This window comes from Bacteroidales bacterium, from assembly GCA_016709865.1.
Taxonomy (GTDB): domain Bacteria; phylum Bacteroidota; class Bacteroidia; order Bacteroidales; family VadinHA17; genus LD21.
Genome location: JADJLX010000005.1, coordinates 1,672,475 through 1,730,145 on the forward strand (window position 1 = coordinate 1,672,475; position 57,671 = coordinate 1,730,145).

Annotated in this window: 49 protein-coding genes (2 of these 49 running past the window's edge); 24 read left to right on the forward strand and 25 right to left on the reverse strand. The window is 41.1% G+C overall.

Translation table 11 applies throughout. The annotated features are described in order from the left end of the window. Nucleotides 1-243 carry the start of a hypothetical protein gene (locus IPJ16_15350; GenBank protein ID MBK7628549.1) on the reverse strand. Its footprint begins 777 nt before the window's first position, so only the first 243 of its 1,020 coding nucleotides appear in the window; the start codon lies at nucleotides 241-243; its stop codon lies beyond the left edge, outside the window. Between the two features lie 144 nt (nucleotides 244-387). Here IPJ16_15350 and IPJ16_15355 point away from each other — a divergent pair, with 144 nt between their 5' ends. The 3 genes from IPJ16_15355 (at nucleotide 388) to IPJ16_15365 (ending at nucleotide 3,615) form a co-directional block, all read left to right on the forward strand. Next, entirely contained in the window at nucleotides 388-1,086 is a 699-nt protein-coding gene (locus tag IPJ16_15355; GenBank protein ID MBK7628550.1) for a PorT family protein, read from the forward strand. Between the two features lie 9 nt (nucleotides 1,087-1,095). Then, nucleotides 1,096-2,748, forward strand: coding sequence for an NAD+ synthase (locus IPJ16_15360; GenBank protein MBK7628551.1), 1,653 nt, complete (start codon nucleotides 1,096-1,098; stop codon nucleotides 2,746-2,748). A gap of 165 nt (nucleotides 2,749-2,913) precedes the next feature. Next, nucleotides 2,914-3,615 (forward strand): Crp/Fnr family transcriptional regulator, encoded by a 702-nt coding sequence (locus tag IPJ16_15365; protein ID MBK7628552.1) that lies wholly within the window; start codon nucleotides 2,914-2,916, stop codon nucleotides 3,613-3,615. Here IPJ16_15365 and IPJ16_15370 read toward each other — a convergent pair whose 3' ends face one another. Both IPJ16_15370 and IPJ16_15375 read right to left on the reverse strand, forming a co-directional pair. Further along, nucleotides 3,616-6,078, reverse strand: a complete 2,463-nt coding sequence (locus tag IPJ16_15370; protein MBK7628553.1) for a bifunctional UDP-N-acetylmuramoyl-tripeptide:D-alanyl-D-alanine ligase/alanine racemase — start codon at nucleotides 6,076-6,078, stop codon at nucleotides 3,616-3,618. A gap of 3 nt (nucleotides 6,079-6,081) precedes the next feature. Continuing rightward, nucleotides 6,082-6,663, reverse strand: a complete 582-nt coding sequence (locus tag IPJ16_15375; GenBank protein MBK7628554.1) for a thymidine kinase — start codon at nucleotides 6,661-6,663, stop codon at nucleotides 6,082-6,084. 116 nt (nucleotides 6,664-6,779) lie between these two features. Between IPJ16_15375 and IPJ16_15380 the strand changes: the two genes are divergently transcribed. The 4 genes from IPJ16_15380 to IPJ16_15395 are packed head-to-tail and all read left to right on the forward strand — an operon-like array spanning nucleotide 6,780 to nucleotide 10,907. Beyond that, on the forward strand, nucleotides 6,780-7,481 hold the full coding sequence (locus IPJ16_15380) for a hypothetical protein (GenBank protein ID MBK7628555.1): 702 nt from the start codon (nucleotides 6,780-6,782) through the stop codon (nucleotides 7,479-7,481). Then, the gene (gene rsmI / locus IPJ16_15385) at nucleotides 7,474-8,145 is read left to right on the forward strand and encodes a 16S rRNA (cytidine(1402)-2'-O)-methyltransferase (GenBank protein MBK7628556.1); all 672 of its coding nucleotides are present in this window, start codon (nucleotides 7,474-7,476) and stop codon (nucleotides 8,143-8,145) included. The genes IPJ16_15380 and rsmI overlap by 8 nt, the downstream gene beginning before the upstream one ends. 40 nt (nucleotides 8,146-8,185) lie before the next feature. Then, on the forward strand, nucleotides 8,186-8,416 hold the full coding sequence (locus IPJ16_15390) for a carboxypeptidase-like regulatory domain-containing protein (protein MBK7628557.1): 231 nt from the start codon (nucleotides 8,186-8,188) through the stop codon (nucleotides 8,414-8,416). Beyond that, on the forward strand, nucleotides 8,388-10,907 hold the full coding sequence (locus IPJ16_15395) for a hypothetical protein (GenBank protein MBK7628558.1): 2,520 nt from the start codon (nucleotides 8,388-8,390) through the stop codon (nucleotides 10,905-10,907). Before IPJ16_15390 ends, IPJ16_15395 begins: the two co-directional genes overlap by 29 nt. Before the next feature lie 335 nt (nucleotides 10,908-11,242). Here the strand turns inward: IPJ16_15395 and dnaB are convergent, their stop codons facing one another. After that, complete coding sequence (gene dnaB / locus IPJ16_15400) at nucleotides 11,243-12,766, reverse strand: replicative DNA helicase (protein MBK7628559.1); 1,524 nt, start codon at nucleotides 12,764-12,766, stop codon at nucleotides 11,243-11,245. Nucleotides 12,767-12,976: 210 nt separating this feature from the next. Here dnaB and IPJ16_15405 point away from each other — a divergent pair, with 210 nt between their 5' ends. Continuing rightward, entirely contained in the window at nucleotides 12,977-13,807 is an 831-nt protein-coding gene (locus IPJ16_15405) for a 4-(cytidine 5'-diphospho)-2-C-methyl-D-erythritol kinase (GenBank protein ID MBK7628560.1), read from the forward strand. A gap of 126 nt (nucleotides 13,808-13,933) precedes the next feature. Here the strand turns inward: IPJ16_15405 and IPJ16_15410 are convergent, their stop codons facing one another. From IPJ16_15410 to tgt, 4 genes are all read right to left on the reverse strand, one after another. Then, nucleotides 13,934-14,251, reverse strand: a complete 318-nt coding sequence (locus tag IPJ16_15410; protein ID MBK7628561.1) for an acetyl-CoA carboxylase biotin carboxyl carrier protein subunit — start codon at nucleotides 14,249-14,251, stop codon at nucleotides 13,934-13,936. 32 nt (nucleotides 14,252-14,283) lie between these two features. Beyond that, nucleotides 14,284-15,828: an acyl-CoA carboxylase subunit beta gene (locus IPJ16_15415; protein MBK7628562.1), complete on the reverse strand. Its 1,545-nt coding sequence runs from the start codon at nucleotides 15,826-15,828 to the stop codon at nucleotides 14,284-14,286. Nucleotides 15,829-15,917: 89 nt separating this feature from the next. Beyond that, nucleotides 15,918-17,054 (reverse strand): LptF/LptG family permease, encoded by a 1,137-nt coding sequence (locus IPJ16_15420; protein ID MBK7628563.1) that lies wholly within the window; start codon nucleotides 17,052-17,054, stop codon nucleotides 15,918-15,920. Beyond that, nucleotides 17,012-18,139, reverse strand: a complete 1,128-nt coding sequence (gene tgt / locus IPJ16_15425; GenBank protein ID MBK7628564.1) for a tRNA guanosine(34) transglycosylase Tgt — start codon at nucleotides 18,137-18,139, stop codon at nucleotides 17,012-17,014. The genes IPJ16_15420 and tgt overlap by 43 nt, the downstream gene beginning before the upstream one ends. Nucleotides 18,140-18,265: 126 nt before the next feature. Here tgt and IPJ16_15430 point away from each other — a divergent pair, with 126 nt between their 5' ends. From IPJ16_15430 to IPJ16_15465, 8 genes are all read left to right on the forward strand, one after another. Beyond that, nucleotides 18,266-19,396 carry a glycosyltransferase gene (locus IPJ16_15430; GenBank protein ID MBK7628565.1) on the forward strand — a complete coding sequence of 377 codons (1,131 nt, stop codon included), beginning with the start codon at nucleotides 18,266-18,268 and terminating at the stop codon, nucleotides 19,394-19,396. Continuing rightward, complete coding sequence (locus tag IPJ16_15435) at nucleotides 19,387-19,983, forward strand: sigma-70 family RNA polymerase sigma factor (GenBank protein MBK7628566.1); 597 nt, start codon at nucleotides 19,387-19,389, stop codon at nucleotides 19,981-19,983. The genes IPJ16_15430 and IPJ16_15435 overlap by 10 nt, the downstream gene beginning before the upstream one ends. Then, entirely contained in the window at nucleotides 19,959-20,606 is a 648-nt protein-coding gene (rsmG, locus tag IPJ16_15440) for a 16S rRNA (guanine(527)-N(7))-methyltransferase RsmG (GenBank protein ID MBK7628567.1), read from the forward strand. Before IPJ16_15435 ends, rsmG begins: the two co-directional genes overlap by 25 nt. A gap of 100 nt (nucleotides 20,607-20,706) precedes the next feature. Then, nucleotides 20,707-20,865, forward strand: coding sequence for a 50S ribosomal protein L34 (gene rpmH, locus IPJ16_15445; GenBank protein MBK7628568.1), 159 nt, complete (start codon nucleotides 20,707-20,709; stop codon nucleotides 20,863-20,865). Nucleotides 20,866-20,953: 88 nt separating this feature from the next. After that, nucleotides 20,954-22,090: an aminofutalosine synthase MqnE gene (gene mqnE, locus IPJ16_15450; protein ID MBK7628569.1), complete on the forward strand. Its 1,137-nt coding sequence runs from the start codon at nucleotides 20,954-20,956 to the stop codon at nucleotides 22,088-22,090. Nucleotides 22,091-22,172: 82 nt separating this feature from the next. Further along, on the forward strand, nucleotides 22,173-23,024 hold the full coding sequence (locus tag IPJ16_15455) for a PASTA domain-containing protein (protein ID MBK7628570.1): 852 nt from the start codon (nucleotides 22,173-22,175) through the stop codon (nucleotides 23,022-23,024). Between the two features lie 5 nt (nucleotides 23,025-23,029). Beyond that, nucleotides 23,030-24,886, forward strand: a complete 1,857-nt coding sequence (locus IPJ16_15460) for a T9SS type A sorting domain-containing protein (GenBank protein MBK7628571.1) — start codon at nucleotides 23,030-23,032, stop codon at nucleotides 24,884-24,886. 9 nt (nucleotides 24,887-24,895) lie between these two features. Next, entirely contained in the window at nucleotides 24,896-25,936 is a 1,041-nt protein-coding gene (locus IPJ16_15465) for an RluA family pseudouridine synthase (protein MBK7628572.1), read from the forward strand. Nucleotides 25,937-26,064: 128 nt separating this feature from the next. On the opposite strand, the gene IPJ16_15470 is transcribed toward IPJ16_15465, so the two are convergent. The 3 genes from IPJ16_15470 to IPJ16_15480 are packed head-to-tail and all read right to left on the reverse strand — an operon-like array spanning nucleotide 26,065 to nucleotide 27,957. Next, on the reverse strand, nucleotides 26,065-26,880 hold the full coding sequence (locus tag IPJ16_15470) for a TPM domain-containing protein (protein MBK7628573.1): 816 nt from the start codon (nucleotides 26,878-26,880) through the stop codon (nucleotides 26,065-26,067). A gap of 5 nt (nucleotides 26,881-26,885) precedes the next feature. Next, nucleotides 26,886-27,335 carry a TPM domain-containing protein gene (locus IPJ16_15475; GenBank protein ID MBK7628574.1) on the reverse strand — a complete coding sequence of 150 codons (450 nt, stop codon included), beginning with the start codon at nucleotides 27,333-27,335 and terminating at the stop codon, nucleotides 26,886-26,888. Nucleotides 27,336-27,354: 19 nt separating this feature from the next. After that, entirely contained in the window at nucleotides 27,355-27,957 is a 603-nt protein-coding gene (locus tag IPJ16_15480) for a LemA family protein (protein ID MBK7628575.1), read from the reverse strand. A gap of 200 nt (nucleotides 27,958-28,157) precedes the next feature. Between IPJ16_15480 and IPJ16_15485 the strand changes: the two genes are divergently transcribed. Then, nucleotides 28,158-29,129 (forward strand): D-alanine--D-alanine ligase, encoded by a 972-nt coding sequence (locus tag IPJ16_15485; GenBank protein MBK7628576.1) that lies wholly within the window; start codon nucleotides 28,158-28,160, stop codon nucleotides 29,127-29,129. 61 nt (nucleotides 29,130-29,190) lie between these two features. Here the strand turns inward: IPJ16_15485 and IPJ16_15490 are convergent, their stop codons facing one another. The 6 genes from IPJ16_15490 to IPJ16_15515 all read right to left on the reverse strand — a co-directional run bounded on the left by IPJ16_15490 (nucleotide 29,191) and on the right by IPJ16_15515 (nucleotide 37,337). After that, nucleotides 29,191-30,582 carry a Gfo/Idh/MocA family oxidoreductase gene (locus IPJ16_15490; GenBank protein ID MBK7628577.1) on the reverse strand — a complete coding sequence of 464 codons (1,392 nt, stop codon included), beginning with the start codon at nucleotides 30,580-30,582 and terminating at the stop codon, nucleotides 29,191-29,193. 132 nt (nucleotides 30,583-30,714) lie between these two features. Beyond that, complete coding sequence (locus IPJ16_15495; GenBank protein MBK7628578.1) at nucleotides 30,715-31,977, reverse strand: PmoA family protein; 1,263 nt, start codon at nucleotides 31,975-31,977, stop codon at nucleotides 30,715-30,717. 8 nt (nucleotides 31,978-31,985) lie between these two features. Next, complete coding sequence (locus IPJ16_15500) at nucleotides 31,986-33,023, reverse strand: uroporphyrinogen decarboxylase (GenBank protein MBK7628579.1); 1,038 nt, start codon at nucleotides 33,021-33,023, stop codon at nucleotides 31,986-31,988. Beyond that, nucleotides 33,020-35,893: an aminomethyl-transferring glycine dehydrogenase gene (gene gcvP / locus IPJ16_15505; GenBank protein ID MBK7628580.1), complete on the reverse strand. Its 2,874-nt coding sequence runs from the start codon at nucleotides 35,891-35,893 to the stop codon at nucleotides 33,020-33,022. Before gcvP ends, IPJ16_15500 begins: the two co-directional genes overlap by 4 nt. 90 nt (nucleotides 35,894-35,983) lie before the next feature. Continuing rightward, the gene (locus IPJ16_15510) at nucleotides 35,984-36,619 is read right to left on the reverse strand and encodes an MBL fold metallo-hydrolase (protein ID MBK7628581.1); all 636 of its coding nucleotides are present in this window, start codon (nucleotides 36,617-36,619) and stop codon (nucleotides 35,984-35,986) included. Between the two features lie 67 nt (nucleotides 36,620-36,686). Then, a complete protein-coding gene (locus IPJ16_15515; protein ID MBK7628582.1) occupies nucleotides 36,687-37,337 on the reverse strand; it encodes a protein-L-isoaspartate(D-aspartate) O-methyltransferase in 651 nt (216 codons plus the stop codon). Nucleotides 37,338-37,434: 97 nt separating this feature from the next. Between IPJ16_15515 and IPJ16_15520 the strand changes: the two genes are divergently transcribed. Beyond that, entirely contained in the window at nucleotides 37,435-38,037 is a 603-nt protein-coding gene (locus tag IPJ16_15520) for a sugar transferase (protein ID MBK7628583.1), read from the forward strand. Between the two features lie 5 nt (nucleotides 38,038-38,042). Here the strand turns inward: IPJ16_15520 and IPJ16_15525 are convergent, their stop codons facing one another. Beyond that, on the reverse strand, nucleotides 38,043-38,657 hold the full coding sequence (locus IPJ16_15525) for a DUF4294 domain-containing protein (protein ID MBK7628584.1): 615 nt from the start codon (nucleotides 38,655-38,657) through the stop codon (nucleotides 38,043-38,045). A gap of 20 nt (nucleotides 38,658-38,677) precedes the next feature. Here IPJ16_15525 and IPJ16_15530 point away from each other — a divergent pair, with 20 nt between their 5' ends. The 3 genes from IPJ16_15530 to IPJ16_15540 all read left to right on the forward strand — a co-directional run bounded on the left by IPJ16_15530 (nucleotide 38,678) and on the right by IPJ16_15540 (nucleotide 42,014). After that, nucleotides 38,678-39,310, forward strand: coding sequence for a DUF3267 domain-containing protein (locus tag IPJ16_15530; GenBank protein MBK7628585.1), 633 nt, complete (start codon nucleotides 38,678-38,680; stop codon nucleotides 39,308-39,310). Nucleotide 39,311: 1 nt separating this feature from the next. Next, nucleotides 39,312-40,832, forward strand: a complete 1,521-nt coding sequence (locus IPJ16_15535) for a serine hydrolase (GenBank protein MBK7628586.1) — start codon at nucleotides 39,312-39,314, stop codon at nucleotides 40,830-40,832. 114 nt (nucleotides 40,833-40,946) lie between these two features. Further along, nucleotides 40,947-42,014 (forward strand): hypothetical protein, encoded by a 1,068-nt coding sequence (locus IPJ16_15540; protein ID MBK7628587.1) that lies wholly within the window; start codon nucleotides 40,947-40,949, stop codon nucleotides 42,012-42,014. Between the two features lie 134 nt (nucleotides 42,015-42,148). Here IPJ16_15540 and IPJ16_15545 read toward each other — a convergent pair whose 3' ends face one another. Next, on the reverse strand, nucleotides 42,149-45,379 hold the full coding sequence (locus tag IPJ16_15545) for a DUF4981 domain-containing protein (protein MBK7628588.1): 3,231 nt from the start codon (nucleotides 45,377-45,379) through the stop codon (nucleotides 42,149-42,151). A gap of 6 nt (nucleotides 45,380-45,385) precedes the next feature. Continuing rightward, the gene (locus tag IPJ16_15550; protein MBK7628589.1) at nucleotides 45,386-45,985 is read right to left on the reverse strand and encodes a molybdenum cofactor guanylyltransferase; all 600 of its coding nucleotides are present in this window, start codon (nucleotides 45,983-45,985) and stop codon (nucleotides 45,386-45,388) included. 105 nt (nucleotides 45,986-46,090) lie between these two features. On the opposite strand from IPJ16_15550, the gene IPJ16_15555 reads away from it, so the two are divergent. Next, nucleotides 46,091-46,948 (forward strand): dienelactone hydrolase family protein, encoded by an 858-nt coding sequence (locus IPJ16_15555; GenBank protein ID MBK7628590.1) that lies wholly within the window; start codon nucleotides 46,091-46,093, stop codon nucleotides 46,946-46,948. Between the two features lie 155 nt (nucleotides 46,949-47,103). On the opposite strand, the gene IPJ16_15560 is transcribed toward IPJ16_15555, so the two are convergent. From IPJ16_15560 to IPJ16_15575, 4 genes are all read right to left on the reverse strand, one after another. Next, nucleotides 47,104-48,246 (reverse strand): anaerobic sulfatase maturase, encoded by a 1,143-nt coding sequence (locus IPJ16_15560; protein MBK7628591.1) that lies wholly within the window; start codon nucleotides 48,244-48,246, stop codon nucleotides 47,104-47,106. A 4-nt stretch (nucleotides 48,247-48,250) separates the two neighbouring features. Further along, nucleotides 48,251-49,627: an rRNA methyltransferase gene (locus IPJ16_15565; protein MBK7628592.1), complete on the reverse strand. Its 1,377-nt coding sequence runs from the start codon at nucleotides 49,625-49,627 to the stop codon at nucleotides 48,251-48,253. Between the two features lie 183 nt (nucleotides 49,628-49,810). Then, nucleotides 49,811-52,171: an alpha-L-arabinofuranosidase gene (locus IPJ16_15570; GenBank protein MBK7628593.1), complete on the reverse strand. Its 2,361-nt coding sequence runs from the start codon at nucleotides 52,169-52,171 to the stop codon at nucleotides 49,811-49,813. Between the two features lie 122 nt (nucleotides 52,172-52,293). Further along, entirely contained in the window at nucleotides 52,294-53,763 is a 1,470-nt protein-coding gene (locus IPJ16_15575; GenBank protein ID MBK7628594.1) for an amino acid permease, read from the reverse strand. Nucleotides 53,764-53,960: 197 nt separating this feature from the next. Between IPJ16_15575 and IPJ16_15580 the strand changes: the two genes are divergently transcribed. After that, a complete protein-coding gene (locus IPJ16_15580; protein ID MBK7628595.1) occupies nucleotides 53,961-55,298 on the forward strand; it encodes a glycoside hydrolase family 27 protein in 1,338 nt (445 codons plus the stop codon). A 41-nt stretch (nucleotides 55,299-55,339) separates the two neighbouring features. Beyond that, the gene (locus IPJ16_15585) at nucleotides 55,340-56,632 is read left to right on the forward strand and encodes an acetylxylan esterase (GenBank protein MBK7628596.1); all 1,293 of its coding nucleotides are present in this window, start codon (nucleotides 55,340-55,342) and stop codon (nucleotides 56,630-56,632) included. A gap of 142 nt (nucleotides 56,633-56,774) precedes the next feature. On the opposite strand, the gene IPJ16_15590 is transcribed toward IPJ16_15585, so the two are convergent. Further along, nucleotides 56,775-57,671, reverse strand: partial view of a glycoside hydrolase family 3 C-terminal domain-containing protein gene (locus IPJ16_15590; GenBank protein ID MBK7628597.1) — the end only. Its footprint extends 1,755 nt past the window's final position; the window shows 897 of its 2,652 coding nt (coding positions 1,756-2,652); its start codon lies beyond the right edge, outside the window; the stop codon is at nucleotides 56,775-56,777.

The following is a 57,671-nucleotide window of genomic DNA, read 5'->3' on the forward strand; positions in this document are numbered from 1 at the left end:
TATATTTCCGGTGTTTATAACATAACTGAACAGCTGAAGAAAGGTTCCGTATTTCTGCTTCAGATATGGAACCGTATCAATAATCTCCTCCGGATTAATATTGAACAGATCCTGCTCAAGTCTTTTAATCTGAATATCTGTCTTTATTGATGAAATATTAACCTTGTAGTGATTCTGTTTGCATGACGGTAATAATCCTATAGTAATTATTATCAGGACAAAAGCTGAAATCCGTATTCTCATTTTCATATCTGTTTAGCTTTCTCAAAAGTAAATAACTTTTCTGTTAATCGTTCTCTCTTAGGTAACGACACAATAAGTTCGCTTATTATTTGTTATTTTTACTGACTGAATTTTATTTGATTTATAATTAAATGATTCAATAACATGAGACTTACTAAAACATCCAACAGGCATATTAACAAGCTCTTACACATACTGCTTCTATTTATTATCCCTGGCATTATAAACGCTCAGCAAAAGATAAGTCTCGGCGTACATGCCGATCCGGTTATCGGATGGTTCGGCTCAGATATAAAAGAGACAAAGAATGATGGTGCACGACCAGGATTTAACTTCGGACTGACGTTCAATAAATATTTTACACCAAACTACTCCTTCTCAACAGGCATTAGCCTTCTAAACACCGGAGGAAGGCTGGTGAGCAGCGATACTGTGGTTATGGAGTTTACAAATTTTAAATCGACAGTTCTTCCGGGAAAATCAGTTATTTATAAGATCCAGTATGTGTCTGTTCCGATAGGACTGAAACTGCAAACCAATCAGATCGGGTACCTGACGTTTTTTACAGATCTCGGACTGGATCCAAAAGTTGTCGTGGGCGGAAAAGCTGATATTAATAGTCTAAATGTTTCAGGTGAAAAGGCAATTAATGAATTAAGGATTTTCAATCTGTCATATCACATTACTGCAGGTATAGAATACTCGTTAGGAGGTACCACAGCACTGGTAACAGGATTGGGCTTTGAAAATAATTTTCTTGATATTACAAAAGAGAACGGAGATCAGCTGAAGGATAAAGTTACACACAAACTACTCAGTTTCAGACTGGGAGTTAATTTTTAACAGAAGGAGATGAAAATATCTGTTGCACAGCTAAACTACCACATTGGCAACTTTGAAGGAAATAAATCTCTCATTTCCAATGCAATCAGCAAAGCCAAATCTGATGGGGCTGATCTTGTAATATTTTCAGAACTTTGTATTACCGGTTATCCTCCTCTTGACCTTCTCGATCGTCATGATTTCATAGAAAAATGCAACATAACTGTAAAGGAGATTGCTGAGGAATGCAGAGGGATCGCAGCAATTGTCGGATCACCAACAATTAATAAAAACAAGGAAGGGAAAAAACTCTTCAATTCTGCTCTCTTATTATCTGAGGGGGAGATTATTTTCAGTGCAAATAAAGCATTGCTTCCCACCTATGACATTTTTGATGAATACAGGTACTTTGAACCGGAAAAGAACTTCCGTGTATTCACATATAAAGGTGTAAGACTGGCGATTACAATCTGCGAAGATCTTTGGGATGAACAGCCTTTCGATAATGAATTTGAGAAAGCCCGCCTTTACACAATTTCACCGGCGGAAGAACTTTCGAAACAAAATCCCGACATTATAATCAACATTTCCGCCTCGCCATTCTCATATACAAAAACTGAGGCGAAAGAGAATATTTTCAGGAATAAGGCTGTCAGATACAATCTGCCGGTAATCACTGTTAATCAGACTGGTGCAAACACCGAGCTGATATTCGACGGGGCATCCCTGATTATTAATTATAAGGGTGAAGTATTAAGGAGACTTCCATTTTTTGAGGAAGCAATTGAAACATTCGATTTTGACACAATACAATCAGGCAAATCCAACAATGGTCAGAAACGACAGGAGCCGGTGGAACTGATTCATAAGGCCCTGGTAACAGGCATAAGGGATTATTTCCGGAAAACAGGTTTAAAAAGAAGCATTGTCGGACTCTCAGGCGGGATTGATTCAGCTGTGGTTCTCTGTCTGGCTGCTGAAGCAATAGGGAACGGGAATGTGCGTGCCCTGCTGATGCCCTCAAGATATTCATCAGACCATTCAGTAACTGATGCTGTTGCACTTTCTGAAAAACTTAAGGTTCAACACGATACAATAAACATTGAAAAACCTTTCACTGCCTTTGAGGATGTCCTTAAACCTCTTTTTGCCGGAGTGGGAAGTGATGTAACAGAGGAAAACATTCAGGCCCGTGTAAGGGCTGTGCTTCTGATGGCTGTATCGAACAAGTTCGGTAATATTCTTCTGAATACCTCCAATAAGAGTGAAGCTGCAGTAGGTTATGGTACTCTTTACGGCGATATGGCCGGAGGGTTGTCAGTTATAGGTGATGTATACAAAACTGATGTATACAGGCTGGCAGAATATATTAACCGTGAGTCGGAGATAATTCCAATTAATATAATCAAAAAGCTTCCGTCAGCAGAACTAAGACCTGATCAATATGACTCTGATTCCCTTCCTGATTATAACATACTTGATGCAATTCTCTATCAGTACATCGAGTTACAGAAACCGGCAGAAAGAATTGTCAATGAAGGATTTGACAGGGAAATTGTTAATAAAGTGATAAGGTTGATCAATTTCAATGAATATAAAAGATATCAGGCCCCTCCAGTGCTAAGAATCTCTTCAAAGGCTTTCGGAGCAGGGAGAAGAATGCCTCTGGTTGCCAGATATTGAACAATTTTTAGTCCGTCGGTTAAAACCGACGGCAATTGAGAGACAAAATTAAAAATTCCTCTAATCCAATACAACTATCTGTAACTGAATATGTTAAAAAATGTTAATTTAGCATAGGTTAAATACTTTTATGTACATTTACATGCTATTTAACATAATAAATTCATGCAGTATTCTAATCCGTATATTGAGATATGTCTTGATGGTGCGACATCGATTTTCAAAGGATTAAATCAGAAAGACAAAGAGATAATTGATGAGAATCATACACTTGTTCATTTTAAAAGAGGAAACCAGATCTTCAAACAGGGGGAAAAATCGCGCGGACTTATTTGCCTTGCATCGGGTAAAGTAAAGGTTTACAAAGAAGGTGTTGGAGGGAGACAGCAGATAGTTAAGATGGTGAGGCAGAATGGATTCATGGGTTACAAGGCTCTTTTTGCCGATCAGCCATGGCCGGTATCCGCCACGGCAATAGAAGACAGTACCATATGTGTTCTTGATAAGAGCTCCGTTGTAAAAATCCTTAAAAAGAATGCTGATCTCGCTCTTAAATTTATTAAGCTGCTCTCTGAAGAACTTGTAATAGCAAACAACAGAACAGTGTCTCTTTCACAGAAACATATCAGAGGAAGGGTAGCGGAATCGCTTATTCTGCTTCGCGACACTTACGGTTATGAAGATGACAGTAATACAATCAGGATCGCCCTGTCAAGAGAGGATATTGCCAATCTTTCGAACATGACTACCTCGAATGCAATCAGAACTCTGTCTATAATGGCTTCAGAAGGTATCATCGGAATAAAAGGAAGGAAGATTTCACTGCTCGATCCAACTCTGCTTGAGCATATCAGTGAACTTGGATGATCACTCTCTGATAAAAACTCTTTTTACACGCTGTGGTATAGAGGTAAGTATTTCATAAGGAATTGTCCCGCATTTAACTGCAATTTCCCTGATAGTGATATTGTCACCGAAAATTTCGGCTTCATCTCCTTCTTTTGCATCAGTACCGCTCACATCTGTCATACACATGTCCATACAAACATTACCTATAATTGGTACTCTCTTTCCTTTAATGAATAACTCCCCTACTCTGTTTCCAAGCTTTCGGCTCAGACCATCAGCATAGCCAACAGGCAGAATTGCGATATCCCTGTCCCTGTATGAAATATCTGCGCAACCGTAGCCAACAGGATCTCCTGCTTTTACTGACTTTACCTGTGATATTCGTGTTTTAAAACGCCCGGTTGTCCTGAGAGCCAGTCCGCTGAAATTCCCGACTCCGTACATTCCTATTCCCGGCCGTACCATTTCAAACTGGTACTCGGGAAAACGCAGAATTCCCGAAGAATTAAGTATATGTCTTAAGAAAGGATAGCTTACTGCTTTCTTAATCTGATCAACAGCTTCAAGAAATACTTTTACCTGTTTGAGGGTAAAATGATCGAGCTCAGGGTCCTCGCTTGCCGCCAGATGAGAAAATACAGAAACTACCTTCAGGCACTCTGATTCTCGCAGCTTTTCTGCAAGTGCAGGGACGTCTTCAGGCATGAAGCCCAATCTGTGCATCCCTGTATCTATCTTAATATGAACAGGATAATTTAATAATCCGTGACGCAGAGCAGCTGTAGTAAACAGTTCATATGATCCGAAGCTGTAAATTTCCGGCTCGAGTGAATACTTAATTAAAAGATCTGATGAAGAGGGATCGGGATTCATTACCATAACCGGTAAGGTCACACCTGCATTCCTTAATTCTATTCCTTCATCGGCATAAGCAACTGCCAGGTAACTAACCCTGTGATATTCAAGTAAAGCTGCAATCTCTGCTGGTCCGGCACCATAGGCAAATGCCTTAACCATTGCCATGATTCGTGTGCCCGGATTAAGATGGCTGCGAAATTCATTAAGATTATGTGAAATAGCATCGAGATTAACCTCCAGTACAGTCTGGTGAATCTGCTGTTCCAAAAGTTTGCCGATCTTCTCGAATTCAAAAACCCTGGCACCCTTGATAAGAATAATCTCATTTCTGAAATCACTTCCGTTGAAACTGCTTACAAATTCTTCTGTAGAGTTGTAGAATCTGGCTTCTTTTTCAAACAAGTCATGGCTGGCAATAAGAGATTTCCCTATACCAATGAATTTTCTAATGCCGGTCTTCTTTATCAGCTGGGCAACTTCACCATAAAGCTCCTTCTCATCCCGTCCGCTCTGAACAAAGTCGGATAATATAAGTGCCGGCTCTTTGCCATTCTGAGATTTCAGGTATTCGAGTGCCATCCACAGTGAGCCGGGATCTGAATTATAATAATCCTCAATCAGCTGACAGTTATTAATTCCGCTTTTCAGTTCCATCCTCATAGCTACTGAAACCAGAGATTTAAGTCCGGCTGAAATAACTGATGCATCTGTTCCGAGAGCAAGACAAACCGAAGCCACAGTAATTGCATTCTCTACTGAAGCCCTGTCGCTGAATGGTATTATGAAGTCATAGTTTTTATGTTCATACACAATTTTAAGTGATGTCTTACCATCAGCAAGAGTGACAGCGGTAACAAACACTTTTGCCTTCTGATCCCTGAATGACCAGTTAACAAGTCGCTTTGATTTCAGATTAACGTCTGCCAGAATCAGCGAATTCACCAGTTTCTGATCGCTGCAATAGACTATTATTGAAGCATTTTTGAATAACAGAAGTTTCTCTGTGGCTTTTGATTTATCATCAGCGAAGTTCTCCCGGTGAGCATCTCCGATATTAGTCAGAACACCTATATCAGGTTTTATAATCCGCTGAAGCTTCGACATCTCTCCAGGCAGCGAGATGCCTGCTTCAAATATTCCGAGTTTATATTTTTCGTCAAGCTTAAGAACAGAAAGCGGTACGCCTATCTGAGAATTGTAACTCTTGGGACTTCTGATAACAGGCGTAGTAAGACCAAGAATATCCGCAAGCCACTCCTTTACAATAGTTTTTCCGGCACTTCCTGTAACTGCGATAACAGGTGACTTAAACTTGTCCCTAATAAAAGATGCTATGAGCTGAAGTGCTTCAACAGTGCTTCCTGTTAATATGAAAGCGGCTTCAGAATAATCTTTGATCTCGTCAGGTGGCGATTCTACTATAAAGACTCTCACTCCTTTCCTGTAGAGATTCCCGATATATATATGGCCGTCGTGATTTTTTCCTTTGATTGCTGCAAATATCTGACCAGTTGTAAAACTAAGCTGCCTGCTGTCAGTAACAATCTCGTTAGCAATAAGATCGCCAGGCCCAAGCAATTTACCTTTAGTAATTGAAGCAATATCTGCCGAGAGGATTTTCAACTATTATTTGTTTAAAGCTATGTTATAGCAGTTTCTGCAAAGAGGCTCATAAAGGTTTTTCTCACCCAGAAGCACTACCTGTTCATCTTCTGATTTTCTGTATGAGTACTGGGCAAGATTGCCGCATCTCATACAGATAGCATGAACCTTTGTAACAAATTCAGCAATTGAAAGAAGTGCAGGCATCGGTCCGAAAGGCTTACCCATGAAATCCATATCCAATCCGGCAATAACTATCCTTATGCCTTTATCTGCAAGTTCATTGCAGACATCCACTATGGAATTGTCGAAAAACTGGGCCTCATCTATACCAACAACATGTACGTCGCCGGCGAGCAATAAAATAGCGGAAGAATTATCAACAGGAGTTGAAAGAATCGATTTATCATCATGAGAAACAACTCTGTTTTCAGAATAACGGTTATCGAGCGACGGTTTAAATATTTCAACCTTCATACCAGCATACTGAGCCCTTCTGAGTCTTCTGATCAGTTCTTCTGTTTTTCCTGAAAACATAGACCCTGTGATCACTTCAATTGATCCCCTCCTGCCACCTGTTCCAATAGAATTTTCAAGAAAGTCCATATACAATTTATGTCAGTCTCCATCATGTAAATTGTATATTTAACATGATGACTTGTGGAATAATAGTTACTTTTGCAAAATAAGGAAAATGGTTTGTTATATTAACATCAAAACGTATGGATTTCAACGCAACCATTGATTTAATTATCAAAGATCTTCAGGAAGCCCGTGAAATAATTGACGATCTGAAAAAGTACCAGGGGGTTCCTGTTCTTCAGGTAGAACTCGCAAAAGCCAAATGTAAGAGCGCCGCAGAAGTCATTGCCTTGCTGAAGCAGGAAGAAAGACCAAAGACGGAAGACAGAAGACCGAAGACCGAAGTGCCTGTTGCCGCAAGCCGCAAGCCGCAAACCGCAAACCCCGAACCGGAAACACCAAGCCACAAACCGGATACCGCGAGCCCTGAACCGGATACCGTGAGCCCCAAGCCGCAAGCCGCAAGCCCCGAACCGGAACATCCCGTAAAAAAACCAGCCGAAGCCGGCACAATCGGAGATTCCTTCAGCCATCTGTCAAATCGTTTTAATGAGCAGCTTGGAAGCCGCAAATCAGACGATGATATATCAGGAGTTTTGAAAACTAAACCAATAAGCAGTTTAACAGAAGCGATAGGTATAAATGACAGGTTCCTGTTCATAAGGGAAATCTTCGACGGAAACAAAGATGCTTATTCACAGGCCATTACAAAACTTGAAAACACTACAAGTATTACTGATGCCCGTGCAGTTATAATGAGTTACACCGGCGACAATGATGAAAGTGACGCTGTAAAACAACTGCTTGATCTGGTAAAAAGAAAGCTCCCTTCAAATGAGTAAATTATTCCTTGTACCAACACCAATTGGCAACCTCAGAGATATTACCTACCGTGCAGTTGAGGTACTGAACACTGTTGATCTTATACTTGCTGAAGATACCCGTCAGGCCCGGATCTTACTAAATAATTACAATATAAAGACTCCCCTTCAGTCGCACCACATGTATAACGAGCATAAAAGTGTTGAGGCTGTTTGCTCGAAGATACTTCACGGACAAACAATTGCACTTATTTCAGATGCCGGAACACCGGGAATTTCCGATCCGGGATTTCTGCTAGTAAGAACCTGCGTGGAAAAAGGAGTACCGGTAGAAACTTTACCGGGGGCGACTGCACTGATTCCTGCACTTGTTAATTCAGGACTGCCGTGCGACAGATTCTGCTTTGAAGGATTCCTTCCTCCCAAAAAAGGAAGAAATAAGAGAATGACCGCATTAATTGAAGAGTCCAGAACAATGATATTTTATGAATCACCTTACCGCCTTGTCAAGACTCTGCAGGAGCTGGCTACTTATTTTGGTCCCGACAGAGAGGCATCTGTCTCGAGGGAACTAAGTAAGCTTTACGAGGAAAACATCAGAGGGACTCTCCCTGTTCTGGCTGAATATTATACCGTTAAGCCGCCAAAAGGAGAAATAGTGATTATTGTTGCCGGAAAAAAGTAACTTTTTATCGCTATTTTCGTTTTACTCAAAACCTTTTTCGATGATCAAACATTTTTTCCGGATAGTTCTGATTTTCATGGTCTCACTCCAGACCTCACATTCACAGATACTTAAAGGCAGGATAACCAACCCGAATGGAGAGCCAATACAGTATGCCACTGTTTATATTCAGGAATTAAAACAAGGGACAACAGCCAATACGAAAGGTGACTATGAACTTCGTCTTGCCGCCCGGGAAATATATGGTCATTTATCAGAGTCTGGGATTTGAGCCTATTTTTGCTGACATTACAATGGCAGACAAGCCGGTAAATAAAAATGTTACGCTTCCGATACAATATTATGTAATACCCGAAGTAAGAATTACCGCTTCGGGAGAAGATCCGGCATATATTATTATGCGAAAGGTTATAGGTATGGCACCCTATTATCTCAGTAATGTAAGCTATTACAAGGCAGAGGTTTATCTTAAAGGAAATCTGGTTATTAACAGGATCCCGAAAATCATTCAGAAGACCATGAAGATGGAGGCAAAGAAAAACAGTGCCACTATATCGGTAGGAGGGAAAGAACAACCGGCAGAAGAGATGATTAAGGAGGGTGATTCATTTCTGATGGAATCATTTAATGAGATGGAATTTACAGCTCCGGATAAATATGTTCAGAGAGTCATTTCATTCAACTCCACCTTTCCTGAACAGGGAAATGAGATCTCACCAATGGATTTTATAGAAGCAAGCTTTTATCAGCCTGTTATTGCCGACATGGCCATCTCTCCTCTTTCGCCGGCTGCATTTTCTCATTACAACTTCAAATACCTTGGAGCAACCCTTCAGGGCAATTACACAATAAATAAAATTGAAGTTGATCCAAAAAGAAAAAGTCAGCAGCTATTTGAGGGTACAATATATATAATAGAAGATCTTTGGTGCCTGCACAGTGTTGATCTGACAAATGAGAACCTGGTTGGAAAGGTGAAGATTCAGCAGCTGTACATACCGGTCCAGGATGACATATGGCTGCCGGTCAGTCACAAGTTTGACATTAATATAGGGATAGTCGGATTCAAAGCCGACGCCGGCTATGGAAGCTCAGTGAAATATCTGAATGTTAAACCAAACCTTGCACTTGCGAAACCAAAAACAATTTCCACCGACTTCACAGGGAAACCTGTTAAAGTCGCGGCTGCAGATACTATGCCTGTTACAAAAACAAAACAGCAGATTGAAAAGCTCCTTGAAAAGGATCAGCTCAACAACAGGGATATGGTAAAACTGTCGAAGCTTATGGACAAAGAATCGAAAAACAGCATGCCCGACAGCAGTAAAAACAGCCTTGAGATAAAAGATAATACAACGCATATAATTGAAAAAGATGCCAATAAGAAAGACAGTGCCTATTGGGCACAGGTTCGCCCGATTCCGCTTTCTGAAGTTGAGTTGCGCAGCATTCGGGTGAGCGACAGTCTGAAAGGGAAAACTGAGCTTAAGGAGATGAAGTCTGACTCGGCTGTTATTACACCTCCAAAAAAGCAGAATAAATTCGTTTCAACAGCTCACAAGGTATTTCTGGGCCACACCTGGGCCGACACTTCCGGTTTCCGTTTTACATACGGTGGATTATTTGATCTTGAAAACCTGAGGTTCAATTCAGTTGACGGATTTGTTTATGGCCTTGATTTCAGCATGCAAAAATCATGGAAAAATTTTAAACAACTCTATATTGCTCCTGAGATCCTGTGGGCTTTCAACAGGGAAGATTTAATCTGGAGAGTTAATACTATCTTCAGACTCAACACACAGAAACTAAACCAGATTTTCCTGAGAACCGGAGTAACAAGTACCGACATTAATAATGTGGCCGGTATCAATCCATTCATAAACAGCATAACCTCTTTATTACTGAAGAAAAACTATATGAAGTTATATGAATCGAGGTATGTGACATTCGGATATATGAATGAGATCGTTAATGGTTTCAGACTTGAAGTAAGCGCCAATTTTGAAGACCGCAGGGTACTTCCGAATTCAACAAATTTCTCATTATTAAAAAGATCAACTCCTTATTCTGATAATATTCCGGTCAATGACTACCTCGCAGCAGGCTCAAACCCTCTAAATGCGCTTCGTGATATGAGACATGCCGACTTTTCAACAAAAGTCTCATATACACCGTATCAGAAATACAGGATGCGTAACGGAAGGAAGATATCCGCCGGGTCTGACTGGCCGACTTTCACTTTAACTTACCAGCACGGAATAGACGAGTTCAGTGAGATGACAGACAAGATCAGGCATACCGATATGCTCAGATTTGAAACAGGAAAGAGGCATGAGACCGGGGCTTTCAGTGAATTCAGGTGGAGAGTCAGGACAGGCGGATATTTTGATAACAGGGATCTGACCTTTTATGACTTCTTCCATGTTAATTCTCAACCCTTGCCTGTACTTATAAATAACTATGAAGATGCCTTTATGCTTCCTTCATATTATTCAATGAGCACGCCCGAGTTTTACGGAGAAGTACACCTTAAGTACACAACACCATACCTCCTCATTAAACTTCTGCCGGGCATAAGCAACACCCTTATGCGTGAGAATCTCAGCCTTTCGTACCTCGGATCGCGATACCATAAAAACTACACCGAGCTGGGTTACAGCATAAGTGAGGTATTTTTCCTCGGCGAGATCGGTGTATATGTTGGATTTGAGGATGTTAAATATAAGAGTGTCGGAGGGAAGTTAGTTTTCAAATTCAATTAAAGTATTATATAAAGTATTGAATATGTGCCAGATAAATTTCCCCTCCTTTTGAAGGAGGGGTGGCCGCAGTAAAATTATGGTTTGTTTTTGAAAAGCTAATTTGCGGCCGGGGTGGTTGATTCTTTATCCCAGTTTTCATCTTTTAGTTTTCTGTGATAATCCCCTAAAGTCAACCACCCCGGCCGGGAAATATTACTTCGTAAATATCATATAATCAGTACTCCCGGCCACCCCTCCTTCAAAAGGAGGGGAAACCTTATTATGCTGTTTCTCCTTCAACCCCAAACCTTAGGTTGGCTGCCATAACCTTCAGGGGGGTTGGGCGGCAGAAGCATCTAAGCAAATGGCGGCTCATCATGTATATCCGACTCATTATCAAAGCCTCCGCCAAGTTTTCTGAAATTATCGTGGTTCATTTTTGATCCGAGAGTGATACTCGGGGTGGAGCTGCCTCCTTCAGGATTACCATCCAGATCAAAATCATCGATATCAACAAATTGTGCCTTCTCTTCACGGAATCTCAGTTTAACGTCGTCAACCGGACCGTTACGGTTTTTAGCAAGTATGATCTCAGCGATACCTTTTGTTGAGGAACCATCTTCAAATGTTGGTATACCGAACTTATCCTGACGGTGAATGAAGACGACCATATCGGCATCCTGCTCAATAGCACCCGATTCACGAAGGTCGGAAAGCAAAGGCCGTTTGGTACCACCCCTCATTTCTACTGAACGGTTAAGCTGTGAAAGTGCCAGTATCGGCACATTGAGCTCTTTCGCAATACTCTTCAGCGAACGGGAAATATTACTAACTTCCTGCTCGCGACTTCCTGCATTTTCAGGTCCCGACATAAGCTGAAGGTAGTCGACGATAACAATATCAAGTTTATGCTGAGCTACCAGACGACGGCATTTAGCCCTGAGTTCGAATATGGAGATTGCAGGAGTATCATCAATAAAAATGGGGGCAGTAACCAGCTTTTTGATCCTTGAATCGAGCTGTTTCCACTCCTCCTCATTCAACCGTCCGTTTTTTATTTTGTCACCCGGAATATCTGTTTCGGCAACTATCAATCTGTTTACAAGCTGAATTGATGACATCTCACACGAAAAGATGGCAACACTTTTTCCGTGGTCGACTGCCATGTTTCGTGCCATTGAAAGAGCGAATGCTGTTTTACCCATTGATGGACGGGCAGCGATAATAACAAGTTCTGATTTCTGCCAGCCTGATGTCAGACGGTCGAGTTTGGTGAATCCCGATGGTGTTCCTACAAGTGCATCCTCTCTTTTTCCTGCCTCTTCAATCTCTCTGATTGCTTCCTTTATCACAACATTAATCGGGGCAACCTCACGCTTGATATTTCCTTCGGCTATCTGGAAAAGTGCATTTTCGGAATAGTCGAGAAGTTCTGTGACATCATAAGAATCATCAAAAGAACGTGTCTGAATCTCAGTTGAAACACGAATAAGTTCACGCTGAATATATTTCTGAGCGACTATCCTGGCATGATAATCAACGTTTGCAGCAGAAACGACCTTAGCTGTAAGCTGAGTAAGATAAACCGGTCCGCCAACACTATCAAGCTCGTTATGAATACGCAGTTCCTCTGTTACTGTATAGAGGTCTACAGGAAATTCCTTTGCGGATAAGTCTGAAATAGCTTTGAATATTTTCTGATGAGCCTCCCTGTAAAAACTTTCCGGTTTAAGTATGTCAAGGATGGTAATTACTGCCTCTTTTTCGAGCATAACCGCACCTAGTACAGCCTCCTCCATATCATTTGCCTGGGGTGGTACCTTGCCAAAATCGGGCAATGCTGTAATTGCGGGTCTCGGATTGGTTCTTTGTTTTGCCATCAACGCTATGTTATTGTTTTATAACTACTTACAAAATTCAAAATCAAATATTTATCGCTTTTCAAAGTTATGAATTACCATACTTAATAGTAAGGAATCACTGTTTATTGTTACAAACACAAAATGTTTAAAACTTGTTGAAAAGCTATTAGACCGATCATTAGTTACAAATTCAAAAGCATATGGTATTTTTACATCAAATACCGGTAAATGATAGTATTTCCGATTGCAAAAATAAACCTTGGCCTGCATGTAACAGAGAAGCGTTCTGATGGTTATCATAACATCGAAACAATCTTCTATCCGGTTAAGCTTTGTGATGCACTTGAACTGGTAGTTGCAGAGGCGCAGCAGGGAGGCGATCATCTGACCTGCACAGGCATTAACACCGGAAGTGATCAGGAGGATAATCTGGTTATTAAAACTACAGGGAAACTAAGAGAGAAATACTTTTTCCCATATATCAATATACATCTTCATAAGGCTATACCAATCGGGGCAGGACTAGGTGGCGGTTCTTCTGATTCTGCATGTTTAATGAGAGCAATAAACAGGGTCTTTCATTTAGATATATCAAAGGAGGAACTTAAAAAAATATCTCTTGAGATAGGCAGCGACTGTCCGTTTTTTATCGATGGTGTTCCTGCTCTGGCAAGAGGAAGAGGTGAAAAAATGACCCCTGTTAATCCCGTTCTGACAGGATTGTACCTTATTCTTCTCAATCCAGGAGTTGGAATAAGTACAAAGGAAGCTTATCAGAACTGTTCTCCCCGGAAACCGGATACTTCACTTGAGCAGCTGATAACCAGACCAATAGCAGAATGGAAGGAACTGATCAAAAATGATTTTGAAGATTTCGCTTTCAGGAAACATCCTTTGATTGCAGATATAAAAGAAGGTCTTTATAAAGCCGGAGCACTCTTCAGCCTGATGTCAGGCAGCGGATCGAGTGTTTATGGGGTATTCAGGGAAAAGCCTGATCTTCCGCAAATGCTAAAGAAATATGTAATATTTGAGGGAAAATGTGATCTCAAATCATAAAACCTTTAACCACAAAGGTCACTAAGGAATTACACAAAGGTCACAAAGAAAAGAAAATCATTATTTTACCTTTGTGTTCTTCGTGCCTCCTTTGTGTTCCTTTGTGGTAAAAAAATGAACTTGAAACTACTCCAGTTCTATTAAAACAGTCCCTTTTGAAACCTTTGCTCCTTTTTCTACTGCAATAGACTTAACCTTCCCATCCATCGGGCACTTAAGCTTGTTCTGCATTTTCATGGCATCGAGTATCATGAGGTCATCACCCTTCTTCACAGAGTCTCCGGTCTTTACAAAAATATTGAGCACAGTACCCGGGATAAAACTCAGAATGATCTTTGGATCGGCAGGCTGATATGACTTCCTGTTTTTGAATTTTTCACTTAACCTCGTCTGATACAAACTTGTATTTATATTAAGAAAGCCCAGCTTTTCATCTTTATTCATAGCAATGCATTTTAACTGTTAGATACTGATAATCAGAACGGAGGAAGTCCATGCTTTTTCTCAGGCATAGGTACATTCTTATGCTCTGATACTTCAATTGAATGCATCAGGAATCTGCGTGTCTCAGAAGGTTCAATAACTGCATCAACATAACCTCTGGAAGCAGCAACATAAGGATTAGCAAATTTGGCTTTATACTCTTCAACCTTCTGCTTTCTCATTGCATCAGGATCTTTGGCAGTTGTAATTTCTTTCCTGAAGATAATATTAGCAGCGCCTTCTGGTCCCATAACAGCGATTTCGGCTGATGGCCATGCAAAAACAAAGTCAGCTCTGAGGTGCCGTGAACTCATAGCAATATATCCCCCTCCGTAAGCTTTTCTCAGAATTACAGTAAGCTTAGGTACTGTTGCTTCGCTGTAAGCGTATAAAACCTTGGCCCCGTGACGGATTACACCGGCATGCTCCTGGTCAACACCCGGAAGATATCCCGGAAGGTCAACAAGGGTAATAATAGGAATATTGAATGCATCGCAATAACGGATGAAACGTGCCGCTTTATCTGAAGAATCAACATCAAGCACTCCTGCCATCTCAAGTGGCTGATTGGCAACGAAACCTGTTGTGCGTCCGCCCATACGTCCAAAGCCGATTACGATGTTTTTGGCGTACAATTCCATTATCTCGAAGAAGTCGGAATTATCAACAATTGCCCTAATAACATCCTTCACATCATACGGTAAAGTCGGGTCTTCAGGAACAATCTTATTAATATTATACTCCGGTTTTGGTTCTGCTGGCGGAAATGCAAGTGCTTTCTTGCTGTTATTCCATGGAATGAAGGTGATAAGCTTCTTTATCTGATCGAAGCACTCTTCCTCGCTCATTGCAAAGAAATGTGCATTACCGGTAACCTCGCTGTGAACACGCGCCCCGCCAAGGTCCTCCATTGAGATCTCCTCACCAAGAACTGTTTTGATTACCTCCGGACCTGTAATGAACATCTTAGAGATATTATCGACAACAAAAACAAAGTCGGTAAGAGCCGGAGAATAAACTGCTCCGCCTGCACATGGTCCGAGAATAACAGAGATCTGAGGAATTACACCGCTGGAAATTGTATTCCTGAAGAAAATTTCCCCATAACCGGCGAGGGAGTTGACTCCTTCCTGAATACGTGCACCGCCTGAGTCGTTTATGCCGATAAGAGGCATTCTCATCTTAAGGGCATGATCCATAATTTTAGTGATCTTCCTGGAATGCATTAGTCCAAGAGAGCCACCTGCAACTGTAAAGTCCTGCGCGAAGATTGCCACAGGCGCACCATATACTGTGCCTGATCCTATTATTACCCCGTCGCTGGGAAGCGACTTTTTATCCATATCAAAATCACGTGCATCGTGCTCAACAAAAAGGTCATACTCATTGAATGAGTTTTCATCAAGAAGCGACATAATACGCTCACGGGCAGTACGTTTGCCCATAGCTTTCTGCTTTTCTATTGCCTGTTCTCCACCGCCTAACAGTACTTTCTCACGTTTTTCCTGTAACTCTTTAATTTTCTTATTAACTGGCATAATATCCGGTATTAAATATTTTGTTAGTGTTAATTAATTAACAGTACTTTTTCGGGTACAATTTTAAACAAATTGTATGACTTTAGATACTATTTTGGCGCCATTTTATACAGCACCAGGGCAATAATTGAGTAGAGGATGTTTGGAATCCACATTGCCAGCATTGGACCAAGGCTTCCCTTGAGTGAGAACTGGGAAGCAAACTGAAGAAACAGTATATACGAGAAGCTTAGAGTAAGGCCAATTCCTATATTCATACCGATACCTCCTCTTATCTTTCTGGAAGAAAGTGAAACACCTATCAGAGTTAGTATAAATATGGCAAAGGGATTGGCAAATCTCCTGTGTTTTTCGATAAGAAACAATTTAAGCTCATCAGAGCCCTGCAATCGCAGGAGATCGATGTAGTCGTTAAGTTCCCGGTAGGTCATTGTTCCGACAAATCCCGGGTCGCGCGATAAGTCACTGGGCTTAATCGTGAGAGTTGTGTCAATCCTGTTTCCCTTCGAAATAATATCCTCACCTTCTTTATATTCGCGCAGATAATAATTCAGAGCTGTCCACTTTTTTATAGTGGTGTCGTACAAAACCGAGGATGCTTCAAGCCTGGATATAAGCCTGTTACTGTCGTTGAAATGCTCAATTGTAAAGTTTTGTCCACGTCCGCTTAACGGATTATATGAGCCTATATAGACATAAATGTTTTTATAGACCATCCTGTGAATATTCTCAACAATAACCTTTCTGGCTGAAGAACGGTAGTATTTATCCTCAAAATCCATTCGAATCAGATTTGACTGAGGGATAATGAAATTTGTAAGAACAAAAGTAAAAATGGCAATAACCAGTGCTGAGAGAAAATAGGGCCACATCATTCTCTTAAAGCTCATTCCGCTGTTCAAAATGGCAATAATCTCAGTATTAACCGCCATTTTAGAAGTGAAAAATATAACGGAGATAAATACAAAAAGAGGAGCAAAAAGGGTGGCGAAATAAGGTACAAAATTGAAATAATAGTCGAAGATGATAGCTTTAACAGGAGCCTCTTTCTCCATGAAGTTGTCAATCTTCTCGGCAAAGTCAAATACTACTGCGATTGTCAGAATAAGGACTAGGCTGAAGAAGAAAGTGCCAAGAAACTTCCTGATAATATAAGCATCGATAAGTTTAATTCTCAGTGAGCCTAAAGCCTCTCCGAGAGTTTTTTTACCATTGTACTTTTCCATACTCCGAAATCACCTTCTTCAATTTTTTTTCGTGCCTGGCTCACCAGTCTCAAATAGAATGCCAGGTTATGTATACTTGCAATCTGCGCACCAAGGTTTTCACCGGACATCACCAGGTGACGAAGATACGCTTTTGAATAATTAAGACTAACAACTGACGGACCTTCCGGATCGATAGGACTGAAATCGTCGATCCATTTTCTGTTCCTGATATTAATTGTCCCTTCAGATGTAAACAACATTCCGTTTCTGCCATTACGAGTAGGCATTACACAATCAAACATATCAATTCCCCGCTCAATAGCTTCAAGGAGATTGACCGGAGTACCTACTCCCATGAGGTAACGTGGTTTATCCTCAGGAAGTATTTCATTCACTATTTCGATTATACGGTACATGTCTTCAGCCGGTTCCCCAACTGAAAGTCCGCCGATTGCATTTCCTGCTAATCCGGCGGAAGCAATTTTTTCAGCAGAGATCTTTCTCAGATCATCAAAAGTACCGCCCTGAACGATAGGAAACATGAACTGCTCTTTGCCATAGATTGGTTCTGTTTCATTAAATCTGACGATAGCCCTGTCGAGCCAGTGATGAGTAAGTGCAACCGATTTCTTTACATAGCTGTATTCACATGGCCATGGAGCACACTCATCGAATACCATAATAATATCGGCACCGATAATACGCTGAATATCAACTGTATTTTCAGGTGTGAACAGATGTTTTGATCCGTCGATATGTGATTTGAAGTGCGCGCCTTCATCGGTCAGTTTCCGGTTTCCTGTGAGGGAGAAGACCTGGTATCCTCCACTGTCGGTAAGTATAGGACGGTCCCACGACATAAATTTATGAAGTCCTCCGGCAGTTTTCAGAATTTCTGTACCCGGACGTAAATAGAGATGGTATGTATTACCGAGGATTATTTTAGCATCAATATCTTCAGAAAGATCCCGCTGTAGTATCCCTTTAACAGTGCCTCCTGTGCCTACAGGCATGAAGATCGGAGTAGGAATATCACCATGTTCTGTTCGCAGCATTCCCGTACGCGCTTTTGATCCTTTGTCCCTGCTCTCAACCTTAAACATATAACTCAATCTCGTTTTTCGAAGCACAAAGGTAATTTTTCAAAACGGCCTTCTGAAATTATACCTGAATATTTTTTTCTTCATTCCGATTATCTTATTAATATTGCTGACATATTAGGAAGTCAGATGGCGCAATACTATGATACAATTCTGCTGGTTGTTTTTTCAATTTTTGCAGCAGCAGCAGCTATTCAGTTATTTTATTACTTATTTTTCTATCTCGCTGTTTATCTGAATAAACCCCGAGTAGTCAATAGTGACCAGCCACCTGTTTCTGTAATTATCTGTGCAAGGAACGAGTCTGAAAATCTAAAGAAGTTTTTACCTGCAGTGCTGGAACAGGATTATGCCGATTATGAGGTAATTGTCGTAAATGACTGCTCAGAAGATAATTCGTACGACGTTCTGGGAAGCTATCTGGTTAAGTACCCGCATCTCAGGGTATCCACAGTAAACAAGGACCCTAAGTTCACCCATAACAAAAAGATGGCCCAGTTTATCGGGATCAAAGCAGCTAAAAACGAAATACTTCTCTTCACTGATGCTGATTGTGAGCCAGAATCAAACAGATGGCTGCAGGGTATGACATCACATTTTACTCCGGAAAAAAGTTTTGTACTTGGCTATGGAGGATATCGTAAAGAAAAGGGTCTGCTGAACAGATATATCAGATACGACAGCATGACTATTGCAATGCAGTACCTGGGGATGGCGATAAGGGGTGTTCCGTATATGGGTGTAGGACGTAACCTTGCATACAGACGTTCTGTCTTTTTTGAAAATAAAGGATTTGGTGCACATAACCACCTGCAATCGGGCGATGATGACCTTTTCGTGAATACAAATGCCACAGGCAAAAATACCTGTGTTGAATTCAGTACAGGAACCCATACCCTGTCGGTGCCTGCACGAACTGTTACAGAATGGTTTACCCAGAAAAAAAGGCATCTTACCACCGCACCATACTATAAATTAAGGGACAAATTCCTTCTGTTAACAGAGACATCAGCGAGAGTGGTTTTTTATACCCTTATGATTGTACTTCTCTCATTCACTTTTTTATGGCCTTATGTTCTGGCTATCTTTGGATTAAGGCTGATAACAATGGGAACTGTAATTTTTCTTGGTTCCAAAAAACTGAATGAACCTGGATTAGTGTTTTATTCACTATTTTTTGATATCTTTTCACCTGTGATTAACAGTATAGTATTTATTGGCAGCCTAAGAAACAGATCCGGTAAAAACAGATGGAAATAAATCACGATTTATCTGAAAAGGCCAAAGGCGATCTGCTGCTGGTGGAAGAGGCAAAGAAGGGAAACGAAAAAGCCTTTGCCAGTCTGATGAACCGTTACCGTGATTCCATCTACTATATGCTTCTGAAGATGGTAAATAATCCATACGATGCTGAAGATCTCACAATTGAAGCCTTCGGTAAAGCATTCCGTAATATTGAATCATATACACCCAGATATGCTTTCAGCACCTGGCTTTTTAAGATTGCCACGAACAATTGCGTTGACTTCATCAGAAAAAAACAGTTAGCCCCTACTCCTCTTGATCATCTGCAGGATAGTATGGATAATGTTACAGTTAATATCCAGTCCGACCTCCCCGATCCTGAAGAATCCCTGATAAATCACCAGAAGATTGAAGCTCTCAAAGATATTGTAAGCCAGCTCAAACCGAGATATAAATCGCTTATTGAACTCAGGTATTATAAGGAGTACTCATATGAAGAGATCTCATCGGAACTTAAACTCCCGATCGGGACTGTTAAAGCCCAGCTCTACAGGGCCAAAACATTGTTATACAACATATTAATCAAAACAGGCAACAGGTAGTGTCAGAAAATATTATCCGGTACTTCCCTTCATTGACAGATCTGCAGAAGGAACAGTTTTCGAAGATCAAGCCAGTATACGACAATTGGAACAGCATGATAAATGTTGTTTCAAGAAAGGATATGGACAATTTCATGGTTCATCATGTGCTTCATTCACTGGCAATAGCGAAAAAATTTAATTTTCAGCGGGGAACACGAATCCTTGATGTTGGTACCGGCGGAGGGTTTCCCGGTATACCACTGGCTATTCTATTTCCCGATTGTCAGTTCACTCTTCTCGATTCAATAGAGAAAAAAATAAAAGTTGTTTCAGCTGCTGCTGATGAACTGGGTCTGAAAAATGTAATCCCCTTACGAAAAAGAGTCGAAGAAGAAAAAAACAGGTATCAATTTATTATCAGCAGGGCAGTTACAGAGTTCAGCTCCTTTGTGAAACTGACAGAAAAGAACCTTGAGAGGTCAGGAAAAAACAGTCTGAAAAACGGCATTATTTACCTCAAGGGAGGAGATCTTGATGAAGAGTTAAACCCGTTTAGAAACAGGGTGACTATCTGGAATATCAGTGACTTTTTTGACGAGCAATTCTTTGAAACGAAAAAGATTGTTTACCTGCCTTTTTGATTTTTTTGAAAAAAAACACCCTCCGCGTTTTTATATTTCAAAAAAGTACTACATTTGCAGTCTCAAATCAGAGAGTTAGACAACAAATATATTTGAAAAGATGAAAAGGACATTTCAGCCATCAAGAAGAAAGAGATCAAACAAGCATGGTTTCAGGGAAAGGATGTCAACCCCGAACGGAAGAAGAGTTCTTGCAGCACGCAGAGCCAAGGGAAGAAAGAAACTTACTGTTTCCGAAGAACTTAAACTTAAAGGATAATTCACATTCTACAATATCTTAAAAAGGTGTCTTTTATTAAGGCACCTTTTTTTATTTCTTACCTTTACCGACTCAAATTTTTCAATATATGAATCATCTTCTAACCGCTATAACTGATACTGATCTGCGAAGAATAGCCGAAAAAGTATCAGCTGAACAAAGAATAACACCGGAAGAAGGGCTCCTGCTTTTTAAAAAAGCTGACCTGGCAATGCTTGGCATTCTGGCCGGGGTAGTACGGAAAAGACATAATGGCAACAAAGCTTTCTATAATCACAATTTTCATATCGAACCTACAAACAAATGCATCTATAACTGCAGATTCTGTTCTTACCATAAGCCTGAAGGCGATCCTGAAAGCTGGGAGTTCAGTCATGATGAGATGCTGAACATCGTTAAGAAGTTCGACAGCAAACCGGTAACAGAAGTGCATATTGTTGGAGGGGTTCATCCTGCCTATGATCTTCATTACTGGGGCAGACTGATAAAGAAGATCAAGGAGCACAGACCAACACTTCATGTAAAAGCGTTCTCAGCAATAGAGCTCGACTATATGATAACCAAAGGTGGTTATACAATTGAAGAAGGATTAAGCCTGCTCAAAGAGTATGGACTCGATTCTATCCCCGGAGGAGGAGCAGAGATCTTTGATGAGGAGCTCAGAAAACAGATCTGCGATGAGAAAGCCTCATCTGATCTGTGGCTTACAATTCATGAGACGGCACACAGGCTGGGCATTCCATCAAATGCGACAATGCTGTACGGACATATTGAAAATTACACTCAAAGGATAGACCACCTTGAACGACTCCGGAAACTACAGGACAGAACAGGTGGTTTCAATGCATTTATTCCCCTGAAATATAAAAAGACAAATAACAGCATGTCATACCTGGGGGAGGTAAACCTAATCGAAGATCTCAGAAACTACGCTGTATCAAGGATTTATCTCGATAATTTTACTCATATAAAGGCCTACTGGCCAATGATTGGCAAAGAAAGTTCACAGCTTGCACTCTCATTCGGAGCCGATGATATGGACGGTACAATAGACGACACAACAAGGATCTATTCAATGGCAGGTTCAGCTGAGGAGAAACCCGCAATGACAACAGAAGAAATATGCAAACTGATAACCGAAGCAGGTTATGTGCCGGTGGAAAGGGATTCACTCTATAGTCCTATGCCCCCCATCCCCCCTGAAGGGGGGCTAAAACAGCTCTGAATTATACCCCCTTTAGGGGGAAGGGGGCAAAAAAGCAATTTTATAAGTACCTTTACGTTATTATAAATGATCAATTTTCAATATGAGCTTAAAAAACTTTATCCTGAGCAAAGTATTTCTTAAAAACCTGGGACTGGCTATATCGATTGTTGTTGGTGTTATAATGATCCTGCTTATATGGATGAACTTCTATACAAGACATGGTCAGGCCCGGCCTGTTCCTGATTTCTACGGACTTACACTTGAGGAAACAATTAAACTGGCAAAGAAAAACAAGCTGAAATACACTATTGCTGATTCAGTTTACACCACGATTGTACCACGTGGCTGTATAGCTGAGCAGAGTCCGAAGCCTGGATTCAAAGTCAAAAAATGGAGAAATATTGTTCTTACAATAAATGCCTTCAATCCGGAAATGGTTGCAGTTCCAAATCTTATCGACCTCCCTATCAGACAGGCTCTGCTGCAGATTGAGAGCTCAGGATTAAAGATGGGAGAATCGAGATTCAGGCCTGATCTGTCGATTAATATTGTTCTTGACCAGTTATACAACGGGAAAAAGATCAATCCGGGAGACTCACTTCAGAAAGGCTCGGTAATTGATCTGGTTTTAGGCAAAGGTCTTAGCAATCAGCGTTCTTCTGTGCCCGATCTAATGGGTATGCACCTCGATCCTGCCAAAAACAAGATTATTGTTTCCGCTTTTAGTCTTGGTACCTATATTTATGACAGTTCAATTTTAACAGGCGATGATACTGTTAATGCATTTGTCTACAAACAGAATCCGGAGTTTAAAGAAGATGCCAGCCTTCAGCTGGGATCTGCAATATACCTTTGGTTAACAGTTGATTCAGCCAAACTCCCGGTTGATTCAACACTGATCGTGACGGATACTATCCCTGCAGCAGAAATATTAAGCAGGCCATCTAATTAATTATAATGCTCAGAAAGCTTTTTCTATATACTGCCTTATTCTTTCTCATACCTTCTGTTGTCTTTCCACAGGAGGTAATAACGGGTCTGCAATCAAATTACACAGTAGCAGGTCAGATAAACAAGTTACATACTTTTAAGGGTATAACTGCCGGGGATACTATTACATTACCGGTATTTGATGATTTTTCTGGGCAGACAGTATATCCTGACAGGAAATGGTGGACAGATGAGTTTGTCTTTGTAAACAATACATATTCAGACCGGCAGATCACCCTGGGCGTTGCTACTTTTGATGCTCTCAATAATCTGGGACGACTGTACGAAACTGCCTCTTCATCAGGATTTAAAGCTGATCAGCTGACCTCTAAGCCATTGAATCTGAACTATACAGCATCTGACAATATATGGCTGAGTTTTCATTATCAGGCTGGCGGCCTCGCCGATTCACCTGAGATTAATGACAGCCTGACACTTCAGTTTTTTGCACCTGCAGAAAACAAATGGTATTCGGTATGGAGGAGTGAAGGTAAAACCGGCAAAAATTTCAAAGCTGTAATAATTCCTGTAAATCAGTCAAGGTTCCTTAAAAGAGGATTTCAGTTCCGTTTCATTAATTATGCAAGTCTTAGCCAGAACCTCAGCGATCCTTCGATGGTTGGCAACTGCGATATCTGGAATATTGACTATCTGAAGATTGATAAAAACAGAAATGAGGCGGATACCGTCTATAATGACGTGGCATTCAGATTGCCCGTCAGGTCAGTATTGAAGAGACATGAATCGATGCCATGGAAACAGTTCAAACAGATCTCGCTTCAGGAGATGGGTTCCGCGATACCGGTTCAGTATCGTAACAATGATGTTATTACAAGGAATATCACCCGTAATTTTGAAATATGGGACGTTTATAAAAAGTCGGAAGCACACTCATTTTCCCCGGGGGCAACAAACATAAACGCTTCATCTGATGTTACATATAATGCGAATCTGGTCTATACCTACAACACCGATAATCCCGATTCTGCACTTTTCAGGATTACCTGTTCCCTTAAAACTGATGCATTCGATCCAAAGGAAAATGACACTGTTATTTACTACCAGGTTTTTAAAAACTACTTTGCATTTGATGATGGTTCTTCAGAAGGCGGATATGGTATAAATGGTCTGGGGTCAAGAAATGCCATGCTGGCTTACCGCTTCACATCATTTATGCAGGATACTTTAAGGGCTGTTCAGATCTGCTTCAACGACAGCTATATGGATGCAAACAAAAGAGCCTTTGATCTGATGGTATGGGACGACAATAATGGCTCACCGGGCAATGTGCTTCATACTGAAGAGGAGGTGATGGTTGAGCAGGGAGACTATATTAATGGATTCTACAGGTACAGGATACCAGGTGGCGTTCCGGTAGATGGTATTTTTTATGTTGGATGGAAACAGCGGTCAGAAGCATTTCTTAACGCAGGATTTGATGTCAATACTCCGCATAAAGGGAAACAATTTTATTGGATTAACGGGGAATGGAATCAGTCGCAGGTCGATGGCAGCGTAATGATCAGAGCTGTTGTTGGCGATCCTTTGAAGATCACAGGAATAGATGATATTTTTTCAAAGAATAAAAATATCGTAAAAATATGGCCCAACCCTGCTTCTGATCATATTACAATTGAAAAGGGAGACATTCCATTGTGGGGACAAACATATATTTCAATATACGACATCTCAGGCCGCGAACTTATAAAAGTGGCTGACAGTGACAGGATTGATATTACATCCCTTCCAAAGGGGATTTACATAGTTATAACAAGTCACAACGACAAAACTGTTGGTTATAACCGGTTAATTAAATCAAAGTAAGGAGAAAAAATGGCAGAGGAAGAATTAATTGACCAGGTTGAACAGGAACTCTTTGAACATTACAGGTTTAAAGCAGATCCCGGACAGTCATTACTCAGAATTGATAAGTTCCTGTCAGACAGGCTTGAGAACAGTTCCCGCACGCGCATTCAGAATGCTGCAAATGCCGGTAATATATTGGTTAACAATAATCCGGTTAAACCAAATTATAAGATTAAACCGGGAGATATTGTCCAGATAGTGCTGCCTACGCCCCCAAGGGAGATTGAGCTGATTCCCCAGGATATTCCATTGAATATTGTTTATGAAGATGATGATGTACTTGTTGTAAATAAAGAACCAGGAATGGTGGTACATCCGGCCTACGGTAATTATTCCGGAACACTGGTAAATGCACTGATGTGGCATTTTAAAGATCTCCCGCTCTTCAATACTGGAGAGAGCAGGCCGGGACTGGTCCACAGGATTGATAAAAACACATCAGGAATTCTTGTAATTGCGAAGAATGAGTTTGCGCTTAACAGGCTCTCGAAACAGTTCTACGACCGCACCACTGACAGAAGATATAATGCTCTGGTCTGGGGTGTTCCTGATCCGGCAGAAGGAACAATTACCGGGAATGTAGGAAGAAGTATTAAGGACAGAAAAGTCATGCAGGTCTTTTCTGATGAAAGTGAAGGAAAAACAGCAATTACACACTATAAAGTACTGGAGAACCTGGGCTATATATCACTTGTTGAGTGTAAGCTTGAGACAGGCAGGACACATCAGATAAGAGTGCATTTCAGTCATATAAAGCATCCCCTTTTCAACGACGAAGAATATGGCGGAGATCAGATAATAAAGGGTACTACTTTTACAAAGTATCAGCAGTTTATAAAGAATTGTTTCAAGATACTCCCGCGACAGGCACTGCATGCCAAATCACTCTCATTTGATCATCCGGTTACCGGTAAAAGACTGCACTTCGATTCAAATCTGCCTGATGATATGGTACAGGTTATAGAAAAATGGAGGAAATACACCTCCGGAAGGGAAGCCATTGATTAAAAAAAATTACACAGAGTTACACTGAGGAGACACAGAGTTACACTGAGCAAAAGTACTCTGTCTTAATATCCTCTGTGCCCTGTGCCCTGCGCTCTTTGCCCCTAGCCATGCTGAGCGAAGCCGAAGCATTACCAACTTCCTCCAGCACCTCCTCCGCCAAAGCTGCCGCCACCGAAGCCACCAAAGCCGCCACCGCTGCTGCCGCCACCTGAGAAACCGCCCCAGCTGCCGCTGTGAGAGCCTCTTCCTGAATTCATCATGCTGAGCAGTAACCACAGTGGCAAACCTCCGCTGCTGATATTCTTGTTATTCGACCCTCCTTTTTTACCGGAGATAACAGCTATGATGATTATTATGATGAAAATAATAAATCCGACAGGCATGCCTTTTCCGCTGCTCTTTCTGCCCGACATTCCATACTGCTCGGCAGAAAACTCACCTCTCGCGAGCGACATGATTGTGCTTGTTGCATTATTAAGGCCACCAAAGTAATCTTCTATACGGAATGCAGGGAGTATCTCATAATCAACAATTTCGCCGCATGTTATATCAGGTATCACACCTTCAAGACCATAGCCCGGTGCAATAAAAACCTCTCCGTTTGAATCAGAGGTTTTTGGTTTAACTAGAATCAGCACCCCGTTGTTTGAGCCCTTCTGCCCTATTCCCCATTTCTCGCCAAGACGCTGTGCATAGTCCGATTTATCATATCCCGATAACGTCTTAACAATCACAATTGCAATCTGGGTTGTTGTTGAATCGTTAAATGAAACAAGTTTACGCTCAAGACTATTTATCTCATTAGCTGTAAGTAAGCCGGCAAAATCATTAACAAGTCTTGGAGGATTTGGCCTGTCGGGAATATCCTGAGCAAAGATAAAACCTGAATTTACTGTGAAAAAAATAACAGTAAGGGCGAGTAATTTAGTCAGTCTGTTTCTCATATAAATTACTCTCCTTTTAGTTTATCAAATGAGATCTCATCCGGAAGTTCATTAACATCATCCTTTTTAAACGGGAAATGAGTTTGAAGCTGTTTCCCGGCCATTAATATGCCTTCCGACAAACCTTCAGTAAATTTTTCTTCCTTAAAATTCTTTACTAGCAGTTCACTGATCTCATTCCAGAAACCGGCGGGAACCTTTGAGTTAATACCTGCATCGCCTATAATAGCGAATTTCCTGTCGCTGACAGCAAGATAAAACAGTACCCCGTTTCTTTCATCTGTTTTATGCATCCCGAGTTTTTTGAATACCCAGGCAGCTCTGTCGAGGACATCTCCTGTGAGTGATGTTTCAATGTGAACCCTGATCTCTCCGGAAGTCTCTTTTTCAGCCTCCTTAACAGAAGCAAGAATCAGAGCCTGCTGCTCTTTTGTAAAGAACGATGAAGCATTCATTTAATATGTATAAATTAGATTAGAAAGTAACAACAGGTGCTTTTTCAGCTCCTTCGGAAGCTTCAAAATAAGGTTTTGCAGCAAATCCGAACATCCCGGCTATGAAGTTTTGAGGAAACCTTTTGATATAAGTATTGAATCCCTGTGCTACTTCATTGAATTTCCTTCTTTCAACAGAAATCCTGTTCTCAGTACCTTCAAGTTCAACCTGGAGATCCCTGAAATTCTGAGTTGCTTTTAATTCCGGATATTGCTCCATAACAACCATCAGTCTGCCCAAAGCAGATGAAACCTGGCCCTGAGCCTGCTGGAACTGTGCCATGCTTTCAGGAGTCATTTTTGTAGGATCAATAGTTACTGAAGTAGCCTTTGCTCTTGCCTCAATAACCTGTGTAAGAGTAGTCTGTTCAAAGTTAGCTGCGCCTTTAACAGTATTCACAAAGTTCGGAATAAGATCAGATCTGCGCTGATACGATGTTTCAACATTTCCCCACTGACTTGTTACACCCTCATTCATGGTAACCATTGTGTTATACACTCTGGTTCCCCAGATAACGACGGATAAAACTATCAGTGCCAGAACTGCACCTATAATAATTGATATCAAACAACCTTTTTTCATTTTTATGATTTTAATATTTCATCAAAGGTAATACATATGAACCTTATTAGCCAAATGATTAAAAAAAATATTGCGCGGGGCACAGAGCAAGTGGCATGGTGCACAGGGCGCAGGGCACATTGTACAGAGTGCAGAGCATCCGGTATTTCTTCGGAGTTTCATAAAATTGACTAATTTTGGATTGAAAAATTAAACAAAACATGAAGACTATTGCGATTGTTGCCGGAGGTGATTCCTCTGAATTTGAAGTATCTGTTAAAAGTGCAGGTGAAGTAGAAAAAATTCTATCAGGGAGATATATTGTATACCTGATAATGATGAGAGGCACAAACTGGTACTGGGAAGATCAGAAAGGCAGGTATCATAATATCGACAAGAATGACTTTTCGCTGGTCACAGATGAGCACAGGATCAGGTTCGACGGCGTTTTCATTGCTATACACGGTACTCCGGGGGAGAATGGATACATTCAGGGATATTTCGACATGATGAGTATTCCATATACCAGCTGCGGCGCATTCTGTTCTGCCCTTACCTTTAACAAGCAGGCCTGTAAACTATTCCTGAAAGAATATAATATCCCGATGGCTAATGCAATCCTTTTCCGAAAGGGTGACAGCCTTGATCCGGTAAACATTATAAAAAGAACCGGACTCCCCTGTTTTGTGAAACCTAACGACAGCGGATCAAGTTTTGGAGTTACCAAGGTGAAGCAAAAGGAAGATCTTATGTCAGCTATAGAGACAGCTTTCAGGGAGAGCAATGAGGTTATGATTGAGGCCTTTATGAAGGGCAGGGAAGTTGCATGCGGGGTAGTGAAAACAAGAAACAAGACGATTGTCCTTCCTGTAACAGAGATAATAAGCAAGAACGAATTCTTCGATTACGAGGCAAAATATACTCCCGGGATGTCGGATGAAGTTACACCTGCAAACATGCCTTCAAATATCACCAATGAGATTCAGCGACTCAGCCTGTTAATCTGCGATCTGCTTGGATGCAAGGGAATTGTAAGAGTCGATTTTATTGTAATTAATGATAAACCTTTCTTCCTCGAAATCAATACAATCCCCGGAATGACGAAAGAGAGCCTTATTCCCAAGCAGGCAGATGCAGCAGAGATCAGCCACGAAGAACTCTATTCGATGGTTGTGGAGAATATGTTTGAGTAAAGGCGCAGGGCACAGGGCGCAGGGCAGGATTTGCTCTGTGCTCTGTGCTCTATGCTCTGAGCTACCTTCCTTTCGCCATTTTCAACCCGCTGGTAGTTGTATAGTACTTGGTAATCATATTCGGTACTTCCCACTCAGGCAGTTTTCCGGCATTCATATACTCAAGGAATTTGGCAGTTACCTGTCCGAAGTGCTCTTCATGGGTAACTCTGTATTTCTTTGGAACAGAGATTTTGAGTGCACTTTTGCCAACTGCCTCAACCTGCAGACTATCATATGGTAATGAACCCACAACTTCTTTTAGCTTAGTTGTAAAGTCAGCTATTTTTGCTCCCTTAATATTCTCTATATAAAGTGTAGGCAGAAATTTTTCCTCAGCTCCCTGTTTAATTACCAGGTCGCAATTTGTTCCGTGCATAACTGAATAGTGTGTATCACCACCTCCCGGAGGAGCCTGATATTTCCATTCAACAGAGACTTTTGCATATACACCTTTAATCTGGTAGGTCATCTCTCCATTTGCATAGACGTTAAGTTTTCCGTCTTTCACATCTTTCTGAAGATAATCAGGATATGTTTCAAGATTTGTAACACCCTTAAACTCTTCAGGTGAGATTAGTGTTGGCCATCTTTTTGCAGCTTCCATTTTGATATCAGCCGGACTGAGGATCTGATCAGGGAAACATTCCCACTGTACGAGGTCGACAAGATGTGTTGTAACATCAACAATACCCTCACCCTGCTGTTCAACATCGAAGAACCATGCCGGACGAAGAAGGGGTGTGCCAGACACTATCTTTGAGAAATGATGCACACTGACCTTAGTAACTGCAGGATCTTCCTTTGTTCCGGGTTTAAGTGTTCCGAATACCTCAGGCTTCTGAGAAAGCAATTTCTGAAGTATTGTTGTTACTTCAAAGCGCTCTGTCATAATATCATATAACAAAACACCTTTCTCCTTTGCTGTAGCGAACGCTGTTTCAAGAGCCTGAAAATCATCAGGTGAGATTATCATTGGCTTATCAGCCAGTACGTTAAGTCCGGCATTAATCGACTTTGTTATATACTCAGCTTTCTTCCTGTTATTTCCTGAAAGGACAACAACATTACCTGCCTTTTCAGAGAGCATTTTTTCAAAGAAATCTGTACCGGTATAAACTATCTCGTTCCATTTTGTAGGATCTGCCGTACGGGTGTTATAGGAGTTTATTCTGTTAAGATGCTGCTGATAATCCGGCCCTTCCGGAGCATAAACATGAACGTCGGGCGACACCTGATCGTACATAATTTTCTGTACCAGGGCGGCATGAAAATGGCCCGGGTCGACAGTAAGCAGATTTACCTGGTATGTTTTTTCCATTGTCTCAGAGGATTTGTCAGTTTGCTTTGAGCCTCCTGATCCACAGGAAGTGATAATCGACGCACAAAGAATTAAGAAAGAGAGATTTTTCATAGTTTCAATATTTCGTTTGATTTTAGTTTTTCATGCCACCAAGTCACCAAGGCTCAAAGAAACACCAATTATTTTAATTGTTTTCTTGGTGATCCTTTGTGTCTTAGAGTCTTGGTGGCAATTTTTTTATCATCATTTACTAATAACTTTTACCTGTGGCGGATAAGCGAAATCATTCCATATTCTGTCACCAGCTGACTTGTCAATTTTGCCATCATAAATCAGCATTCTGTATTTGAGTCTGTAAATCTTACCCGGGTCAAGTGCCCAGTCGGTAAACCTGGTCGGGCAAAACTCGAAGTAAACATCTCCCCTTCCATTCTGTGATTCGGGCCAAACTCTCATTGGTTCAGGATGAGCTCTGTTCTCAGGATGTGAAAAAAAGGTAATCCCCGACTGACCATTCTCTTTGAACGCGCCATTCAGATCGGCCCATCGGGCATGAGAACCGTCGGCAGTGACGCGTGTTTTTCCTTCTGAGGTAAGAACTGTACTGTTATCCTTATTCCATTCTGCCGTTGCCCTGAAACCTATTCCGCCTGCATATCTGTATGCCTCGAAGACTATTGTGGAATCACCAGCAACCGTAAGGAATGTGGTGAAATCGACCAGCCAGGCTTTTATCCCGGCAACAGGTTCGGCATTCCATGCCCTGATATCCCATATTTCATTCATAGTCAGCTCTTCAGGTTTTTTTCCTCGGAAATCGATATGTTCCTGGCGGACAGAAAAACCACCGTAAACAGGACCATTTACAGTTGAATTAATACCTTCAAATCTTACAGTTCCCTGTTTGGATCCAAGATTCCAGAAGTCAGTAACATGATCACGGATCTTAACCTTGGTCCAGGGATTCCAGATCCCGAAATGGTGATAATGATCCGGGGCATCTATTCTTGTAAGAACATTACCGGAAGGTGACACTACAGGATGTATAAATCCGCTTCTCCTGTAGGCAGTATCAACTTTTGCCGGTGGGTAATGAACGGCAGTCTGATAATTAAGAATTTCTGAATTACTATTTCTCAGTATTATCCCGGTTGCAGTTACATCGGCTGTAATTTTATTTTCAAAACTGTTATTGGTGTTTTGGTACAGGAAGTACTCCCTTGATTTTCCGGGAGCAGTAGTACCATCAAGTACAAACCACAGCAATGTATTGTAACCTGGTTCAATCTGAAATGGCTTCTCAATAAGTTTACCATTTACTTTTTCTACCAGCTGATATGATAAAGTATCAATGAGTATGGTTCCTGTTAACCCGGCACTTACAGGGGTGTTTATCCTTTGGAATGCTCCGGATTCCACCGTGAAATGCAGGACTTCTTTTTTCTGAGCTCCGGCAAAAAATGTGACACTAATTAAAAGGATTACCAGAAAAATTAATCTCTTCATAATCAGGATTATTTAGAATACTTTTTTACTGCATTTATAAACGCTTCAATATTTACATTCTGCACATCGGGTGGCATCCCTCCGCCCACTGACCAGATTATTCGATCGTGATTTTTTATTTCTCCGAATGCTTTTGCCACAGCAGCATCAACCTGTTCAGGCGTGCCTGCCGCAAGAACATCTCTGGGAGGAATATTTCCCAACAAGACAACTTCTGGTCCGGCGAGTTCGCGGATCTCACCCATGGAATGATTAAAGGAGAAGTTGAACATATTTACACCCATCTTTTTGAGGTATCGTGCTGTAATTAAACCTTCAGCATCGTTATGGAGAAACCTTACCTTAACGTTAGCACTTTCGAATATACGGCTAAAATAAGGAAGAACAAATTCTTCAAATTCAACTTCACCAACGAAACCGATAATATCATCAAGAATAAGTACTCCATCAATCGAAGGGAAGCTCTCTTTCTGCCATGCCACCCAGTCGCAGATAAAATCCGTAATCTTCTTAAGGAGCCTGTGCGATCCTTCCGGATCCATTGCGAGAGCCATCATAAACTCAGTAGTCCCCATCAGGAAACTTGCTATGTTCAATGGTCCTCTGGCAACAGCAAACCTTATCTGATGATCTGCTTTATTTATTGCTTCCTGGTTATTTCTTAACCTGCTGATCATAAAAGGTAAAAGACCATCAGTTCTCACATTTGGCTGAGGTAATAACTCAACAGCCTCAATACCAGAAAGAATTCTTTCAGCATGAGGAAGATTTTTTTCAAGAAAAACCATCCGTGAACCGAACGCAGAGGGCTCGGTGCACATTCCATACTCCGACCAGAATGACGGAAGGAACCAGACATCGGGAAATGTATTAATTGCTTTCAGGTTTGATTTTAACCAGATCTCATCTGATGCATAGAAGTCGATGTTGGATGTACCATACCATCCCGGAATCCATGGACTGTCAATAATGAATCCAACAGGCTGATAGGTCAGTTTCTTCCCATCGATCATTGCTGTAAGATCATTCCAGTAAGAATTTTTCATGAGTTTCTGTATGAATCAATTGGAGCACATGTACAAACAAGGTTACGGTCGCCATACCCATCATCAATCCTGCCCACCGAAGGCCAGAACTTATTCTCAATCACCCATTTCAGCGGGAATGCAGCTTTCTGCCTGTCATAAGAATGTTTCCATTCATCTGCTGTTAATACTTTCACAGTATGCGGAGCATTATGAAGAACATTATCCTCTTTGTCGGCTTTTCCCTCTTTTACTTCCTGAATCTCATTCCAGATTGATTTCAGAGCACTGATAAATTTATCAAGTTCCTGAAGCGACTCAGACTCAGTAGGTTCAACCATAAGAGTTCCATGAACAGGAAATGAAAGAGTTGGAGCATGGAATCCATAGTCCATAAGCCGCTTTGCAATATCGCCTTCAGTTATTCCTGCTTCAGTCTTGAAGTTACGGCAATCGAGTATCATTTCGTGAGCAACAAATCCTTCAGTTCCGGTATAAAGTGTTTTGAAGTATCCTTTCAGAGAAGCAGCTATATAGTTTGCGTTCAGGATGGCATATTTGGTTGCAAGTGTTAAACCGTATGAACCCATCATCATTACGTAGGCGTGTGATATTGTAAGAACTTGTCCGCTTCCAAATGGCGCTCCTGCAACAGCAGTTGTTCCATAACTGCCTCCTGTCTTAACCAGAGGGTGCGATGGAAGAAACTCAGCAAGCTTATTGTTTACAAGAATCGGGCCCATACCCGGTCCTCCGCCGCCATGAGGAATGGCGAATGTTTTATGAAGGTTCAGGTGGCAGACATCAGCGCCAATTGAACCCGGATTGGTGAGTCCCACCTGTGCATTCATGTTGGCACCATCCATATAAACCAGTCCGCCGTTGGAATGAACTATGTCTGTCATCTCTTTGACAGCAGACTCAAATACGCCATGTGTTGAGGGATAAGTTATCATGAAACAAGCCAGATTAGCTTTGTTCTCTTCAGCTTTTTTCCGGAGATCATCAACACTGATATTTCCTTTTTCATCACATTCCACTACAACAACCTGCATGCCGGCCATTGCTGCACTGGCAGGATTGGTGCCATGTGCTGAAGAGGGTATAAGAGCAATATTCCTGTGTGCTTCGCCGTGTGTCAGGTGATATTCCCTGATAACCATTAATCCGGCATACTCCCCTGCGGCTCCTGAATTTGGCTGGAATGAAATTGCTGAAAAACCGGTAATCTCTTTCAGTGCCTCACCAAGCTCATCCATGATCTGATAATATCCTTCTGCCTGATCCTTAGGGACAAAAGGATGAATATTTCCGAATTCAGGCCAGCTCATTGCAAACATTGAACTGGCAGGATTAAGCTTCATTGTACAGGAACCCAGTGAGATCATGCTATGAGTGAGAGAAAAATCTTTTCTTTCAAGCATTTTGATATATCTCATCATCTCTGTTTCACTATGATACCTGTTGTAAGTACCCTCTTTCAGAAACTCAGATTTCCTGTAAAACTTATTATCCAGACAGGTACAGTTACCATAAGCAGTAACTTTGCCGGTATGCTTACCAGCAGCTTTTGCAAAGATCTCAGTAATAGCACTTATCTCTTTAAATGTAGTTACTTCATCAGTGCTGATCTGAACCGTATGATCATCAGGATAGTAAAAATTCATTTCTGCCTCTTCGGCCATTTTTCTGATACTATCTGCTGAAATGTTTTGTCCCAGATCAATTCTGACAGTATCGAAAAACTCAGAATTAACCTGCTTAAAGCCAAGGCCGGTCAGAGAACAGCTGATAGTGCAGGCTGACTTCTGAATATGTGTTGCAATGTTTTTCAATCCTTCAGGACCATGATATTGTGCATACATGCCCGACATAGTTGCAAGAAGAGCCTGAGCAGTACATATATTTGATGTAGCCCTTTCACGTTTTATATGCTGTTCCCTGGTCTGTAATGCCATCCTCAGAGCACTGTTTCCCTGGGCATCTACAGAAACTCCGATAATCCTTCCCGGCATGCTTCTTTTAAGCTCATCCTTTGTAGCAAAATAGCCTGCATGAGGACCGCCAAAACTCATCGGAAGTCCCATTCTCTGACTTGAACCAACAACAATATCTGCACCCCACTCACCGGGCGGTACCAGCAATGCCAGGCTTATCAGATCAGCGGCAACACCAACCAGAGTTCCGGAAGAGTGTGCCATATCCGTAAATGATTTGTAATCCCTCACCTGACCCGAAGCAGCAGGGTACTGAACAAATGCTCCGAAAAATGATTCACTGAATGTGACCTCAGTATATTTTCCTGTAATAAGTTCTATACCCAAAGGCATAGAACGTGTTTTTATTACATCAAGTGTCTGCGGGAAAACATCATCGTCGATAAAAAACTTATTTGCACCTGCTTTGACAGCCGCCCTCGACCTGGCATTAAACATCATAATCATTGCTTCAGCAGCAGCTGTCGATTCGTCAAGCAATGAGGCATTTGCGATCTCCATACCTGTAAGCTGGATGATCATAGTCTGAAAATTAAGCAACGCTTCAAGCCGTCCCTGCGAGATTTCTGCCTGGTAGGGAGTATATGAAGTATACCATGCGGGGTTTTCAAGAACATTCCGGATGATTACCGATAAGGGAGCTACACCATAATATCCCTGTCCGATAAATGATCTGAACATCTTGTTCTTTTTCCCTATACTTTTTATATGATTAAGATATTCAAATTCGCTCATTGCCTCGGGCAGGCTGAGAGGCGTTTTAAGCATCAATGAAGCTGGTACTGTTTTGCTGATCAGCTGATCAAGTGAGCTTACGCCTATTGTATTTAACATTTTGGGCAGCTCATTATCTCTTGGACCGTTATGCCTGTTGACAAATTTATCTGATGACATAGTTGTATTTTATCAATAAATAATGTTGTTTGACTTTAAATATGAGAAAGCAAAGAACTGAAATTCCTGCAAAATAAAGTATGATTTAAATTAGGAAAAATAGGGATTGGTTTTGACCTCACGTTCGATAGTTGATTCAGAACCGTGTCCTGCGTATACAACAGTTGATGGAGGCAAAACAAATAATTTGTTCCTGATACTTTTTATCAATGTCTCATGATCACCTCCCGGCAGATCGCTTCTGCCTATGCTGCCTGCAAACAGAGCATCCCCTGTAAAGACACATCCGTTTTCTTCGCTGTAGAAAGCGAAACTACCCGGCGCATGACCAGGAACATGGAGAGCAACAAGGGTAGTATCTCCAAAGGTAATAATCTGGTTATCTGACAAATATCCTCCGGGCTCAGGAGGGATTTCCATAGAAAGGCCGAAGAGCATTGCGTGCTGGGCTGCGTTTTTTCTGTTTGGTTCATCGGCCTCTCCCGACAGAGTCCTAAGATTATATCTGTCGAGCATAAATTTATTGCCGAAAATATGATCGAGATGACAATGCGTATTAAGAAGCAATACCGGATTTAGTTTTTTCTCTGCAAGGAATCTTTCAAGCTGATCAGACTCCTCCCTGTCATAACAACCACAGTCAATAACAGCACAATCGCCTGACTTGTCAGCTAAAATATAAGTGTTTTCATCAATCGGATTAAATACAAACCGGTATATCTCCATATAAATTTGCCTTTTATTTTTTGCCTTTATTTTTTGCCTTCGGTCTTCTGTCTTCCGTCTTCCGTCTTCATTTCCCATTCACAGTACCTTTCAGCATAGGTACAAAAACAAAATAACCATGATCTGAGTAGTCAAAACTATCTTCTCCTGTTCGTTCGACAACCTTCATCACCTGAGAACCCTTCCCACCTACAGGGATCACAAGTCTGCCACCGATCTTAAGCTGCTTAAGCAGAACATCAGGTATTTCGGGTGCTGCTGCAGTTATGATGATACCATCGAAAGGACCATATTGAGGTTTACCTTCGTAGCCGTCGCCGTAAAAGAAATCAATTGAATAACCAAGAGGGGCTAATATCGACTGGGCCTTGAGAAACAATTCCCTGAAACGTTCAATTGTATATACTTTAGCCCCCATCTCTACCAGAACAGCTGCCTGGTAACCCGATCCTGTTCCAATTTCAAGGATCTTATCCCTTTTCTTCACCCTTAGCAGTGATGACTGAACAGCTACAGTATAAGGCTGTGAAATAGTTTGTCCAGATGATATCGGGAAAGCCTTATCAGTATATGCATGAACCAGAAAGGCCGGATCCATAAAAAGATGCCTTGGAACAGTATCTATAGCCCGGAGCACATCTTCATCAGTGATTCCCTTCTGACGTAATTCAGCTACAAGTTTTTTGCGTTTTCCTTTTGCTTCGAATGAATCTGTCATCTGAAATTCTCAGGGGTAAATTAATTCACAAAAATATAAAAATTGTAAGACCTCAGGTCATAGATACACTACTCATTTTTTTTTGTATTTTTATGTTATGATTTTAGAAAGGAAAGCTCCCTACTATATTATAAAAACGATACTTGATTATTCGTTCAGTTTATTCTGTCTGATCATCCTTATACCTGTTATCCTGATACTTACAATAGCTATACTGGCTTTCGGTAAGGGACCTGTAATATATACCCAGAACAGGATCGGAAAAGGAGGCATGCCCTTTAAACTTTATAAGTTCAGATCGATGCACAATGGGACAGAGGATGGAGTACCACTTATAAATGGAAAGAATGATAAAAGGATAACTTCTTTGGGAAGGTTTATGAGAAAGCATAAACTTGATGAAATCCCGAATTTTGTTAATGTGCTGAAAGGTGATATGTCCATTGTCGGCATCAGACCTGAGCAGCAATTCTTTATCGATCAGTTAATATCAAGAAATCCTGACTACAAACTACTTCAGGGAATAAAGCCCGGAATTACATCCTGGGGACAAGTCAGATATGGTTATGCTGAAAATGTTGACCAGATGCTGAAACGTCTAGAATATGACCTCCATTATTTTCGTCACCGTTCGTTATGGTTCGACATGAAAGTAGCATTCTATACAATTGGAATTATAATACGGGGAGAAGGGGTATAATAAGTCTACAATCTGCCTGCATCTATTTCTGTAATAATTAATTCAATAAGGGCGTCTTCACCATATGCATCGTACTCTTCCTTAAGATTTGTTCCGAAAATACGAGCTATACCCTGCCAGAATGCGGCTGTAAGCTTACCTCTGTAATCTTTAATCAGATCATATGAAGTATTCTGGGTCTCCCTGTCGATAAGTTTTATCAGAAGTCGTCCCTGGGTCATTGTCATCGTCCTCATGTCATCTTCATACTCAGCAAAAACATCTTTTTCAACATCTCGCATATAAGTCTTTCGTGACTTTTCATCAGGTATTTTTTTCATAGCTTCATTTACCTGATCAAGCTTTCTTCTTACCATTAATGCATAAGGGTAGACTCTTTTAATATTGAGAATCAGTCTTTCATATCTGCGGTAATCGCTTCTCCTGGCACTCCTTGGACGTGCAACAACTGTAACTTCCTTTATCTCAATCTCTGGCATTGTTACACCATCACGCTTAACATTCTGAATAAGATAAGCACGGGTGGGGATAGTATCAGTTTTAGATTTTGAAGTATCTTTTTGCCCTGATATATCGGTTATGAGAAATAAGATTGCTAATATTGAAAATATCAGTTTCACGAAAGATATTTTTTTCACAAATGTATCAAAATATGGCATTCAGTGTGGAAGATCTTGATGATCAGACAAAATTCAGGCCAATTTTAGTTGTACCTTATAACGAACTTATAACATTTATTTTTGAGTATCTGAAGAAGACGACCCCGTTAATGATTTTTTTCTGGTCAGCTAATCTGCTCTTTCTGTGTTTGTCGCTGAAAATCAGAATAAATATCTCGGGAGCATTTCCGGGAATGAGTATTCTTCTTCATTCAATTATTGGGCTGATAATATTACCGATATTATGTATCCCGATCCATGAAGTATTACACATTATACCATACTATTTATCAGGTGGAAGAAATATTAGGATAGGTATGGATCTGAAGCAATACCTGTTCTATGTTACCGCACACAGGTATGTTGCATCTCCTGTTCAGTTTAAAATTGTGGCAATTATTCCCTTCATTTTAATTAGTATCATAACAGTTTTAATGATACTGCTGCTTCCCGGCTTATGGAAATGGAGTCTTTCACTATTTCTGTTTGCCCATACTACTATGTGCGCCGGCGACTTCTCTCTTCTGAATTTTTACTATCTGAATCGTGAAAAAAAGATCTATACCTGGGATGATGCCGATCTTAAAATAGCTTATTTTTATGAAAAAGTATGATATGAAAAAAAACTTGACTTTGGTAGTCCTGTTAGTATTTGCAACTTGTTCGGGCTTAAGATCACAGGTTTCAAAACAGGATCTGGTAAAGATAGATGAAACAGTTAAGAAAGCATTTGAAGTCTTCAAACCAACCGGACTTGCTGTTGCTGTAGTTAAGGATTCAGCAATATTATATCATAATGCACTGGGCTTTTCTGATGCCGGACTTAAGAGGCCGGTAAGTACAACATCCTTATTTAATATCGCTTCATGTTCCAAAGCATTCACTGCGGCATGCATAGGCATCCTTGTTGATGAAGGCAAGGTAAAATGGACCGACAAGGTAACTGACTATTTCCCTGAATTCAGACTTGCAGATGATTATATTACACGGCAGCTGACTATCGAGGATCTTCTCTGCCACAGGTCAGGATTGGGTACTTTCTTCGGTGATCTGCTCTGGTATAATACCGGTTACACCGATGAAGAGGTGATGATTAGGATGCGTAATGAACCTATTACAAGAAGATTTGGCATTGAATTCGGTTATCAGAACATAATGTTTATGATTGCCGGGGATATAATAGAAAAAGTAACTGGTCAAACATGGTCTGAGTTTGTTGATTCAAGGATTTATACCCCACTGGGTATGGTTCAGACAAAACCATCAAACGATGAGATTACTAAAGATCAGGACATTGCATTCGGGCATATCAACAATAAAGTTCTTGATATTTACGACTTTAATGCCGCAAAATCTGCCGCAGCAATGTATTCAAGTGTAGATGAAATGAGCCTCTGGACAATGATGATGCTGAATTCAGGCAAATACAAAGGGAAGCAGATAATCTCAACCGGCAGCCTGACCAGGATACTTGAACCTCATACAATCCTGGGTGCATCAGCCTCACAAAAGAAACACGGAATAAATTTTTACACCTACGGACTGGGCTGGTTCATATACGATTACAATGGCAAAAAGATAGCAGAACATGATGGAGGAATGCCGGGTTATATCAGTAAAGTCACTTTGATTCCTGAACAGAAGATTTCGATAATTATTCTTAATAACGGGAATGATTTCTATATTAACAGTGCTCTGATAGGTGATCTTATGGATATTCTTGTGAAAGGAAAAGAATTTGACTGGATCGGGGAATATACGGCCATTAAAACACGGTCCGACTCTTATGAAGAAACAAGCAACAGGAAACGTATCGAAAGCCGGGTGGCTGGTACCAAACCTTCACTTGACCAGGCAGGATATATCGGTATTTTCCGTGATAAAAGCTATGGTGATGCGGAAATAAAAATTGATGGAGGTAAGCTCATACTTACTTTCCTTCCTTCAAAAACTGTTTTTACCGGTGAACTGGAACACTGGCATTACGACACTTTTAAGGTAGTTTTTAAGGATGAGTATCTCACATTTGGACTTATTACCTTCAGTTTTGACTCAGAAGGAAAGGTAACAGGATTCAAAATCGATCTGCCTTCCGGTGATTTTCATTTCTGGAATCTGGATTTCAGGAAGGTGTAGAAAGGCTTAAAGGCATAACGGCGCAACGGCACAATGGCTCTATGGGCTCGGCGAAAGAAATAGAAACCAGTGTAACTCCTTGGTTAATATATAAATACAATAAACTATATTCCTATGAAAAAACAAATTATCATTTCGCTTTTACTTATAGTTGTTACATTTAATGTATTCGGGCAAAGAAAGATTGTAAACCTTCCCGACCTGCCCGGATATGTGACTCTGAAGTGCGACTTTCATATGCACACAATATTTTCAGATGGCAATGTGTGGCCAACTGTAAGAATTGATGAGGCTCTCCGCGACGGTTTGGATGCCATTGCAATAACTGACCATCTTGAGTATACTCCAAAGAAAGACTTTGTGCCGGTTGATCATAATGCAGCATGGAAGATAGCTGAAGCATATGCAAAGGAAAGGAACATTATACTGGTTCATGGTACAGAGATCACCCGTAAGATGCCTCCCGGACATATGAATGCTTTGTTTATAACCGATGCGGCACTTATTGCAAGAGACTCTGCATGGGACTGTTACGAGGCTGCAATTAAACAGGGAGCATTTCTTCAATGGAACCACCCTGGATGGAAATCACAGCAACCGGACGGAATTCCAAGAATGTATGATATTCACTACAAACTGATTAAAAACGGATGGCTTCATGGAATTGAGATTTTCAACGATGAGAACTACTATCCCCAGGTTTTTACTATGGCAAAACAGCACAACCTTGTATTAACAGGAAATAGTGATGTACATGCTGTAATAAGTGAAGTATATCCGGAAGCAGAAAAAAGCAGAAGGCCAATGACACTGGTTTTTGCAAAAGACAGAACTCATAATTCACTCAAAGAAGCAATGTTTGCAGGCAGGACGATGGTATATTTTCAGGATATGCTTGCCGGGAAAGAGGAATTTGCAAAACCTTTTTTCTACCAGTCAATTTCGGTGAGCAAACCATTTTATCAGAATGACAAGACAATCATCTTTGAAGTGACTAACAAGTCGGATGTACCATTCTATCTGATTAACGGTATAGCTAATGCCCCGGCTTCAATTACCCTGGCTGCAAATTCAGTGACAAGAGTTTCTGTAAGTAAAAAAGTCACAGGTCCTTTGGTATATGATGTAAAAAATATACGTACAGGAGAAAATGAAGTCCTGAAAATAGAACTGAAATATTAATGAATATGATTCTTCTCAGTGAACCTCTGTGTATCCTCTGTGTCTCTCTGTGTAACAAAAAATAAGAACTGACACAGAGTTACACGGAGAGAAAGACACAGAGTCACACAGAGAAGAAAAGAAGAAAAAGACAATCAGAATTTCTGTTTTGCCAGTTTCAGGATATCATCATCTTTTACAACCGGTCTGATTCTGAATGAGTATTCATACTTCATGTCAAGTAAACGATACTGAGGATGAATTTTTGCACCCCAGGAGTTATCGCCTCCAACGCCCATCTGACCCAGATCGACATTCAGATTTACAAGGTCACGCGGTTTTACATCGACAGTATGAGTATTTGCTGTGCTGGCATCGGCTCTGTACTGCGATAATTTACCCGGTGATTCGAAGTCATCATGAATATTATTAAGGGCAGAAAATGAGATCAAAGGTGATCCGCAAATCAGGATGCCAGTCTCATTATCATCAGTTAATGTCAACCAGCGGGTATCAGTTTTGTAGCCATTTTCCTGCGGACGGATATAAGGTGTATACTGGTCAGGAACAGTACTCTCATATAACCCTATATCTGCAGAGGTTTTTCTGTCGACATAGTTCTCATGAGGTCCGCGGCCAAGCCATGTCAGATTAACGAACTCCTGGGGTAGCTGCATCTGCATACCCATTCTCGGGATCTCAGGTATAGTTGATGAGATCTTCGAGAACTGGTTCTTAATAATCACATCTGCTGATCCAAGAATTGTGTATGAACTGATGTATCCTGCAATTTTTTTACCTTCAGTATCAGGAATATCATAGTTAAAACTGACTATTACTTTCCCCGGTTCCGGCTGGCTTATATTTGCCTTGGTTACAACTGTTCTCTCTCCTGCCTTTTTCCAAACACCCAGAAGCTTGTCCATATCATAACCATAGTCATTATCGGTAGGAGGCCTCCAGAAATCAGGCTCCGGACCCTTCTTAAGGATTTCCTTTCCCTTATAATTAAACGACTCCATTCTTCCGCTAACAAGATCAAAAACAATTTTCAGATCGCTGCCGCTAATCTCAAGCTTCTTGTCTATTGTTTTGGTCTGAAGCATAGCCAAAGGATCACTCTTCATTGACTCCTGTATTGCTTCGAGTGGCAGTTTGAACTGAGCTGAAGCATAAACATGATCTTCAGGAACATAATTCCATTCATCACTTCTTGAGAACCTCAGGTTCAGAAAATATTCTGCACCGGGAGCGGGAGCAATTTTCTCTATAGGGATCATGTAGTTTGACGAGCTCTTAGGTTTGAAATCAGATAATGGGATCTTCCCAGACTGAAGGACATTTCCATCTGAAATAACTTCCCAGTCAAAATTAAATTCTGCAAGGTTAGTAAAATCATATTTATTGGTAATCTTAACCAGTCCAGTTTTCAGATCAACCGGCTCAAAACCAACGTACTGATATACTCTTTTAACTTCATATAATCCGGGGTGTGCAGTTCTGTCTGGCCAAACTAATCCGTTAAGACAAAAGTTGCCATCACTTGGTATTCCGGCTTCACCATAGTCTCCACCGTAAGCCCAGTATTTCTCGCCATTCTCATCGGTTTTCAGGAGACCCTGATCGACCCAATCCCAGATAAACCCTCCCTGGAGCTTGGGATATTTCTCAATTACATCCCAGTAATCCTGCAGATTGCCTGTTGAATTACCCATTGCATGGGCATATTCACACATTATCATCGGTCTGTCGTTTTTCGGATCTTTGGCATAGGATTCAATAAATTCAATTCTGGCATACATGTCAGCCCAGATATCGGTATGCCTCTCAGGTGCATTTGTTGCTTTTTCAGCCCTTTCATACTGAACCATTCTTGTATTGTCCCTCGTTTTGATCCATTTATATCCATCAAGAAAGTTTCTTCCGTCGCCGGCTTCATTACCCATTGACCAGATAATAACAGAGGGATGGTTTTTATCTCTTTCAACCATCCGTTTCATCCTGTCGAGATGAGCGGCTGCCCATTCAGGCTTGTCAGCAATTGTTACATCTTTGTCATATCCAATACCATGAGATTCGACATCGGCTTCATCAACGAGGTAAAGACCGTATTTATCACACATCTCGTACCACAGTTCCTGCTGCGGATAGTGTGATGTTCTGACAGCATTAATGTTATTGCTTTTCATTACCCTGATATCTTTAAGAATAGTTGCTTCGTCAATGACATGACCATTGATATCGTGGTGCTCATGCATGTTTGTACCTTTAAGATAGATAGCAACACCGTTCACAAGAAGCTGTGAATTAATAATTTCCACCTTTCTGAATCCGATTTTTGAACTTATACTTTCAAGGATGTTGCCGTTTGTATCCTTAAGATTAAGAACCAGTGAATATAGGTTTGGTTTTTCTGCGGACCATTTCTTGATTGATGGAAAATTCTTAAGAAATCCAACTTCGGCTTTGCCTTCAAATAATTTTACATCTTTCTTTTCTGAATAGATCTTTTCATCACCATCGTAAAGGGAAGCATCAACAATAAAATCTCCTGCATCGGAAGCTGCTCCACTCAGTGATACTGCTAGTTTAAGCAGTCCATCGTTATAATTATTCTCCAGGTCACCAACAGCAAAAAAATCATTAATACGGGTTTTTGGACGGGCGTGAAGAAAAACACTTCTCTGAATTCCGCTTAATCTCCAGAAGTCCTGATCTTCCAGGTAGCTGCCGTCGGACCATCTGTATACCTCTACTGATAAAGTGTTGTTGCCGGATTTTAAAAACCCGGTTATATTAAATTCAGCAGGTACTTTGCTATCTTCACTGTAACCGACAAGCTGTTCATTTACCCATACATAAAATGCAGAACTGACAGCACCGAAATGAAGGAATACCTCCTTGTTCTTCCAGTCGGAAGGAATATTGAAACTCCGTTTATAAGAGCCAACCGGATTCCACTCATGATGAATAAAAGGTGGATTCATCTTGAATGGATAACCAATATTTACATATATGGGAACATCATAGCCTCTCATCTGCCAGTTTGAAGGCACATCAATATCTTTCCAATCACGTGTGTCATAGTCATCTTTAAAGAACCAATAAGGCCTCTCATCGGGAGATTTCACCCAGTTAAACTTCCATGTTCCATCAAGCGAAACATAGTTCGGCGAATTAGACGTTACAGCCTCAAGAGCACTCTGCTCATCCGCGAAACTTATCATTGTTGCATGAGGATCCTCTCTGTTTATATTGAAGATCGCAGGATTTTCCCAATCGCGCGGCTCCTTTTCGGTAAAAGCAATACCTTCATATTTGCTGTACTTTTTACAGGCTGATAATGAAACCACAAGCAACAGGATGAAAAATGGAATTCTCTTCATATCTTTTTATTTTTTGGAAGTTTTAAAGTTAATAAAATCTGACGGAGTATTAATATTTGTAAATGCAATCTTAGTTTCTTCAGAATCATCTAATTCCATATATCTTGTATTAATTATGGTAAGAAACTCCCTTACAGCATGCCCTGAATCATATGAAAGATACTCTTCAAGTTTCTTAATAACAGAGACTCTGTAGATTGCATGCAGCGGTTCAATATTTTGATTCACAGACGGAATAAGTGCATCACAACTATTATTAAGAAAATAATCTGCCTGCCTGATAATCACACTTTTGTTAAGTGAAGGCATATCCCCGGCAACTATAAACACTGCATCAGATGATGAAGCCTTCATTGCTGCATGAATTCCACCAAGCGGTCCCACTTTTTTAAAAAAGTCACCTGTAATCCTGTGCCCGGAGTATTCATTGAATTCCTCAGGTGAATTTGTAACAATAATTATTTCAGGGAAAATCTCATTGAGAATTTCTGCAATTCCTGAAATGATTGTCCTGCCATTCAGTACCAGATTTGCCTTTGTTCTGCCATCGAAACGGGAATTTGAACCACCTGCCAGAATTACGCCGGAAATATTGTTGATTTTCACTATTTTTATGTATCTTGATGCTTTATGTTTTTATGATAACATACAAATATAAAAAATATATCCGGCCTTAGAATTTACTCTATAAACTATCAAAATCTTCTCATTATGGATCAGAAAATCACCACAATTTACAATGACTACAGGCAAGGGCGAACAAACCGCCGCGATTTTATCAGAAAACTTGCCATGGTTGCCGGCAGTACTGCCGCCGCTTTAGCACTGCTCCCTGTTCTTGAAGAGAATGGTCTGAAAGCGTCAGCATCTTACCAGGATGATCCCGACCTCGTAACTGAATTCATTACCTATCCGGCATTTACCGGAGATATGAAAGCATTCATGGCAAGGCCAAAGTCCGGAAAGAAGTTCCCGGCCGTAATCGTAATTCATGAGAACCGCGGGTTGGTACCTCATATACGTGATGTTGCCAGGAGGATGGCTAAAGAAGGTTTTCTTGCTATTGCTCCCGATGCCCTATCTCCTGTTGGCGGTACCCCTGAAGATATAAGCAATGTTGGTGAACTGTTCAAAAAACTAAAACCTGAAGAGACAACAAAGAACTTCGTTGCTGCAGTCAAATATCTCAAAACCAATCCTATGTCTACAGGAAAAGTTGGTTGTACAGGTTTTTGCTGGGGAGGAGCCATGACTAATCAGGTAGCTGTAAATGCACCGGATCTTGATGCAGCAGTACCTTACTACGGAAGACAGCCGGCAGTTGAGGATGTACCTAAGATTAAGGCTCCTATAATGGCACATTATGCAGGGAACGACCAGGGTATCAATGCCGGGATTGCTGCTTTCGAAGAGGCACTCAAAGCAAACAAGAAAGAGTATCAGATATTCATGTATGAAGGTGCAAATCACGCCTTTAACAACGATTCAAATCCAGAACGTTATAACGAACAGGCTGCTAAACTGGCCTGGGGAAGAACAGTGGGATTCTTCAAGGAAAAATTGAAATAAGTACAGTAAAACAAAGGTTAACCACGGAGTACACGGGGTATCACGGAGTTGTTCACGGAGTTATTTATGAATTAAACATACTCCAGTAAGCATTACAGTGTTACTCCGTGTTACCTTCGTGTAACTCCGTGTAACTCCGTGGTTTAAAAGTATAATCAGAGGTTTTGGTTTTTCCAGGCTATGGCTATTGCCTCAACAAATGGCCTGCAATGATTAAAGAAATATTTATATCCACTACACAGGTAGTTGAGTCCGGATTCACCATCCGGACTTTTTATTATCCTGTTCTTAGGACATTCACCGTTGCACATCGGTAATACTTCGCACTGCCTGCAATACATTGGTAATGTTTGCGACTTTGCCAGTCCGAATGCTTTCTGTCCGTCGCTGTCTAGAAAGTGCGAAACGGAATGCTCTTTCAGATTTCCCAGTAAATTATCGCTATTGACATAATGATCGCATGAGTAGAAATCTCCATTGTGTTCAACTACAGGTACTCCGCCACAATTCTCCTTAAAAATACAAAGAGTGTGCCCCTGATTAAAAGCAGGTCTCACTGCCTCTTCGAAAATCTGAATTTTAATTTCTCCAATATCCTTTTCAACCCATTCGTCGAAAACTGCACTCAGAAAAAGACCGAATTCTTTGGAAGGAACCGAATTTGAAGAGACGCCTCCCGGAGAAGAGATGTCGGGCTCTACAAGTGGCAGAAATGCCACATAGAAAGCACCAAGCTCCCTGATAAAATGATATACTCTCAGAGGTTCACTAACATTAAACGCATTAACAACACAAAGCACTTCAGGAATTATTCCATGTTTCTTTAAAAGGTTAAATCCCCTCAGCACCTCCGCCAGAGTGTCGTGACCATCACGGGTGCGCCGATTCATATTGTGTAGTTCCCCGGGACCATCCAGACTTACACCCACAGTAAAACCTTCATCCGAAAGAAAAGTACACCATTCTTCATTAAGAAGGGTCGCATTCGTCTGAATACCATTCTGAAGTGTTTTTCCTGATGGTTTGTATTTCTTTTGAAGTTTTACAGCTTTTTTAAAGAAATCAATTCCCGACATCAAAGGCTCACCACCATGCCATGAAAAAGTAATTATGTTATCTGTTGTTGCCTCAATATGCTGAATTATGTAATTCTCCAGAATATCATCATTCATAAGCATGCGCCCTTTATGAGGATAAATTTTCTCCTTCTCGAGGTAATAACAATAACTGCAATTAAGATTGCATACTGCTCCCACGGGCTTGGCAAAAATCTGAAATTCACGTGATTCCACCGACATCAAATCACCATTTGATTAGACTATCCACTCCTGCCTCTGAAGAGTTCATTCTTATTCTCCATTCAACAGGAAAGTAATTATTAATTCTGTTTCCCAGGTTTTTAATGAAACCCAGATTCACCCCTCTGAAGGTTAAAAGTGTCCACCCTTTCGTCGAACCTGCAAGGGGGAAGGCATCCCGCCGCATATACGCAATTGCCTCATTCAGGCCAACCTCTGCAACTTCAAAAGCCTCATTCCTGATATGTTTTGACAAAGCAAGATCATGCGCTGGCAGGTAATCATTTTTCTTCACCACAAATAATTTTGTACCCGGCATCACAACATTTAAATTCTGAAAAAGGTATGTATATTCATCTATATCGCAGGGGACAGAAAACAGCTCCTCTCCCCATCTTAATAACCTCTCTTTTGAAAAAAGCGTGCTTCTTTCAACCACATCATAATCAATCTTTCCCGGTTTAAGCTCAGGCCTTATCTGACTCTTTGCCTTTACCATGTTATTCCTGGCTGTTTTCCTGATAACCGAAATGAAGAACCCTTCTCCCCTCGCCTTTCCCGGGTGAAACCCATACCCTGTAACACCCTGATAATCAATCTCTGTAATTTCCTTTAAATCAGAAATATCCAGCTTCACATTCTCAGCTTCATGTTTACCGGTAAGCCATTTGATATTCTCTTCGTTTTCACAGGGATTAAATGTACAGGTACTATAGATCAGCAGACCATTTTCCTTCAGAGATGGCCAGATATCCATCAGTATTCTCTTTTGTCTTTCTGCACAGTGGGCGGTATTCTCAACCGACCATTCTGAGACGGCGACTTCAGTCCTGAACATTCCCTCTCCTGAACATGGTGCATCTACAAGTATTATATCAAAATAACCTGTAAGTCTGCCAAAGACAGCCGGATCGTTTTGAGTGACTATTGCATTTCCGGCGCCCCATTTTGTTATTGTTTCGGAAAGAATAACCGCCCTTGATCTGATTACATCATTGGTGATTAACAGGCTGCCAGTGCCAATCAGATCAGACAAATGAGTACTTTTTCCTCCAGGGGCACCGCAAAGGTCCAGCACTCTGATGTTCTCTGAAGATCCTGCAGCTTGCCTGACTGCCTGTTCGAGGAACATACTTGATGCCTCCTGCGGATAATAGCACCCTGAATGGAAAAGAGGATCAAGTGTGTATGATGGTCTGGAGGGAAGAAAATAGCCATTTTCGCACCAGGGAACAGATTCTCCGGTTAATGGTTTCTTATCCCACTTTGACGGATTTATTCGTATGCTTACCGGCGATGGCTCTTCCAATGCCTTCAGAAGAGACTCAGAATCAATATATTTCTGATTTGCAATTCTATTTTTAAATGCTTCCGGAAACATAAATCTTATAAAATGCCAAAGTTAAAAACAGTTACACAGAGAGACACTGAGGAGACACAGAGAGACACTGAGAAACCAAAAGCCAGTTTCTGTATTTGCTCTGTGTAACTCTGTGATTCTCTGTGCAACTCTGTGTAACAAAAAATTCAAATATTAAGAACTCCAGATCTATTAATGAATTTTCTATTTTGTTATTAAAGGAATCCGAAAAATTGTGATACTTGCCGGACCAACCTTAAGCTTATTGCTGAATGCTAGAGGTTCCGGTCCTTCGATAACAACCACAGGTTCCCTTCCCGGTTCGTTTGTAGACATATCGTCGGGGGCTGTAACTCTCCAGATCTCAGCACCGGATGATAATGTGCTTCCTGTTACATTAAGAGGGAAATCAACCGGTTCCCAGGTTGGATTAATAACAGACACTGTTAATGTGTCGCCACCTGTTGTAAGTGTAGCGCCGATATCAAGAGGACGAAGATCACCGCGGATCTCAACAGGAATGAATCCGAACTTGGCGCGATAAAGTTTTAATACCTGTCCTGTTGCATCAAAAACAGAATGTGTGGTATTAGTCTTTATACAACCTATTACATTGACAGTCTGGGCATAATTGGCCATATAAATTATGTCGGAGCTTTTAGAATATTCATTTATACCTGCAGCAATTCCCATAGCATCCCTGAAGAAATATCTGGTTCCGAGTTCGCCATAAATATGCGGACCATACCAGTAATTCCATTCATCCATACAAATCCTTATATCTTTTCCCTTAAGGGCAGGTATCGTATTCCTGTATTCCCTGTGAGCCACGGCTTTCTCCCTGATGGCATCAGGAATCTGCTTAACATGAGTCATAAGTCCGCCGCCATGATAATCCTGCTTATAAAAATGCTCGCTTATATAATCCATTTTGTCTGAGCAGTTTGCGAGCACCATTTTATCCCAGTCGCCTAGGTCGCCAACAGCTATCAGCTTTATTGAAGGATCAACAGATCTCATCCTGTCGGCAAATTCATTGTTCTTCGCTACAAACTGTTCTGTCGACATGTGCCCAAGCTGCCAGTCGCCATACATCTCGTTTCCTATTGACCACCATTTAACACCCCATGGCTTATCATGACCATTTGATGCCCTTAGTTTACCCATCGGTGTATTAACATCCCCATTCGTGTACTGGACTTCTGCCATGGCTTCGTCTGAGTTACCCAGACCTGCATTCACCGCAATATATGCCTCAGTGTTAAGCAGTTCACAGAATTTCATGAATTCATGTATACCCACATCATTTGCTTCCACACCCTGCCAGGCCGGATTCTTTCTCGGAGGTCTTTTATCCCTGTCGCCGATACCATCGCGCCAGTTATATCCGCTTACAAAATTACCTCCCGGCCAGCGATAAACAGGTGAGTAGAGTTCACGAAGCAGAGTAAGAACGTCGGGTCTGAATCCTTCAATATTATCTGAAGGCATAAGTGAAACAGTACCAACCCAGAGTTTTCCGGTGCCGATCGGCTCAACTGATAAAACTGCATCGTGTACAAGAGTAGTTGATTTAAAGCTAATCGGATAGGTAGCATATTTATTTGTAAGACCTGTCAGATCTACAGTCTCAGTTTTATCAGCCCACTTAAGAGTAACAACAGCTTTTTGAATTCCTGAAGTTGCCTTAAGTACAATTCTTCCCGTATAATCAAGGTTTTCCTTCAATCCAAGATTCTCCTGGATAAGTATTGCTTTTTTCTCACCGGCTGATTCAAGAACAGGGGTCTGAGATCCGGTAAATGGCTCTCTGGTCTCCATCGAAACCAATGATTGCTCACCGCCGATCCTCCAGGCTGACTCCCTGGTGCCTGGAACATACCAGAATTTACGGTCTTCAAGCATTTCAGCCCAGATACCACCGTAGATGCAACGTCCTAGATGCTCAATAAACTGTCCGTAGATATAAACAGGCATTGGTTCAGCTTTAACACCTGTATTTATTTTAACATCGGTTGCGATCTTTTCCGAGGAAATAAGCTCCATTTTCATATCATCAAACCAGGCTCTGCCTTTGCCATTTCTCTCCACATCAAGAACGCACGCAATTGTAACACAATCGTTATTACCGGTTTCAAACTCGTATGATACCTGAGTCCAGTCATTTGTACCGGATAATCCGGTTGGTTCTACCTTCAGACCTTCAAGCCTGAAACCTGCCCCTTTATTATTAGCCGATAAAATGTTCTCTGTTTTTACCCAGCCTGAAAAACGATATTTCGACCATGGTTTAAGCAGGACCTTTGTGCTCCAGCGCCCGGATGCCATTCTGCCGGCATCTATAAAAAGACTCTTGGTTCCTGAATGAGCCACATTATCGTAGAAATGAATAACATTTCTGGCCCTGGCATCAAAGGTCCATCCTTTTACAACCGAACCTTCAGTAATTTCGGCTGATGGATTCTGAATTACACCAATTTCAACAGATTGGTTAGAAGCATTTTTACCGGTGCACCCATAGAAAAGAATTGTTGCTGCTGAGAAAATGAAAAGGAGTTTTTTCATAATGGTTCAGGTTTTCAGTTTTATAATAGTATTATGAAATAATACGTGTAAATCTTACACTTATTTAATATACTAAGATAAGAATTCTTTATTTTCCTATGCCCTATGGGCAATAAAATCGGTTATGGAATAATTTCTTCCTCTTTCACCTGATTTTTTGAAAATCTTCTCCAGAGATAGAACACCGGTATCCCCAACAATACAATTCCCAGTCCGGGGAAGGTATAGTTAGGTTTATAGATCAGAAGAATGACCATAATTGCAAAAGTTGTAAGTATGTACAATGCCGGAATAACAGGGTATCCAAAAGCCTTATAGGGCCGAGGGATATCCGGTCTTTTCTTCCTGAGAATAAAGATCGCAAGGATAGTAAGTGTAAAGAAAAGCAGCACTGCAAATATTACATAATCGAGCAGATTCCCATATGTTCCTGAAAGACATAATAATACTGACCAAACACCCTGAACAATTAGTGCAAATGCAGGAACTCCTTTATTATTAAGGCTCCCTACCTTTTTAAAGAAAAGTCCGTCTTTTGCCATTGCATAATAGACTCTTGGTCCGGCAAGTATCATTATATGGTTACAGCCAAAGGTGCTGATCATAATAAACACCGCCATAATGATTGCAGCATAATCGCCCACAATCACACTCATAACAGATGTAGCTACCCTGTCGTCGGTTGCATATTGTATACCACGAGAGACGGCATCAATTCCATCGGGAGAACCATGAAGCGGCAGTATTCTGATATAAACCAGATTTGCAACAAGGTAGAGGGAAGAGACCAGAAGAGTTCCAAACAGAAGACTTAATGGGACATTCCTTTTCGGATTTATCACTTCTCCGGAGATGTAAGTAATGTTATACCAGGCATCAGCTGAAAACAATGAACCCACAAGAGCAGTCCCGATTGCTGCGATCAGAGCGAATCCTGCTATTGGAATTATCTGATTTCCCTCACCGATTTTCGATGCCTGCCAGAAAACTTCTTTATTCACATCAAAAGAGGTAATGCCCTTTGTCACAAGCAGACCTACTACTATAAAACCAAGAAGTGCGATTACTTTTGTAGATGAGAAAATATTCAGAACAATCTTGCCTGTAACAATACCTCTGGTATTCAGCCATGTTAGAAAAGCAATCATTGCGATGGCGACGAACTGAGTGGAGGTAATATTTAATGAACCAATAGATAAAAGTATATTACTTTCTGATATCCATGGGAATATAACACCACTAAATTTCGCAAATCCGACTGCAACAGCAGCAATCGAACCACACTGGATTACAAGAAAAGTTGTCCAGCCAAAAAGGAATCCAATCAACGGGTGATAAGACTCTCTGAGATAGACATATTGACCTCCTACACTTGGCATCATGGCAGCCAGTTCTCCATAACTCAAAGCACCAATGATTGTAATTAGTCCGGTTATAAGCCACACCATCATAAGCCAGCCGGGAGACCCGACACTTCTGGCAATATCAGCACTTACTATAAAAATTCCAGACCCGATCATTGCGCCTGCAACCATAGATATCCCATCAAAAAGATTTACACGGGTCTGAAGAAAGTGCTTTTCCTGCGACATATTTTAAGTGTTAAGTGCTAACAAAAATAATTAAACAAATGAGAAATCTGCATTTTGCTGATTTTAAATAATAATTGAACAAACAGGGAATTTTATTGAATTTAAATTGTCTAACTTAAAGGATAAATTTTTAAACTTAACTAAAGTCCAGAATTCATATAATTAAACCCGTTTTGTTTTATTAAAAATTTAATAACATGAAAAAATTAGTCTTTTTTGCAGCAGTACTTTTCCTATTTGCCAGTGCTGCAGCACAGAAATTTGAAAAACTTGCAAAAACTCCGCCGATGGGCTGGAACAGCTGGAATAAGTATGGCTGTAATGTCAGCGAGGCTCTCATTATGCAGATGGCTGATGTAATGGTGAGTTCCGGAATGAAGGATGCAGGTTATGAATACATTGTGATTGACGACTGCTGGCAGATCTCACGCGATGAAAATGGCGAGATTGTACCTGATAAAGAGAGGTTCCCGCACGGGATGAAGTATGTTGCCGATTATGTACATTCGAAAGGACTTAAATTCGGCATCTATTCAAGTGCTGGCACAGTAACCTGCCAGCGTCGTCCCGGAGGTTTCGGATACGAATACCAGGATGCCCGTACATATGCCAGATACGGTGTTGATTATCTTAAGTACGACTGGTGCGGATCAACATCGCAGGATGCTAGGTCCACTTATACAAACATGAGAAACGCTCTCTACAAAGCGGGCCGACCCATTGTGTTCAGCATATGTGAATGGGGACAGAGCAAACCCTGGGAATGGGCAGGTGATGTGGGTCACTTATGGAGAACAACAGGTGATATCAGCGACAACTGGAACAGTATGATCGGCATTTTCAGACAACAGAAAGAGCTGGCTAGATATGCAGGACCTTACAAATGGAATGATCCTGATATGCTTGAAGTTGGAAACGGCGGTATGACAAATGAAGAATACAAAACCCACTTTGCCCTGTGGTGCATGCTGGCTTCTCCTCTGATGGCAGGTAATGATCTTGCCACAATGACTCCGGAAACTAAAGCCATCCTCATGAATAAGGAGCTGATTGCTATTAATCAGGACACCCTTGGCAGACAGGCAACAATCTACCGCGATAATGGCGATTATCAGATCTGGGTTAAAACCCTCTCAAACAATGAAAAAGCAGTTTGCCTGCTCAATACCAGTGATGAAAAGAAAAGTGTACTTGTAGATTTCTCCCTGCTTGCATCAATCAGAACCTTCGGCAGAGGATTTGGCGGACCAGGCGGTATGCCGGGAGCACCGGGCGCTCCACCAGTAGGAGCACCGGGAGCAGGAGCTGCCAGACCTGCAACAGCAGGAGCCCCAGCAACAGGTGCAGCACCTGCAGCAGCAGCACCCCCTGCAGGCTTTGCAGGAATGGGCCCCCGCGGCGGACCAGCTCCCAAACTAGAAGATTATATTGTAAGGGATCTGTGGGACCACAAAGATCTGGTTCTGAAGGAGGCATCTGTTTATGTTGATATGCTGCCTCATTCAGTAAAAGTCTACCGGTTTATTAAAAAATAATTCGATAAATTAGGAGCAATAATTATTAATTCATTTCTGCTATGAAAAACAAAATCTTATCGCTGCTTCTGCAGTGTGTATTATTATTCACTTTTTCAGTAACTGCTTTAGCACAATCAAATACCGGATTGATTAAAGTAATTATTGCTCCTGATCATAAAGACTGGACATATAAAATAAACGAACAGGCTAAGTTTTCTGTTCAGGTACTTCAGTACGGAAACCTTGTAGAGAATGTTACAATTGATTATGAAACTGGTCCTGAGGCACTTCCTGACGTAAAAAAGGAGGGTGTCGTATTAAAAACCGGAAAAACTGAGTTCACCGGAACCATGAAAGTACCGGGATTCTACAGGGTAAGAGTATGGGCAGTTGTTGACGGGAGACGATATGAGGGACTTGCTACAGCAGGATTCGAACCTGAAAAGATTCAACCAACTGTTAAAGATCCGGCTGACTTTGATACTTTCTGGACAAATGCTATTGCAGAGGCCAGAAAAATCAATCTTGATCCGAAGATTACGCTGTTACCGGAGAAGTGCACCAGCGATGTAAATGTATATCATATCAGTTTCCAGAATGAGATAAACGGATCGAGAATATATGGTATGCTTGCAATGCCAAAAGCACCAGGAAAATACCCGTCTATTCTTAAAGTCCCTGGTGCAGGCATCCGTGCTTACTCAGGTGATACAAGATTAGCATCTCTTGGATTTATAGTGCTTGACATAGGTATTCATGGAATTCCTGTCAATCTCGATCCGCAGGTTTATACAGATCTGGCAGGAGGAGCTCTCTATGCTTATAACACTGTAAAAATGAATGACCGTAACACTCACTACTATAAAAGAGTATACCTTGGATGTGTCAGGGCGGTTGACTTTCTTGTTTCTCTTCCTGAATACAATGGAAAGGATATTGCTGTTACAGGTGGGAGTCAGGGAGGAGCGTTAACAATTGTTACAGCCGGACTTGATAAAAGAATAAAATTCGCAGCAGCACTCTATCCTGCACTTTGCGATCATACCGGATATTTAAATAACCGCGCCGGAGGCTGGCCGCACTATTTTAAAAATACTCAGCCTAAACCCAATGAAGTTGAGACTCTCGGCTACTTTGATGTGGTGAATTTTGCCAGAAGGGTTACTGCTCCCGGTTATTATACCTGGGGATATAACGACCTGACATGTCCGCCTACTTCTATGTATTCGGCTTATAATGTCATTACAGCTCCAAAGCAACTTGCTCTGTTTCTCGAAACAGGTCACTGGCAGTTTCCTGAAGAGACTGAAGCATTAAACAACTGGCTCGTAAAACAACTGAAAGGCCAGTAAGAACTAAATCCATTTTAACCACAAAGTACACAAAGGATACTCAAAGAACACAAAGGGAGGCATTGTATTTCAGGTCTTTGTGACCTTTGTGTATCCCGATAGCTATCGGGACCTTAGTGCCCTTTGTGGTTAATGGATTTGATTAATTAGTAAAAGGAACTTCTTTCCCCGTTAATCTGATCCTTCCTGTTAAGACCTGTGTAAACTGTGGGTCGAGATAACCTTTGAAACCAGGTTGCTTACCTCCAACCGATAAAGTAAAATAACCCGGCTCTATAACTCTTTTATCCTTATTATTGATAATAGAGAACTGCCTGGGATCAAGCGCAAACTCAACATCCCTGCTCTCGCCCGGTTTTAAAGTAACCCTCTGAAATCCTTCAAGCTGTCTGACAGGCCTTGGGGTAGAAGCTTTTTCATCAGTGAGATAAAGCTGAACCACCTCATCGCCTGTTACTTTTCCGGTATTTGTTACTGTTACCTTTACTTTGATTTTATCACCGGCAACTGAAGTGGCTGGTAATGTTAAATTACTGTAAGAGAACGTAGTATAGCTTAATCCATATCCAAATGGGTATAATGGTTCCTGAGTAAAAAACCTGTAGGTCTTGCCTGTCATATTATAATCTTCAAAAGCAGGTATCTGGTCTATTGATTTATAATATGTTACAGGAAGCCGTCCGCCCGGATTATAATCACCAAACAGCACATCGGCAACAGCATTACCTCCCTGCTGACCTCCATAACCGGCAAGCAGTATTGCCGCGGCTTTCTCCTGGGCTTTATTAACAGATAATGCCCCTCCGTTGGTAAGAATAACAATGACAGGTTTCCCTGTTGCAGTTACAGCTTCGAGAAGTTTCTCCTGGGCAGCAGGCAGATTCAGGTTTGTGCGGTCACCCCCAAGGAATCCTTCAGTCTTAATTGGCATCTCCTCACCTTCGAGCCTCTGCGAGAGTCCAAGAACAAGTACAACAGCATCGGCCTCTCTGGCAGCGTTAACAGCGTCAGAGATGAGATTTGGACGGGGACGGGCCCA

Coding starts and splice junctions, on each gene's coding strand:
- IPJ16_15355 (MBK7628550.1), top strand. CDS start 388: ATGAGACTTACTAAAACATCCAACAGGCATATTAACAAGCTCTTACAC.
- IPJ16_15360 (MBK7628551.1), top strand. CDS start 1,096: ATGAAAATATCTGTTGCACAGCTAAACTACCACATTGGCAACTTTGAA.
- IPJ16_15365 (MBK7628552.1), top strand. CDS start 2,914: ATGCAGTATTCTAATCCGTATATTGAGATATGTCTTGATGGTGCGACA.
- IPJ16_15375 (MBK7628554.1), bottom strand. CDS start 6,663: ATGGACTTTCTTGAAAATTCTATTGGAACAGGTGGCAGGAGGGGATCA.
- IPJ16_15380 (MBK7628555.1), top strand. CDS start 6,780: ATGGATTTCAACGCAACCATTGATTTAATTATCAAAGATCTTCAGGAA.
- rsmI (MBK7628556.1), top strand. CDS start 7,474: ATGAGTAAATTATTCCTTGTACCAACACCAATTGGCAACCTCAGAGAT.
- IPJ16_15390 (MBK7628557.1), top strand. CDS start 8,186: ATGATCAAACATTTTTTCCGGATAGTTCTGATTTTCATGGTCTCACTC.
- IPJ16_15395 (MBK7628558.1), top strand. CDS start 8,388: ATGGTCATTTATCAGAGTCTGGGATTTGAGCCTATTTTTGCTGACATT.
- dnaB (MBK7628559.1), bottom strand. CDS start 12,766: ATGGCAAAACAAAGAACCAATCCGAGACCCGCAATTACAGCATTGCCC.
- IPJ16_15405 (MBK7628560.1), top strand. CDS start 12,977: ATGATAGTATTTCCGATTGCAAAAATAAACCTTGGCCTGCATGTAACA.
- IPJ16_15410 (MBK7628561.1), bottom strand. CDS start 14,251: ATGAATAAAGATGAAAAGCTGGGCTTTCTTAATATAAATACAAGTTTG.
- IPJ16_15415 (MBK7628562.1), bottom strand. CDS start 15,828: ATGCCAGTTAATAAGAAAATTAAAGAGTTACAGGAAAAACGTGAGAAA.
- IPJ16_15420 (MBK7628563.1), bottom strand. CDS start 17,054: ATGGAAAAGTACAATGGTAAAAAAACTCTCGGAGAGGCTTTAGGCTCA.
- tgt (MBK7628564.1), bottom strand. CDS start 18,139: ATGTTTAAGGTTGAGAGCAGGGACAAAGGATCAAAAGCGCGTACGGGA.
- IPJ16_15430 (MBK7628565.1), top strand. CDS start 18,266: ATGGCGCAATACTATGATACAATTCTGCTGGTTGTTTTTTCAATTTTT.
- IPJ16_15435 (MBK7628566.1), top strand. CDS start 19,387: ATGGAAATAAATCACGATTTATCTGAAAAGGCCAAAGGCGATCTGCTG.
- rpmH (MBK7628568.1), top strand. CDS start 20,707: ATGAAAAGGACATTTCAGCCATCAAGAAGAAAGAGATCAAACAAGCAT.
- mqnE (MBK7628569.1), top strand. CDS start 20,954: ATGAATCATCTTCTAACCGCTATAACTGATACTGATCTGCGAAGAATA.
- IPJ16_15455 (MBK7628570.1), top strand. CDS start 22,173: ATGAGCTTAAAAAACTTTATCCTGAGCAAAGTATTTCTTAAAAACCTG.
- IPJ16_15460 (MBK7628571.1), top strand. CDS start 23,030: ATGCTCAGAAAGCTTTTTCTATATACTGCCTTATTCTTTCTCATACCT.
- IPJ16_15465 (MBK7628572.1), top strand. CDS start 24,896: ATGGCAGAGGAAGAATTAATTGACCAGGTTGAACAGGAACTCTTTGAA.
- IPJ16_15470 (MBK7628573.1), bottom strand. CDS start 26,880: ATGAGAAACAGACTGACTAAATTACTCGCCCTTACTGTTATTTTTTTC.
- IPJ16_15475 (MBK7628574.1), bottom strand. CDS start 27,335: ATGAATGCTTCATCGTTCTTTACAAAAGAGCAGCAGGCTCTGATTCTT.
- IPJ16_15480 (MBK7628575.1), bottom strand. CDS start 27,957: ATGAAAAAAGGTTGTTTGATATCAATTATTATAGGTGCAGTTCTGGCA.
- IPJ16_15485 (MBK7628576.1), top strand. CDS start 28,158: ATGAAGACTATTGCGATTGTTGCCGGAGGTGATTCCTCTGAATTTGAA.
- IPJ16_15490 (MBK7628577.1), bottom strand. CDS start 30,582: ATGAAAAATCTCTCTTTCTTAATTCTTTGTGCGTCGATTATCACTTCC.
- IPJ16_15495 (MBK7628578.1), bottom strand. CDS start 31,977: ATGAAGAGATTAATTTTTCTGGTAATCCTTTTAATTAGTGTCACATTT.
- IPJ16_15500 (MBK7628579.1), bottom strand. CDS start 33,023: ATGAAAAATTCTTACTGGAATGATCTTACAGCAATGATCGATGGGAAG.
- gcvP (MBK7628580.1), bottom strand. CDS start 35,893: ATGTCATCAGATAAATTTGTCAACAGGCATAACGGTCCAAGAGATAAT.
- IPJ16_15510 (MBK7628581.1), bottom strand. CDS start 36,619: ATGGAGATATACCGGTTTGTATTTAATCCGATTGATGAAAACACTTAT.
- IPJ16_15515 (MBK7628582.1), bottom strand. CDS start 37,337: ATGACAGATTCATTCGAAGCAAAAGGAAAACGCAAAAAACTTGTAGCT.
- IPJ16_15520 (MBK7628583.1), top strand. CDS start 37,435: ATGATTTTAGAAAGGAAAGCTCCCTACTATATTATAAAAACGATACTT.
- IPJ16_15530 (MBK7628585.1), top strand. CDS start 38,678: ATGTATCAAAATATGGCATTCAGTGTGGAAGATCTTGATGATCAGACA.
- IPJ16_15535 (MBK7628586.1), top strand. CDS start 39,312: ATGAAAAAAAACTTGACTTTGGTAGTCCTGTTAGTATTTGCAACTTGT.
- IPJ16_15540 (MBK7628587.1), top strand. CDS start 40,947: ATGAAAAAACAAATTATCATTTCGCTTTTACTTATAGTTGTTACATTT.
- IPJ16_15545 (MBK7628588.1), bottom strand. CDS start 45,379: ATGAAGAGAATTCCATTTTTCATCCTGTTGCTTGTGGTTTCATTATCA.
- IPJ16_15555 (MBK7628590.1), top strand. CDS start 46,091: ATGGATCAGAAAATCACCACAATTTACAATGACTACAGGCAAGGGCGA.
- IPJ16_15560 (MBK7628591.1), bottom strand. CDS start 48,246: ATGTCGGTGGAATCACGTGAATTTCAGATTTTTGCCAAGCCCGTGGGA.
- IPJ16_15565 (MBK7628592.1), bottom strand. CDS start 49,627: ATGTTTCCGGAAGCATTTAAAAATAGAATTGCAAATCAGAAATATATT.
- IPJ16_15570 (MBK7628593.1), bottom strand. CDS start 52,171: ATGAAAAAACTCCTTTTCATTTTCTCAGCAGCAACAATTCTTTTCTAT.
- IPJ16_15575 (MBK7628594.1), bottom strand. CDS start 53,763: ATGTCGCAGGAAAAGCACTTTCTTCAGACCCGTGTAAATCTTTTTGAT.
- IPJ16_15580 (MBK7628595.1), top strand. CDS start 53,961: ATGAAAAAATTAGTCTTTTTTGCAGCAGTACTTTTCCTATTTGCCAGT.
- IPJ16_15585 (MBK7628596.1), top strand. CDS start 55,340: ATGAAAAACAAAATCTTATCGCTGCTTCTGCAGTGTGTATTATTATTC.